The 56,974-nt window shown below is 61.0% G+C and carries 57 protein-coding genes and 1 other RNA gene (2 of these 58 running past the window's edge); 24 read left to right on the top strand and 34 right to left on the bottom strand.

What is annotated here, in order from left to right:
• The 4 genes from LUN51_RS05235 to LUN51_RS05220 all read right to left on the bottom strand — a co-directional run.
• On the bottom strand, positions 1-2 hold a 2-nt sliver of the coding sequence (locus LUN51_RS05235; protein ID WP_246942567.1) for a YqgE/AlgH family protein. Its footprint begins 556 nt before the window's first position; a 2-nt sliver of its 558-nt coding sequence is all that appears in the window; the start codon is cut by the window's left edge — 2 of its three bases fall inside, at positions 1-2; the stop codon falls past the left edge of the window.
• A gap of 118 nt (positions 3-120) precedes the next feature.
• Complete coding sequence (gene gshB / locus LUN51_RS05230; RefSeq protein ID WP_277810417.1) at positions 121-1,074, bottom strand: glutathione synthase; 954 nt, start codon at positions 1,072-1,074, stop codon at positions 121-123.
• A gap of 78 nt (positions 1,075-1,152) precedes the next feature.
• On the bottom strand, positions 1,153-1,887 hold the full coding sequence (locus LUN51_RS05225) for a CvfB family protein (RefSeq protein ID WP_277810416.1): 735 nt from the start codon (positions 1,885-1,887) through the stop codon (positions 1,153-1,155).
• Between the two features lie 138 nt (positions 1,888-2,025).
• On the bottom strand, positions 2,026-2,886 hold the full coding sequence (locus LUN51_RS05220; protein ID WP_277810415.1) for a LysR family transcriptional regulator: 861 nt from the start codon (positions 2,884-2,886) through the stop codon (positions 2,026-2,028).
• A gap of 142 nt (positions 2,887-3,028) precedes the next feature.
• Between LUN51_RS05220 and LUN51_RS05215 the strand changes: the two genes are divergently transcribed.
• The gene (locus LUN51_RS05215; RefSeq protein ID WP_277810414.1) at positions 3,029-3,877 is read left to right on the top strand and encodes an alpha/beta fold hydrolase; all 849 of its coding nucleotides are present in this window, start codon (positions 3,029-3,031) and stop codon (positions 3,875-3,877) included.
• A gap of 79 nt (positions 3,878-3,956) precedes the next feature.
• Here LUN51_RS05215 and LUN51_RS05210 read toward each other — a convergent pair whose 3' ends face one another.
• Positions 3,957-4,079 (bottom strand): hypothetical protein, encoded by a 123-nt coding sequence (locus LUN51_RS05210; protein ID WP_277810413.1) that lies wholly within the window; start codon positions 4,077-4,079, stop codon positions 3,957-3,959.
• 135 nt (positions 4,080-4,214) lie between these two features.
• On the opposite strand from LUN51_RS05210, the gene ycaC reads away from it, so the two are divergent.
• The 4 genes from ycaC (at position 4,215) to LUN51_RS05190 (ending at position 7,358) form a co-directional block, all read left to right on the top strand.
• Entirely contained in the window at positions 4,215-4,838 is a 624-nt protein-coding gene (gene ycaC, locus LUN51_RS05205; RefSeq protein ID WP_277810412.1) for an isochorismate family cysteine hydrolase YcaC, read from the top strand.
• 75 nt (positions 4,839-4,913) lie between these two features.
• Positions 4,914-5,864 carry a pirin family protein gene (locus tag LUN51_RS05200; RefSeq protein ID WP_277810411.1) on the top strand — a complete coding sequence of 317 codons (951 nt, stop codon included), beginning with the start codon at positions 4,914-4,916 and terminating at the stop codon, positions 5,862-5,864.
• 215 nt (positions 5,865-6,079) lie between these two features.
• Positions 6,080-6,889, top strand: a complete 810-nt coding sequence (locus LUN51_RS05195; protein WP_277810410.1) for a helix-turn-helix domain-containing protein — start codon at positions 6,080-6,082, stop codon at positions 6,887-6,889.
• A 91-nt stretch (positions 6,890-6,980) separates the two neighbouring features.
• Complete coding sequence (locus LUN51_RS05190; protein ID WP_431355560.1) at positions 6,981-7,358, top strand: cupin domain-containing protein; 378 nt, start codon at positions 6,981-6,983, stop codon at positions 7,356-7,358.
• Positions 7,359-7,661: 303 nt separating this feature from the next.
• Here LUN51_RS05190 and LUN51_RS05185 read toward each other — a convergent pair whose 3' ends face one another.
• Both LUN51_RS05185 and LUN51_RS05180 read right to left on the bottom strand, forming a co-directional pair.
• On the bottom strand, positions 7,662-8,288 hold the full coding sequence (locus LUN51_RS05185) for a LysE family translocator (protein WP_277810409.1): 627 nt from the start codon (positions 8,286-8,288) through the stop codon (positions 7,662-7,664).
• Positions 8,285-8,542, bottom strand: coding sequence for a hypothetical protein (locus tag LUN51_RS05180; RefSeq protein ID WP_277810408.1), 258 nt, complete (start codon positions 8,540-8,542; stop codon positions 8,285-8,287). Before LUN51_RS05180 ends, LUN51_RS05185 begins: the two co-directional genes overlap by 4 nt.
• Positions 8,543-8,691: 149 nt before the next feature.
• Between LUN51_RS05180 and LUN51_RS05175 the strand changes: the two genes are divergently transcribed.
• Positions 8,692-9,615 (top strand): LysR substrate-binding domain-containing protein, encoded by a 924-nt coding sequence (locus tag LUN51_RS05175; protein WP_277810407.1) that lies wholly within the window; start codon positions 8,692-8,694, stop codon positions 9,613-9,615.
• A 254-nt stretch (positions 9,616-9,869) separates the two neighbouring features.
• On the opposite strand, the gene LUN51_RS05170 is transcribed toward LUN51_RS05175, so the two are convergent.
• The 3 genes from LUN51_RS05170 to LUN51_RS05160 all read right to left on the bottom strand — a co-directional run bounded on the left by LUN51_RS05170 (position 9,870) and on the right by LUN51_RS05160 (position 11,587).
• Positions 9,870-10,598, bottom strand: a complete 729-nt coding sequence (locus tag LUN51_RS05170; RefSeq protein WP_277810406.1) for a 16S rRNA (uracil(1498)-N(3))-methyltransferase — start codon at positions 10,596-10,598, stop codon at positions 9,870-9,872.
• 3 nt (positions 10,599-10,601) lie between these two features.
• Entirely contained in the window at positions 10,602-11,096 is a 495-nt protein-coding gene (gene secB / locus LUN51_RS05165) for a protein-export chaperone SecB (protein WP_097021576.1), read from the bottom strand.
• A gap of 71 nt (positions 11,097-11,167) precedes the next feature.
• Entirely contained in the window at positions 11,168-11,587 is a 420-nt protein-coding gene (locus LUN51_RS05160) for a rhodanese-like domain-containing protein (RefSeq protein ID WP_277810405.1), read from the bottom strand.
• A gap of 257 nt (positions 11,588-11,844) precedes the next feature.
• Between LUN51_RS05160 and gpmI the strand changes: the two genes are divergently transcribed.
• From gpmI to LUN51_RS05120, 8 genes are all read left to right on the top strand, one after another.
• Positions 11,845-13,422: a 2,3-bisphosphoglycerate-independent phosphoglycerate mutase gene (gpmI, locus tag LUN51_RS05155; protein ID WP_277810404.1), complete on the top strand. Its 1,578-nt coding sequence runs from the start codon at positions 11,845-11,847 to the stop codon at positions 13,420-13,422.
• 29 nt (positions 13,423-13,451) lie between these two features.
• On the top strand, positions 13,452-14,612 hold the full coding sequence (locus tag LUN51_RS05150) for a murein hydrolase activator EnvC family protein (RefSeq protein ID WP_277810403.1): 1,161 nt from the start codon (positions 13,452-13,454) through the stop codon (positions 14,610-14,612).
• A gap of 197 nt (positions 14,613-14,809) precedes the next feature.
• On the top strand, positions 14,810-16,078 hold the full coding sequence (locus LUN51_RS05145; RefSeq protein ID WP_277810542.1) for a S41 family peptidase: 1,269 nt from the start codon (positions 14,810-14,812) through the stop codon (positions 16,076-16,078).
• A gap of 124 nt (positions 16,079-16,202) precedes the next feature.
• Positions 16,203-16,922: an alpha/beta fold hydrolase gene (locus LUN51_RS05140; RefSeq protein ID WP_261507863.1), complete on the top strand. Its 720-nt coding sequence runs from the start codon at positions 16,203-16,205 to the stop codon at positions 16,920-16,922.
• A 163-nt stretch (positions 16,923-17,085) separates the two neighbouring features.
• Positions 17,086-17,595 (top strand): TetR/AcrR family transcriptional regulator, encoded by a 510-nt coding sequence (locus LUN51_RS05135; protein ID WP_277810402.1) that lies wholly within the window; start codon positions 17,086-17,088, stop codon positions 17,593-17,595.
• 190 nt (positions 17,596-17,785) lie between these two features.
• Positions 17,786-18,970 carry an MFS transporter gene (locus LUN51_RS05130; RefSeq protein WP_277810401.1) on the top strand — a complete coding sequence of 395 codons (1,185 nt, stop codon included), beginning with the start codon at positions 17,786-17,788 and terminating at the stop codon, positions 18,968-18,970.
• Positions 18,971-19,047: 77 nt separating this feature from the next.
• Positions 19,048-19,221, top strand: a complete 174-nt coding sequence (locus tag LUN51_RS05125) for a hypothetical protein (protein WP_179702983.1) — start codon at positions 19,048-19,050, stop codon at positions 19,219-19,221.
• Between the two features lie 122 nt (positions 19,222-19,343).
• Positions 19,344-20,216: a DMT family transporter gene (locus LUN51_RS05120; protein ID WP_277810400.1), complete on the top strand. Its 873-nt coding sequence runs from the start codon at positions 19,344-19,346 to the stop codon at positions 20,214-20,216.
• A 54-nt stretch (positions 20,217-20,270) separates the two neighbouring features.
• On the opposite strand, the gene LUN51_RS05115 is transcribed toward LUN51_RS05120, so the two are convergent.
• The 17 genes from LUN51_RS05115 to LUN51_RS05035 form a co-directional block, all read right to left on the bottom strand.
• A complete protein-coding gene (locus LUN51_RS05115; protein ID WP_246894695.1) occupies positions 20,271-20,906 on the bottom strand; it encodes a LysE family translocator in 636 nt (211 codons plus the stop codon).
• A 77-nt stretch (positions 20,907-20,983) separates the two neighbouring features.
• Positions 20,984-21,562, bottom strand: a complete 579-nt coding sequence (locus tag LUN51_RS05110) for a DinB family protein (RefSeq protein ID WP_277810399.1) — start codon at positions 21,560-21,562, stop codon at positions 20,984-20,986.
• 73 nt (positions 21,563-21,635) lie between these two features.
• Positions 21,636-21,965: a MoaF-related domain-containing protein gene (locus LUN51_RS05105; RefSeq protein WP_277810398.1), complete on the bottom strand. Its 330-nt coding sequence runs from the start codon at positions 21,963-21,965 to the stop codon at positions 21,636-21,638.
• Between the two features lie 54 nt (positions 21,966-22,019).
• Positions 22,020-22,499, bottom strand: a complete 480-nt coding sequence (locus LUN51_RS05100) for an OsmC family protein (RefSeq protein WP_277810397.1) — start codon at positions 22,497-22,499, stop codon at positions 22,020-22,022.
• Positions 22,500-23,015: 516 nt separating this feature from the next.
• Complete coding sequence (locus tag LUN51_RS05095; RefSeq protein ID WP_277810396.1) at positions 23,016-23,435, bottom strand: hypothetical protein; 420 nt, start codon at positions 23,433-23,435, stop codon at positions 23,016-23,018.
• A gap of 4 nt (positions 23,436-23,439) precedes the next feature.
• Entirely contained in the window at positions 23,440-24,168 is a 729-nt protein-coding gene (locus tag LUN51_RS05090) for a Shedu anti-phage system protein SduA domain-containing protein (RefSeq protein ID WP_277810395.1), read from the bottom strand.
• A gap of 87 nt (positions 24,169-24,255) precedes the next feature.
• On the bottom strand, positions 24,256-24,840 hold the full coding sequence (locus tag LUN51_RS05085) for a hypothetical protein (RefSeq protein ID WP_277810394.1): 585 nt from the start codon (positions 24,838-24,840) through the stop codon (positions 24,256-24,258).
• A gap of 101 nt (positions 24,841-24,941) precedes the next feature.
• Positions 24,942-26,048: a hypothetical protein gene (locus tag LUN51_RS05080; protein ID WP_277810393.1), complete on the bottom strand. Its 1,107-nt coding sequence runs from the start codon at positions 26,046-26,048 to the stop codon at positions 24,942-24,944.
• Between the two features lie 474 nt (positions 26,049-26,522).
• Positions 26,523-28,730, bottom strand: coding sequence for an OsmC domain/YcaO domain-containing protein (locus tag LUN51_RS05075; RefSeq protein ID WP_277810541.1), 2,208 nt, complete (start codon positions 28,728-28,730; stop codon positions 26,523-26,525).
• A gap of 205 nt (positions 28,731-28,935) precedes the next feature.
• A complete protein-coding gene (locus LUN51_RS05070; protein WP_277810392.1) occupies positions 28,936-30,675 on the bottom strand; it encodes a methyl-accepting chemotaxis protein in 1,740 nt (579 codons plus the stop codon).
• 283 nt (positions 30,676-30,958) lie between these two features.
• Positions 30,959-31,495, bottom strand: a complete 537-nt coding sequence (locus LUN51_RS05065; RefSeq protein ID WP_277810391.1) for a macro domain-containing protein — start codon at positions 31,493-31,495, stop codon at positions 30,959-30,961.
• A gap of 32 nt (positions 31,496-31,527) precedes the next feature.
• The gene (locus tag LUN51_RS05060) at positions 31,528-32,016 is read right to left on the bottom strand and encodes a GFA family protein (RefSeq protein ID WP_277810390.1); all 489 of its coding nucleotides are present in this window, start codon (positions 32,014-32,016) and stop codon (positions 31,528-31,530) included.
• Between the two features lie 272 nt (positions 32,017-32,288).
• A complete protein-coding gene (locus tag LUN51_RS05055; protein WP_277810389.1) occupies positions 32,289-33,818 on the bottom strand; it encodes an alpha/beta hydrolase domain-containing protein in 1,530 nt (509 codons plus the stop codon).
• Positions 33,819-34,023: 205 nt separating this feature from the next.
• Entirely contained in the window at positions 34,024-35,256 is a 1,233-nt protein-coding gene (locus LUN51_RS05050) for a UbiH/UbiF/VisC/COQ6 family ubiquinone biosynthesis hydroxylase (RefSeq protein ID WP_277810388.1), read from the bottom strand.
• A gap of 20 nt (positions 35,257-35,276) precedes the next feature.
• Positions 35,277-36,479 (bottom strand): 2-octaprenyl-6-methoxyphenyl hydroxylase, encoded by a 1,203-nt coding sequence (gene ubiH / locus LUN51_RS05045; RefSeq protein WP_246923172.1) that lies wholly within the window; start codon positions 36,477-36,479, stop codon positions 35,277-35,279.
• Positions 36,480-36,713: 234 nt separating this feature from the next.
• Entirely contained in the window at positions 36,714-38,051 is a 1,338-nt protein-coding gene (pepP, locus tag LUN51_RS05040) for a Xaa-Pro aminopeptidase (protein ID WP_277810387.1), read from the bottom strand.
• A gap of 64 nt (positions 38,052-38,115) precedes the next feature.
• Positions 38,116-38,721: a UPF0149 family protein gene (locus LUN51_RS05035; protein ID WP_246894709.1), complete on the bottom strand. Its 606-nt coding sequence runs from the start codon at positions 38,719-38,721 to the stop codon at positions 38,116-38,118.
• A gap of 211 nt (positions 38,722-38,932) precedes the next feature.
• On the opposite strand from LUN51_RS05035, the gene LUN51_RS05030 reads away from it, so the two are divergent.
• The 3 genes from LUN51_RS05030 to LUN51_RS05020 all read left to right on the top strand — a co-directional run bounded on the left by LUN51_RS05030 (position 38,933) and on the right by LUN51_RS05020 (position 40,212).
• A complete protein-coding gene (locus LUN51_RS05030; protein WP_246894710.1) occupies positions 38,933-39,250 on the top strand; it encodes a cell division protein ZapA in 318 nt (105 codons plus the stop codon).
• Between the two features lie 153 nt (positions 39,251-39,403).
• Positions 39,404-39,586, top strand: a non-coding RNA gene (gene ssrS, locus LUN51_RS05025) — 6S RNA.
• Between the two features lie 8 nt (positions 39,587-39,594).
• On the top strand, positions 39,595-40,212 hold the full coding sequence (locus tag LUN51_RS05020) for a 5-formyltetrahydrofolate cyclo-ligase (protein ID WP_246923180.1): 618 nt from the start codon (positions 39,595-39,597) through the stop codon (positions 40,210-40,212).
• Between the two features lie 428 nt (positions 40,213-40,640).
• On the opposite strand, the gene ilvA is transcribed toward LUN51_RS05020, so the two are convergent.
• On the bottom strand, positions 40,641-42,236 hold the full coding sequence (gene ilvA / locus LUN51_RS05015) for a threonine ammonia-lyase, biosynthetic (protein ID WP_075368554.1): 1,596 nt from the start codon (positions 42,234-42,236) through the stop codon (positions 40,641-40,643).
• A 189-nt stretch (positions 42,237-42,425) separates the two neighbouring features.
• On the opposite strand from ilvA, the gene rpiA reads away from it, so the two are divergent.
• Positions 42,426-43,097, top strand: a complete 672-nt coding sequence (rpiA, locus tag LUN51_RS05010) for a ribose-5-phosphate isomerase RpiA (RefSeq protein WP_277810386.1) — start codon at positions 42,426-42,428, stop codon at positions 43,095-43,097.
• Between the two features lie 34 nt (positions 43,098-43,131).
• On the opposite strand, the gene waaA is transcribed toward rpiA, so the two are convergent.
• The 3 genes from waaA to LUN51_RS04995 all read right to left on the bottom strand — a co-directional run bounded on the left by waaA (position 43,132) and on the right by LUN51_RS04995 (position 47,109).
• Positions 43,132-44,424, bottom strand: a complete 1,293-nt coding sequence (gene waaA / locus LUN51_RS05005) for a lipid IV(A) 3-deoxy-D-manno-octulosonic acid transferase (protein ID WP_277810385.1) — start codon at positions 44,422-44,424, stop codon at positions 43,132-43,134.
• A 152-nt stretch (positions 44,425-44,576) separates the two neighbouring features.
• Complete coding sequence (hldE, locus tag LUN51_RS05000) at positions 44,577-46,007, bottom strand: bifunctional D-glycero-beta-D-manno-heptose-7-phosphate kinase/D-glycero-beta-D-manno-heptose 1-phosphate adenylyltransferase HldE (RefSeq protein WP_277810384.1); 1,431 nt, start codon at positions 46,005-46,007, stop codon at positions 44,577-44,579.
• On the bottom strand, positions 45,997-47,109 hold the full coding sequence (locus LUN51_RS04995) for a glycosyltransferase family 9 protein (RefSeq protein WP_277810383.1): 1,113 nt from the start codon (positions 47,107-47,109) through the stop codon (positions 45,997-45,999). Before LUN51_RS04995 ends, hldE begins: the two co-directional genes overlap by 11 nt.
• On the opposite strand from LUN51_RS04995, the gene LUN51_RS04990 reads away from it, so the two are divergent.
• A complete protein-coding gene (locus tag LUN51_RS04990; protein WP_277810382.1) occupies positions 47,108-47,815 on the top strand; it encodes a 3-deoxy-D-manno-octulosonic acid kinase in 708 nt (235 codons plus the stop codon). The genes LUN51_RS04995 and LUN51_RS04990 overlap by 2 nt on opposite strands.
• Here the strand turns inward: LUN51_RS04990 and LUN51_RS04985 are convergent.
• Positions 47,797-48,954 carry a glycosyltransferase family 4 protein gene (locus LUN51_RS04985; RefSeq protein ID WP_277810381.1) on the bottom strand — a complete coding sequence of 386 codons (1,158 nt, stop codon included), beginning with the start codon at positions 48,952-48,954 and terminating at the stop codon, positions 47,797-47,799. The genes LUN51_RS04990 and LUN51_RS04985 overlap by 19 nt on opposite strands.
• Positions 48,955-48,984: 30 nt before the next feature.
• On the opposite strand from LUN51_RS04985, the gene LUN51_RS04980 reads away from it, so the two are divergent.
• From LUN51_RS04980 to LUN51_RS04970, 3 genes are all read left to right on the top strand, one after another.
• Positions 48,985-50,064 carry a glycosyltransferase family 9 protein gene (locus tag LUN51_RS04980; RefSeq protein WP_277810380.1) on the top strand — a complete coding sequence of 360 codons (1,080 nt, stop codon included), beginning with the start codon at positions 48,985-48,987 and terminating at the stop codon, positions 50,062-50,064.
• Positions 50,052-50,813 (top strand): glycosyltransferase family 2 protein, encoded by a 762-nt coding sequence (locus LUN51_RS04975; protein ID WP_277810379.1) that lies wholly within the window; start codon positions 50,052-50,054, stop codon positions 50,811-50,813. Before LUN51_RS04980 ends, LUN51_RS04975 begins: the two co-directional genes overlap by 13 nt.
• 73 nt (positions 50,814-50,886) lie before the next feature.
• The gene (locus LUN51_RS04970; RefSeq protein WP_277810378.1) at positions 50,887-52,461 is read left to right on the top strand and encodes a sulfatase-like hydrolase/transferase; all 1,575 of its coding nucleotides are present in this window, start codon (positions 50,887-50,889) and stop codon (positions 52,459-52,461) included.
• On the opposite strand, the gene waaF is transcribed toward LUN51_RS04970, so the two are convergent.
• Positions 52,454-53,491 (bottom strand): lipopolysaccharide heptosyltransferase II, encoded by a 1,038-nt coding sequence (gene waaF, locus LUN51_RS04965; RefSeq protein WP_277810377.1) that lies wholly within the window; start codon positions 53,489-53,491, stop codon positions 52,454-52,456. The two genes, LUN51_RS04970 and waaF, sit on opposite strands and share 8 nt — an antisense overlap.
• Entirely contained in the window at positions 53,484-54,440 is a 957-nt protein-coding gene (gene rfaD, locus LUN51_RS04960) for an ADP-glyceromanno-heptose 6-epimerase (protein ID WP_277810376.1), read from the bottom strand. The genes waaF and rfaD overlap by 8 nt, the downstream gene beginning before the upstream one ends.
• 127 nt (positions 54,441-54,567) lie before the next feature.
• Between rfaD and glyQ the strand changes: the two genes are divergently transcribed.
• Both glyQ and glyS read left to right on the top strand, forming a co-directional pair.
• On the top strand, positions 54,568-55,524 hold the full coding sequence (glyQ, locus tag LUN51_RS04955; RefSeq protein WP_040240191.1) for a glycine--tRNA ligase subunit alpha: 957 nt from the start codon (positions 54,568-54,570) through the stop codon (positions 55,522-55,524).
• A gap of 2 nt (positions 55,525-55,526) precedes the next feature.
• Positions 55,527-56,974 carry the 5' portion of a glycine--tRNA ligase subunit beta gene (gene glyS, locus LUN51_RS04950; protein WP_277810375.1) on the top strand. It continues 619 nt past the right edge of the window, so only the first 1,448 of its 2,067 coding nucleotides appear in the window; its start codon is at positions 55,527-55,529; its stop codon lies beyond the right edge, outside the window.

Genomic DNA, 56,974 nt, shown 5'->3' with positions numbered 1-56,974 from the left:
ATGAGCCTCCCGGGCGTCGAGGCGCGTCCCGCCTCTCGCTTACGCCGAAATTGGTGCTTGTCGCAGCGATTGTATCACTGCCCCTGCTGAACCTCGCCATCGTGGGGTGGCAAGCGGCACTCAAAAGCGCCGGGCAATGGCGTCCATCAATAGTCCGCCGATGTCGGTGCCACGCTGGGCGTCGATCTCGCGCACGCAGGTGGGGCTGGTGACATTGATCTCGGTGATGTAATCGCCGATCACGTCGAGCCCGACGAAGATCAGGCCCTTGTCGAGAACCGCCGGTTTGACCTGCTCGATGAGCCAGTAATCGCGGTCGGTGAGCTCGCGGGCTTCGCCGCGCCCGCCAGCCGCCAGGTTGCCGCGCGTCTCGCCGGCGCTGGGAATCCGCGCCAGGCCATACGGCACGGGCTCACCGTCGATCAGCAGGATGCGCGTATCGCCGGCCTTGATCTCGGGCAGATAGCGCTGCGCCATGATCTGGCGCGTGCCCCGCCCGGTGAGCTGCTCGATGACCGAGCCCAGATTGCGGCCCTCCGGCGTGATATGAAAGATGCCGCTGCCGCCCATGCCGTCCAGCGGCTTGAAGATCACATCGCCGTGCTGAGCATGAAAGTCGCGCAAGACGGCATCGTGGCACGAGACCACGGAGGGCGGAATGCAGTGCGGGAACTGTTGGGCGAAGAGCTTCTCGTTGCTGGTCAAAAGCGCCTGGGTGGGATTGACCACCAGCACGCCCTCGCGCTCGGCGAAGCCCAGCAAATGCACGGCGTTGAGGAAATGGTCATCTACCGGTGGGTCCTGACGCATCAGGATCACATCGAGCTCCGCCAGCGGCGCCGCCTGCACCGCCTCGAGCCGATACCACGACTCGGGGTCGCGATACGCCTCCAGCGCGCGCATACGGCCCATGGCGCGACCACTTTCCAGGTACAGATCTTCCGGCTCAAGGTAATAAAGCGACCAGCCGCGTTCCTGAGCGGCCCACAGCATGGCCAGAGTGGTGTCTTTCTTGTAGGCGATATCGGCGATGGGATCCATCACCACGCCGAGCTTCAAGGCGCGCTCGCTCATGATCGGTCTTCCAGGCAAGGAATGGATGCGCGCAGTATGCCGCAGCGACCAGCGGAAGACCAAGGCGCCAGCGGCGCGTCAGCCGGACTGATGCGCGTCTATCGCCTCGCGCGTCAGGCGGATGCCTTCTTCCTCGATGGTGATGAGCCGCTTCTTGTAGAGCCTGCCCACCGCCTGTTTGAAGGCGCTCTTGCTCACGCCCATGCGCGCCTTGATCTCGGCAGCGGGTGTCTTGTCACCCAGCGCCACATACCCACCATGGCAGCGCAGCAACTCCAGCACTTTGTCACCGACCACATCGAGCCCCGCCTCGCCGGGCGGCAGCATGGCCAGATCAAGCCGCCCGTCTTCGCGCACGCGCTTGATATAACCGGTCAGCCGTTGGCCCCGCCGAGGCGGATGGATGATGTCATCGGCGTACAGCAAGCCCCAATAGCGGTGATCGACCACCGCCTTGAAGCCCAGGTCGGTACGCTCGGCGATCACTAGGGCGACGCGGTCGCCGGGCGTCATATCCGGCGCCTCATCGGCCAGGAAGCGATCCAGACGCATCGACGCCACCGGCCGCCCCTGAGCGTCCTCGTAGAGCATCACCAACACCCGCTTACCAACCTCGGGACGGAAACGCTGCTCGGCGAACGGCAGCAACACGTCCTTCGGCTGGCCCCAGTCGAGAAAAGCCCCGGTGGTATTGACCGCCACCACCTTGAGATACGCCACCTCGCCAATACGCGCCAGGGGCGGCCGCGTCGAACTCGACGCACGCCGGCCGGGAGCGGAAGAACGTGGGGCGGAATCTGGGGAACGGGACATGATGGCGACCACTGACGAGAGATATGTCCCCATTATGACGCCGCCCGGCAACGCGAGCAAAGGCCGTTGCGGGGTTAGCGGCATAAATCGGCGGTAGATGATTAAGTACAAGACGAGCCACAGCGCGCCATTGACTTACTAGTGGCGATCCGGAGAGTAAACGTTCTCACCAAACTCACCCGCCAGTTCTTCCACTAAACCATGAACAGCAGGCGAATGGCTTTTGCGACCCACTCTTAGGACATAAATGATCGTCGGAGGCGACGTCAGTTCATGATCCATGATCATCATCTCCGAGGTGACATGACGCTTATTGATTAGAGCAATCCCCAGGCCGGCGTTCACGGCAGACACCACGCCGGAGATGCTGGCACATGTCATGACAGTCGAGAAACCTGGCGGTAGCGACTGTCCGACCTCCATAGCCCAGCGCCGATAGAAGCAGGCATCATCAAAGGCGACCAACGGCAGCGGCCGCGTCATATCGAGTGCGAGATCGGGCGATTTCACCCAGTGCAGAGGCTCCTTGGCGAGCACTACATCCGATCCGCGCTGGCGATGCTCAAAGAGTTGCAGCAGCCCAAGATCGAGCTCACTGCGATCGACCTGCTCCTCAACCGTCAGGCTCTGATCGACGCGCGTATGCACCGTGACCTCCGGATGACGCCGCGTAAAACGGCCAAGGATGAGCGAGAGGCCATCGCTCGTCGTGTCCTCGGTCACGCCAAGCCGGATCTTCCCGCTTAGCGGCGACGCCCCCAGACTCATAACGGCCTCGTCGTGCAAGTCAAGAATACGCCGCGCATAACGCATCAACCGTTCGCCTTCCGGTGTAAACGGGGACTGTCCGGCGCGCCTCGCCAACAGCTCGCAACCTAGCCCATCCTCCAGCCGTTTGAGCTTGTGCGACACCGCTGACTGGGACAGCGCCAAATGCTCTGCTGCCCGCGTGATGCCCCCATGATCGGCAACGGCACATAGCGCTTGTAGCGCGCCCATCTCAAGTCTTGAGCTCATCGCCCCTCACATGACATATATCGATTCAAACAGAAAAACAATCAATTTGAGTCATTATAAAGCGTATCGCAATCTATGGGACGCCACCACCATTCCTTAAAAGCACTTCAGCTAGGAGCGGACCATGAAGCATCTCGCAAACGACCACCTGCTAATCGATGGAAAACGCATCGCTCACGGCGTCCACGGGAGCGGCGAGCCCGTCGTCTTGTTGCACGGCACCCCCTCCTCTTCTTTCATTTGGCGCAACATCGCGCCACGTTTGATCGAAGCGGGGTATCAGGTGCACGTATTCGATCTACTGGGTTACGGTCTTTCCGAGCGCCCCCAGGACCCGGCAGTCGATACCTCGATTTCCGCGCAGGTGCCAATCCTTGAAGCGTTGATGGATCATTGGGGATTGAGCACAACCCATGTGGTCGCACACGATTTCGGCGGCGGCATTGCCCAACGACTCGGCGTTTTCCACCCCCAGCGACTGCGCTCACTAACACTGCTCGATGTGGTGAGCTACGACAGCTTTCCCTCGCCACGCACCCGGCAGCAAATGGCGAGCGGTCTGGAGAGCCTGATCAAGGCACCCGATGCCGAACATCGCGCTCATTTCCGTGAATGGTTATTGACCGCTGTCCATGATCAAAGCGCACTGCACGGCTCTGTGCTCGACACCTACCTCGACTTCATCAGCGGGCCCATTGGGCAGCCCAGTCTCTTTCAGCACCAGGTTCGCCACTACGACCCTAAACACACGTTGGAAATTGCAGACCGACTACCCGAGCTCGGTAACCTGCCGGTCAAGCTCATCTGGGGAGCGGATGACGCCTGGCAAAGTGTGGATTATGCCCACCGCCTGAATGCGGATATCCCGGGCTCTGAACTCACCGTGCTGGATAACTGCGGCCACTTCTCTCCCGAGGATCAACCTGAAGCGATCGCACGGTTGTTGATTGATTTCCTCAGTCAGCACCGATAGGCGACTACCGCTGGAGGCCTGGTCACCCTCGACCAGGCCTCACCGACGGCGCGAGCGGCGTTTGGGATCTACTCTTGACTCAAAGTGGCGCGACCACGCTCACGGTCCCCGAGGGGTACACCACGTTGCCCATCGTCTTGGGTAGCACGGTGAGATGAACGGCACGCAGGTCACGCGGGATGCCAAACTCGAGCGCAAACACCGAAGACTCCCTACGCCGGTTCCAGGCCGGGTAGCTCGGCGCGGCACCGTCACTACTTCGGGCGTCGGCTCGCCCGCAGTCGGTGGGAGCCCCAACGGGCCTCCCGCTCTTTTCCACCACAGAGGGAGATGTGCCATGAGTTATTCCTACTCAAGACTCGACAAGAACGATGCCGCCCTGCTGATGATCGATCATCAAGCGGGCTTGCTGTCCCTGGTCCGCGACTTCACACCGGACGAGTTCAAGAACAACGTGTTGGCTCTGGCCGACATCGCCGAGTTCTTCGATCTGCCGACGATCCTCACCACCAGCTTTGAGGACGGCCCCAACGGCCCGCTGGTGCCGGAATTGAAGGAAAAATTCCCCGACGCGCCTTATATCGCCCGCCCCGGCCAGATCAACGCCTGGGACAACGAGGACTTCGTTCAGGCGATCAAGGACACCGGGAAAAAGCAGCTGCTCATCGCCGGCGTGGTGACGGACGTGTGCGTCGCCTTTCCGGCACTGGCCGCGCGTGAAGCGGGCTACGAAGTCTTCGTGGTCACCGATGCCTCGGGCACCTTCAACCCGACCGTGCGCGATGCTGCGTGGGATCGCATGTCGCAGGCCGGCGTACAGTTGATGAACTGGTTCTCGGTCGCCGGCGAGCTACATCGCGACTGGCGTAACGACATCGAAGGCTTTGGTGGCATTCTCGCCAAGCACCTGCCCCACTACTCGAACCTGATCCAGAGCCGTGACGCGGTGCTGAAAAACTAAACCACTACCGCGCCCACACTGCCGCCACCGATGCGCTCGGTGGCGGCAGCCTACGTCTCGCCAAGGAGGCCGCGCATGAGCAATACAGAGCACCGTCCCCGTCTCTACGATTCCCGTGAGTGCCCCGTCGTGGACGGTCACCGCCTGATCCAGCACTTAAGCGCCCGCACGGCGGATGTCGGCGGCATCCCGGTCAATCGCGTCATGCCCCAAAGAGGCCGTCGGCTGATCGGTGCCTGGTGCTTTCTCGACCATGCCGGCCCGGCTACCTTCACTGCCGGCGCGGGCGGCATGCGTGTCGGTCCGCACCCACACACCGGCCTACAGACCTTTACCTGGATGCTGGCCGGCGAGCTCATGCATCGCGACAGCCTGGGCAACGCCCAGCGCATCCGGCCAGGCGAACTCAACCTGATGACCGCGGGCCGTGGCATCGCCCATACCGAGGAATCCATCCCCGAATCCGGCCAACTGCACGCTGCCCAGTTGTGGATCGCCCTACCCCACGCCACGCGCCACACACCGCCACGCTTCGATCACTACCCCGACTTGCCGCGCTGGACCGAACAGGGCGCGGACGTGACGTTGCTGATGGGCGATTTTCAAGGCCGCGAGGCGCCCACGCATGCTTTCTCGCCGCTGGTCGGGCTCGACCTCGTCAGCCCCGATGCCACCCAGCTGACGCTCCCCACCCGTACCGATTTCGAGTATGGCGTCCTCGTGCTGGAAGGCAGACTCACCATCGAGCGTGACCGTTTCGACACCAACGAGATGGCCTATCTCGGCAGCGGGCTCGACGAGATCACGCTCGCAATGGAGGCCGGCACACGCGCCCTGTTGCTCGGCGGCGAACCGCTGAACGAGGACATCCTCATCTGGTGGAACTTCGTCGGTCACAGCAAGGCCGAGATCGCCGAGGCTCAGAAGGAATGGGAAGCCGGCAGCGACCGCTTCGGCGACGTGCCCGAATTCGATGGAGAACGGATCATGCCGCCACCGATTCCGTGGAAGGTGACAGCCAATTGAGTCGCGGCACTCACCCCAAATCGCCGAAGTGATACTGGAGTAGCGTGAGGGCGACGAAGCCAGCCGCGTGGGCGGCGTCGGTTTCGTTGGGGTTAGGTATAAAGCGGGTGAGGGTGATGGCCGCAAAGCTTATGGAAACGGGGCTACAAGACTTCCGCACCAAGCACAGTTGGCGGTACTCTTGAAGGATCGGCGTTATCTTAAGGAGAGTAGTCTTGAGCGGTCCTGCTGAAGACTGGTGCGTCGTCGCACCACCCTCCCGAATCGAGCGGATCGAGGCCCGTTTCCAGAGCCATGCCTACAGTATGCACAGGCACGATACCTTCGCGACCGGCATTACCTTGGGAGGGGTTCAGAGCTTCCACTACCGCCGTGATCATCGGCACAGCCTACCCGGTACGGTGATGGTGCTTCACCCGGATGAGGCCCACGACGGGCATGCTGGCGATGAGCGGGGCTTTCATTATCGAATGCTTTATATTGCTCCGTCTCTGATTCAATCCGCTCTCGGCGGGAAAGCGTTGCCGTATGTTACCGGTGGCCTCTCGACGGATCGTCGCTTGTCTGTCGCGGTGCGATCCTTCTTGTTCTCTCTGGAAGCGCCACTTGATGCCCTAGAGGAAAACGACGGTATCGCCGAGCTGGCCGCCGCGCTAGAAGCCAACAGCGAAGCTCGTATCTCCCGGCCCAGGTTGACATTAGACTACCAGGCCGCGAGCCGAGTCAGGGCTTACCTCGACGCGCATCTGTTCGAAGGCGTCACATTAGATGACCTAGAGTCAGTGTCGGGACAGGAGCGCTGGACGCTTTCCCGGGACTTTCGCGCGCTTTTCGGTACCAGCCCCTACCGCTACCTCACCATGCGTCGGCTGGATCTAGCACGACAGCAGATCGCAACCGGCAACAGCCTAACTGAAGCTGCCCTATACGCCGGCTTCGCGGATCAGAGCCATATGACCCGTGCCTTCGGGCGTACATTCGGGATGCCCCCTTCGCGGTGGCGCTCATTACTGCGTTATAGCTGATTATCTCATCGCACCCTGCAGGATCGTTCAAGACCAGCGGCAAATAGAATTCTAAGGTTGTGGTGTGCCTTCAGCGAATCGGAGTATCCACATGATGACTAAACGTCCTTCTCAAGCAGTCAACCCGTCCCAGAAAAGCGAACTCATTGATGACCTCTGGTCTCCCCGAGTCATCACCGAAATGAATGACTACCAATTCAAAGTGGTAAAAATCGAAGGAGATTTCGTCTGGCACAGCCATGCTGATACCGATGAAGCGTTCTATGTGCTGAAGGGTGAGTTGCGCATAGACTTCCGTGATGGCTCTGTGGCACTCGGTCCAGGTGATATATACGTCGTGCCGCAAGGCGTCGAGCATAAACCCTACGCCGCCAGAGAAGTTCATCTTATGTTGATCGAGCCCAAAGGCGTTAAGAATACCGGCGACGAGGGTGGGACACTAACCGCTGAAAACGAGGTCTGGATCTAACGCCACCATGCGCCAGCAGTAAGTACTGAGACGGAGCGGCACAATCGGTGCTGGCCGTCGACAATGACATCTCCACGGCGACGGTCCGACCGGTTCATTGGGCCAGGCCTACTCGCCCGGATGGTCACCCGTACCGAGCATTAACGGACTTCCGCAGGATAACGTTTGCTCTGTTTCATAGCTCCAGTTGCAAGAGTTAGAGCCTCCGACGTGTCCGGGACAGTTCACCGCTGTTATATATGCTAATTGTGGGGAAGCCTTAGGGGCTCCCACTATTTCCTTTTGAGCGGGTGTAACTCGGGTTTACTGTAAGACCATGTGTGTAGCGACTCCGATCAAGATCAGACCCAAGACGCGTTCTATCGAGGGCTTGAGGCGCCAGATGGCCGACAAGAACCTCGGTGTCGAGAGCCAGAAGGCCACACCGCCAAACCAGGCAAGATGCGCTAGTGAGATGATCAGACCGCACAGGATTTGAACGGCAATCGGTGTGGAAGGCTGAATGATCTGAGTGAAAATGCTCAAGAAGAATAGCGTCGTTTTTGGATTCAGAGCATTGCATAGAAAGCCGGATCCGAATGCCGAGCGATCTGTGATGACACGTTGATCAGCATCAGCGGCTACCTGTGGTGAAGTAGATGCCAGAAGGCTTTTCACGCCAAGATAGACAAGATAGGCCGCTCCGACCCACCGGATCATGGAGTAGACTTGGGGGAAGTTAGTGATGAGCAGGGCAACACCGGTCACGCAATACGCCACGTGTAGCCATACCGCAGCTGCTATGCCAACACTCGATAAGAGGCCGGCACGTCGTGAATAAATCATCGCGTTGCGACTAACCAATGCGAAATCCTGGCCAGGGCTAATGGCCATGCCGACGGCGATCAATGTCACTGTGCCGAGTAGCGGCAGGTAGTCAAGGTCGATCATAAATTCATGTATGCGGCGCTCGTCGGCCGAGCGCCGCAGCTCTCCAGCGGCATGTCGCCCCAACTCGCTGCGAACTCACGCCAGTCCGACAGTGCATGCTGATGCAGGTCGGTGAGAATGTTGGTCGTGGTCAGTCCATCGATGAAAAGATAATTGTGACGCGCTAAACCAGAACATAGATCATCGATATCCAGGCGTTGGGAAACGCGATCGGCGGAGTAACGTCTTGCTGTGGTTTCTTGTAAAGTCGACACTATTAATCTCCTTACCCATAGGCATGCGCAAGCACGTATTCAGCGCACACCTACACAATTGGACAGTAAGGCTCTTGTTGGGAAACGATTCCTTTTCACACGAAGACGTGAACTTTTCTCATGCCATGGCTGAGTGCAAGGAGCACAGGATGATCAGATCTCTAGATGCGCTGCGTGTGTTCGTGGCGGTTGCCCGAGCAGAAAACATGACAGTTGCTGCGGAGCGCCTGTTTGTAACGCCCGGCGCAGTGAGCAAACGAATCAGGGATCTGGAGCAAGAGCTCGGTGCCCAACTTTTTGAGCGCCAACACCATTCAGTGCGACTGACGGCCAAAGGCACTGAGCTGTATCGCGTGAGTCAAAGCCTTTTCGATACGCTCTCAAGCGCATTGGCCACGTTCGAGCAGCCCATCGCTTCCAACACGCCGCTAGTAGTGTCATGCGAACCCACGATCACCATGCAGTGGCTAATACCCCGGCTGCCAGATTTCTACGCCCAGCATCCCGACATCACGCTCCATCTGTTCGCTGCCGGCGGGCCTATGGATTTCCAGGCGACCTCGATCGATCTGGCACTACGTCGGGACGATTTCGAATGGGGCCCAGACGTTTTCACCTACCGCGTCGCGGATGAAATCACCGGCGTTGTTGCTTCACCTGGGCTGCCGGCTTCAGCCAACGCAAGGCAGACGATACTCCACACGACATCACGGCCATCGGCATGGACCCCATGGCGGTCTCGCTTTCGCCAGACCGCGAGCATCGATCGAGAACTCGAATTCGAGCACTTCTATCTCAGTCTCCAAGCTGCACGTGCCGGGCTGGGCTTTGCCATGGGCTCGATCTATATGGTCGCCGACCAGATTGAGACAGGTGAGCTCGTTGCCCCCATGGGCTTCATCGCCGACGGTTCTTCCTATTGGCTACTGTCACCCTCGTCTATCGACTCCGATGCTCGTAAACGCGCATTCCTTGGCTGGTTAATTGATGCACTCGGCAAAACAGCACAGGCTCAACTGGCAAACGAGTCGGAGGGCTTGCGGGCCAGCCCCCAGATCCAGGCCCGGCGTTAAGAATAATAGGGGGCAGACCAGAATGGCTCTAAGTTAAGACTGTTTTGCACGATATCGATTGCAATGCGGTATTTCTTTCATCTCGTGTCTTGGCGCGGTGAGGAGTGCAAACGGCTTAGGTCGTCGTTTGACGCATCACGGCTAGCGGCGACCGCGCGGTTTCGTCAGAGCATACAACCGTTCCGTTCTTGATCGTGCCGCGGGTGCTTCGGGAGGTCTTCACGGCCGGCTATACGCCCTGAGGATTGTTCTACTCACCCCAAATCGCCGAAGTGATGCTGGAGCAGCGTGAGGGCGACGACGGGGGCGGTTTCGGTGCGCAGGATGCGCGGGCCGAGGGTCAGGGCGGCGAAGTCGGCGGCACGGGCGGCGTCGATTTCGTTGGGGGATAAACCGCCTTCGGGGCCGACGAGCAGTGCGACGCGAGTGACGTCGCTGGCGTGTTGCCAGGCAGTGTCGGTGGAAGGATGCAGAACGAGGCGCAGCGTTTCGTCACGCGCCGCCAGCCAGGCGTCGAGCGTTTGCGGGGGATGCACGGTGGGCACGCGGCTGCGCCCGCATTGCTCGCAGGCGCTGACCGCGACGGCTTGCCAGTGGGCGAGTTTCTTGGCTTCGCGCTCGCCCTTGAGGCGCACGTCGCCGTGCTCGGTGTAGAGCGGGGTGATCGCCGCGACGCCGAGCTCGGTGGCCTTCTGGATCGCGTAGTCCATGCGGTCGCCCTTGGAAATCGCCTGGCCCAGGTGCACCGCCAGCGGCGACTCGGCGCCACCCTCGGTCACGGCGGTGACCCGCACACGTACCTCGCGGCGCCCCACACTGACGATCTCGGCGTCGGCTTCATGACCCTCGCCGTCGAACAGACGCAACGCTGCGCCTTCACGCAGGCGTAGCGCGCCCGCTACGTGGCGCGAAGCACCTTCGGGCAAGGTGAGCTCCGTCGCGGCGACCAGCGTGGCCGCCACATGAATGCGCGGTCCAGCCATCGCTTACTGCACGTTCTCGGCGGCTTCGCTCTCGCGCTTCTTCTTCTGGGCGTACATCGCCTCGAAGTTGACCGGTGACAGCATCAACGGCGGGAAGCTGCCGCGATTGACCAGGTTGTCGATGCACTCACGCGCATAGGGGAACAGCATGTTGGGGCAGAACGCACCCAGAGTGTGATCGAGCTGGTCATCACTCAAGCCGGCGATGCGGAACAGACCGGCCTGCTCCACCTCGGCGAGAAACGCCGTGGCGCCGTCTTCGTTGTTGGTGACCTGCGCCGTCACCTTGACCACGACCTCGTAGAGGTTTTCACCGACCTGCTCGCTGGTGGTGTTGAGGTCGAGCCCCACCTTGGGCTTGAACGCGTTCTGGAACACGCTCGGCGCGTTGGGCGACTCGAAGGAGACATCCTTGACGTAAATACGCTGCATGGAAAATTGCAGCTGGTTCTGCGTGTCATTGCCACCTTGAGCGGCCTGATTGTTGTCTTCCGCCATGTTGCACTTCCTTTGACTTATCTATGCATGAGACGCGGGGCCCGGCGTGCGCCGCCCCGCCAGTGTATCGCTTACTTGCGGACCACCGGCAACTCATCGGACTGCCACTGGGTCATACCGCCCTTGAGCTTGGCCGCGCGAGTGAAGCCAGCCTGGGTCAACTGCCCCACGGCAGCGCCGGAATGCTGGCCATGCTGGCATATCACCACCACCGGCTTTTCCTTGTAGTCCTCGAGCTCTTTGAGGCGATCCTCCAAACGGCCCTTGGGAATATTGCGGGCACCGGCGATATGTCCCGCCTTGAAGTCCTTGACCTCGCGAATATCCAGAAACAGCCCGTCCTCGCGATTGATCAGCGACGTGGCCTCGGACGGCGAGACGCCGCTGTTCGAGCCTTTCAGCTCGTAGGCGATCCATGCCACCAGTACCACCAGAAAAGCGCCTGACAGTAGCAGGTGGTTTTGCACGAATTCGAATAACTGATCGATCATGGGTGCGGATAACTCTCGTTGTGTGTCTGTCGGCGTCGTGTGCGCTCGGCGAACGCCGCATGCCCCGGCGGGCGCCTTAGTATACATGAGCCATGCGCGAGCGTCCGGCCCCACCAACGCGGCTGACGCTCTCTCGTGACTGCGTTATGATGCCGCAAGGAGACGTGAGTCGCGAACCCCCAGCGGCACTGCCGCTTCATGGGGTCATCGGTCGAATACGCCGATGCGACGCCCATCAGATTCCCGCGAGGCATGTTATGGCAGATACCCACACCCAGCGTCCCCGGCCGGTTGCGCTGTTGATCCTCGATGGCTACGGTCAGAACGACGACACCGAGTACAACGCCGTTTACTCGGCCAAGACGCCGGTCATGGACGCGCTGAAACAACGCTACCCTTCCGCCTTGCTGCACACCGATGGCAAGTACGTCGGGCTGCCCGACGGCCAGATGGGCAATTCCGAAGTCGGCCACATGAACCTCGGCGCCGGGCGTATCGTCTATCAGGACTTCACGCGTATCACCAAGGCCATCGAAGACGGTGAACTGGCCGCCAACACCGCGCTGACGGCACCCATCGATGCCGCCGTGGCCGCCGGTCGTGCCGTGCATCTACTCGGTTTGCTTTCGCCCGGCGGGGTGCACAGCCACGAGGATCACATCCTCGCCGTGGCCGCGCTAGCCGCCGATCGTGGCGCCAAGCACGTCTATCTGCACGCCTTCCTCGACGGTCGCGATACCGCGCCCAAAAGCGCTCGGGCCTCGCTGGAACGCGCCAATGCGCGGCTCGCCGAGCTGTTCGGTGCCGACAACGCTTATGTCGCTTCGATCGTCGGCCGTTACTACGCCATGGACCGCGACAATCGCTGGGACCGTGTCGAGCAGGCCTATCGCGTCATCGTCGAGGGTGAGGGCTCACAGATCGCCACCAGTGCCGAGGCCGGGCTGGACGCCGCCTACGAACGTGACGAAACCGACGAATTCGTCGCCGCCACTAGCATCCGCCCGCACGGCGAGCCGGTGCGAATGGCCGACGGCGACGCCGCGCTGTTCCTGAACTTCCGTGCCGACCGCGCCCGCGAACTGACTCGCGCCTTCGCCGAGGACGACTTCAGCGGCTTCACTCGCCAGGCGCGGCCCAAGCTGGCCCACGAAGGGCTGGTGATGCTCACCGAATACGCCGCGAACATCCCAGCACCGGTGGCTTTTCCGCCTACCGACCTGGTCAACACTCTGGGCGAGACCGTCGCCAAACGCGGCCTGAAACAGTTACGCATCGCCGAGACCGAGAAGTACGCCCACGTCACCTTCTTCTTCTCCGGTGGCCGCGAGGACGAGTTCGACGGCGAAACCCGCGAGCTGATTCCCTCGCCGCAGGACGTCAAGACGTACGACGAGAAGCCGGAGATGAGTGCTTACGAACTCACCGACAAGCTGGTCGCGGCCATCGACGCGGGCACGTTTGATCTCGTCGTGTGCAACTACGCCAATGGCGATATGGTCGGCCACAGCGGCGACTTCGATGCCGCGGTCAAGGCCATCGAGGCGGTCGATGTCTGCCTGGGCCGGGTGATCGACGCCATCGAGCGTGCCGGCGGCGAGTGCCTGGTCACCGCCGACCACGGCAATGCCGAGCAAATGGTGCACCCTGAAACCGGCAACCCGCAGACGGCGCATACGACCTTTCAGGTACCGCTGGTCTACGTCACGCCGCGCGCCGGCGCCACCCTGGCGGACGACGGCAGCCTGTGTGACCTGGCGCCGACCCTGCTAACGATGATGCACGAGCCGATCCCCGAGGAAATGACCGGCCGCGTGCTGGTCGATACGCCCTGAACGGTGTGCGTGTATTGCGGAGCCGGCGCATGAGCGCGCCAACGTCCAGCAAACGAATCGCCATGGCCTGCGCCATGGCGTTCTCGTGTGCGTGGCTGTCGCTGGGCGCCTGGGCGCAGAACTCGCCGGAAGAGGTCAAACGTCAACTCGAAGCCTTGGGCAGTGACATCGAGAACGCCGAGTCACGCCTTGAGGGCACGCGTGCCGAACGTGACACCGCGCAGCAGGAACTGCGCGAGGTGGAAACCGAGCTGGCCGACACCCAACAGCGGCTGACCAGCCTGCAACGCGAACAAGATCAGCTCGACCAGGAAGTCGCCGAGCTCAAACAGCAGCGCCAGACCCTCGAGGAAGAACGCCGCCAGCAACGCGCCGCTCTCGCCACACAGCTCAACGCGCTCTACCGGCTTGGCCCGACACCACAGCTCAAGCTGTTGCTCAACCAGACCGACCCCGCGCGACTGGATCGCCTTCAGCAGTATCTCAATCATCTCAACCAGGCGCGTCAGCAACGCCTCGAAGCCCTGGCAAAGCTCGAGGACCAGCTCGACGAAACGCAACGCGCGCTACAGTCACACCAAGAGCGCCTGGACAGCCTCGCCAGTGAGCTGACCGAACGCCGCGAAACGCTCAGCGATCAACGCAGCAAACGCGAAGCCATCCTCTCGAAGTACAAGGAGCGCTACACCTCCGAGCAAGCCAAACTGGCCGCGCTCACCGATGACCGCGAGAATGCTCAGCAACTGCTCGAGCAGATGCAGACCAAGCTCGAACGCCTCGACCAACCGCCGCCTTCCACGGACATCGACCAAACCCGGGGCGAGCTACCCTGGCCCGTGCAGGGCGACATGCTCGCCACCTACGGCAACGGCGACGGCGTCGACCGCAACGGCATGCTCATCGGCGCCGAGGCGGGCACGCCGGTCTCCGCCGTACACGCCGGCCGCGTGGTCTTTGCCAACTGGATGCGCGGCTTCGGCAACCTGTTGATCGTCGATCATGGCGACAATGTCATGACGCTCTACGCCCACCTGCAACGCTTCAATGTCGGGGTCGGCGCCCAGGTCACGCGCGGCGACACCCTTGCTGCCGTCGGCGACAGCGGCGGCCGCGACAGCCCTGCGCTGTATTTCGAGGTGCGCAAGAACGGCGATCCCATCGACCCCAGCGACTGGATCGCTCGGCGCTGAACGTCCGCCGTGCTGGATTGCGCCGACCCATAAAGGCTATGCTGGGCCTCGGCGCGCGTGGGTTATCTTCGCGCTGCCATAGCCCTGCCCTTGAGGCCGACCGACACCAGTCCGTTCCGCCGCGTTGTGGAGACAGCATGACCGCAAGCCAATCCCATTCCCCGCGTCTCATCGTTCGTCACTTGCTAGCAATGGGCATGGCCCTGGTGGTCGGTGCGCTCACTCTGCCGCTACCGGCGCACGCCCAGCAAAGCACTCAGTCACCGGCCGGCAATAACGCCCTTCCCGTGGAAGACGTGCAGACCTTCGCCGAGGTTTTCGAACGCATCAAGCGCACCTATGTCGACGAAGTCGACGACACCACGCTCATGCGCAACGCCATTCGCGGCATGCTCGGCGAGCTCGACCCGCACTCCGCCTATCTCGACAAGGACGACTTCGAGGCACTGCGCGAGACCACCGAGGGCGAATTCAGCGGCGTGGGCATCGAAGTCGGCATGCAAGAGGGCCAGTTGACGATCATCTCGCCTCTCGACGATACCCCTGCCGCGCGCGCCGGGCTCCAGGCCCAGGACCGCATCCTGCGCATCGACGACACGCCCACCGAGAGCATGTCGCTGCAGGAAGCCGTGGACATGATGCGCGGCGACGAAGGCGAGGATATCCGCCTGACCATCATGCGCGAGGGCGAGGATTCGCCGCGCAACGTCACCCTGACGCGCGAGACCATCCAGACCGAAAGCGTCAAACACGAGCTACTAGCGCCAGGCTATGGCTACCTGCGCATCAGCCAGTTCCAGAGCCGCACCGGTGAGCAGGCCCGCGACGCCATCGCTGCGCTGCGTGAGGAAGGCGAGCTCAAGGGGCTGGTGCTCGACCTGCGCAACAACCCCGGCGGTGTGCTCGACAGCGCCGTCGACGTCGCCGACCTGTTCCTCGACAGCGGCCTGATCGTCTACACCGAAGGGCGCCTGCCAGACAGCGACATGCGCTTCTCGGCCTCCACGCAGACCAGCGCCCCGGACGTGCCCATGGTGGTGCTGATCAACGGCGGCAGCGCCTCGGCGGCGGAGATCGTCGCTGGCGCGCTGCAGGACCAGCAACGCGCCGTGCTGATGGGCACCGAAAGCTTCGGCAAGGGCTCTGTCCAACAGGTCCTGCCGCTGAACAACGGCGATGGCCTGAAGCTGACCACCGCGCTCTACTACACACCGGATGGCCGCTCGATCCAGGCTCAAGGCATCGAGCCGGATGTCGACGTGGTGCGTGGCCGTCTCGAAGTCGCCGAAGGCAGCGGCCTCAACATCCGCGAGGCGGATCTCGAGAACCACCTGCGCAACATCAACGGCGACACCGAACGCACCGAGCGCGAAGCCTCACTCGCCGAAAGCGACTACCAGCTCGGCGAAGCCCTCAACTTGCTCAGGGCCCTCAACGTTCTGCCCCGTGCCCAGGGCAGCAACTAACACTCCATCCGCGCCCTGAAACGCAAACGCGCCCGTGCTATTTGAACTGCACGGGGGCGTTTTCTTCGGGCGGCCTTACGCCAGCACCCCAAAGGGTAAACAGGACAGTCAGGAACATTCTCGCATGAACACTTATCTACTCGTACATGGCGCGTGGCATGGCGCTTGGTGCTGGCATAAAGTCATTCCGAGCCTGGAAAAAGCGGGGCATCGCGTCATTGCACCCGACCTACCCAGCCTTGGTGCCGACAAGACCCCCACCTCAGAGATCGGGCCCTATACATGGGTCGACCATATTTGCGAACAGCTAGACCGCTTGGACGAGCCGGTGATTCTGGTAGGTCATAGTCGGGGAGGCATCGTCATTAGTCAGGTGGCTGAAAAGCGGCCTGACAAAGTGAAGTCGCTCGTCTACCTATCGGCCTTCATGGTCCCCAACGGCGAGTCTTTAAAAAGCACCGCCAACTTGCCGGTCAACTCAGACTCCATCGCTTCACCCAATATGGAAATCGATACGGAAGCGGGCCAGGTGACCATCAAGGATAAAGTGATCAAGGACGCGTTTTACCACCTCTGCTCGGAGGAGGATGTCGCGCTAGCTCGGTCATTGCTGCAACCAGAGGCGTTGGCACCGCTGGTAAAAAAGGTGGCCATTACCGAGAAAAACTTTGGAAGCGTTCCTCGGGTTTATATCGAGCTTCTCCAGGACAAGGCCGTCACATTGCCCTTGCAGCGATATTTCCAGCAGCAACTGCCATGTGACCGAGTCATCACCATCGACAGCGACCATTCACCGTTTTTCTGCCGCCCCCAGGAAGTTATCGACGCGCTTCTGAGCCTATGAGCGGAACGGCTCGCCTTCTGCCGCACGCACACTCCCGCGCCTGAAACGCAAACGCCCCCGCGCCGTGATTTGAAGTAAACGGCGCGGAGGCGTTTTGTTTGGGGTCTTCCTTGCACATGTAAAAGGACCGTTTTACACTGCCTGCATGGACATACGTACACGCTTGCTCGAGACCGCCGAGCCACTCTTCGAACGACACGGCTTCGCCGCCACCGGCATGGACCGGCTGACGAGCGCTGCGGGCATCTCGAGCCGCACGCTCTACAAGCACGTCGGCAACAAGAACGGCCTGATCGCCGCCGTCCTGAACGAGCGCGACCGCCGCTTCCATCGGCTGGTGGAGGCCAACAGTATCGACGCCTTGTTCGCCGCGCTGGAAACCTGGTTCGGCCAGGCTGGCGCTCGGGGCTGCCTGTTCCTGCGCGCCTGGGGGGAAACCGGCGGCGGCGTGCCCGAGATCGCCGAGGCGATGGAGCGGCACAAGCAGCGCCTGCGGGAGCGGATCGACGCCATCGTCCTCGCGGAGATCGGCCGGCACGACGACGACCTCGTCGAGGCGATTCAATTGCTGTTCGAAGGCGCGACCCACGCGGCGACATATCGCGGCGAGGCCGCCGCCGATGCCGCTCGCCGCGCGGCGCACCGGCTGGCCGGTCTCGCGCGGATCGCGTAACGGCGGCACTCGAATCGAACGCTAGCGGCTCGCCACCGCCGCCAGCGATGCCGCCGAGCGCTGACCGGACGAGCGTCATCGGGTACACACGACCGGCGCCTGCGCCGGGGGCTCGTTACGCCCATAGTGAAAACGATCGTTTTACATTCAGCAACACGATGCCGGCCACGGGCCGAGGGGAGCACACCGCATGACGCGCACCGAATGCCGCCTGATCGTCGCCGGCACCATGCTGATCGGCACCACCTACGGCCTGGCACGCTTCGCCTATGGGCTGTTCCTGCCCAGCATGCGCGAGGAAGTCGGCTTGAGCGCGACCCTGGCCGGCATCATCGGCAGCGGCGCCTATGTCGGCTACTGCCTCGCCATCGTGCTCAGCGCGCTGCTGGTGGAACGCTTCGGGCCACGCCGGATCGCCGTCGCCGCCGCCCTGATCGCGTCGGTGGGCATGGCGGGCATCGCCGTCAGCACACAGGCGATATGGCTGGCCGGCGCCGTGCTGCTCGCCGGGACGAGCACCGGCCTGGCCTCACCGCCCATGGCGCAGGCGGTGTCCCGCGCGATCACCGCGCCTCGGCAAGGGCGGGCCAACACCGTCATCAATGCCGGTACCAGCCTGGGCGTCGCCGTCTCCGGACCGGTCGCGTTCATCGCCACCGGCCAGTGGCGGCTCGCCTACGCCGCCTTTGCCGTCGCCGCGTTGCTCAACGCCCTGCTGTTGTTGATCAGCGTGCCACGCACCAGCGCCAGCGATACCGCCAAGGCGACCGATAGCAAGGACGACGACCGCTCCGGCGGGCTCTGGCGACCCCGTGCATTGACGCTGATCGCCGCAGCCACCGGCATGGGCGTGGCCAGCGCCGCCTTCTGGACCTTCTCGAGCGAGGTGGTCATCACGCTGGGGCACTTCGAGCAGGCCACGGCCAACATCGCCTGGATCCTGATCGGCGTCGCGGGCTTGGTGGGTGGCGCGGCGGGCGACCTGATCGCACGTTTCGGCCTCAACACCGTGCATCGCGCCAGTCTCGCGGCGATGGCCGGTGCGCTCGGGCTGCTGGTACTCAGCCCCTCGAACCTGGCGGCGGTGTTCGTCTCGGGCGCACTGTTCGGCGCGGCCTACATCATGCTGACCGGCGTCTATCTCGTCTGGGGCATCCGGCTGTATGCGGACCGCCCCGCCATCGGGCTGGGGCTCCCCTTTTTGATGATCGCCGTGGGGCAGATCGTCGGCTCGCCCCTCGCGGGTTACCTGATCGGCAGCCGAGGGTATCTCGTCTGCTTCATCGCCTTTGCGCTGATCGCGGTGGCCACGGCTCTCATCGGCGACAGGACCACCGAGCGCGCGGCGCTCCAACCGGCTTCCACTTCCCCCTGACATCGACGTTCCCGACAGATGCAGCGGCACTCACGGGACCTGTCAGGTTCTTGAAGGCAACGCGAGAAGGAGAAGGTATGCATAACGAGGCGCAGTATCGCAAAAGCGAGCGAGACGAGCGTTCACCCGACGACCGGGCCGAGCATGAGCAGGCGCTGAAGGTGATGTACATGCCGGCGATGCCGCCTACCGGGCTCTTCGTCTGGAGCAAGAAGACACTCCAGCGACTTCTAGAAAAGGTACGATCCTGATGCACTTGGAGGCACACAGCACGAGACGGCATCCCCTGTGGGCATGACCCGCAGGGGATGCCGGTTTTTTACGGCGGACAATGCGTCGATTTTCCACTTTCCCCTGACGACAGGAGCTCTCAATGGCAGGTGCAACGGCACTCGTGGTTCTCGCCTCATTTTGCTGGGGTTTATCGGGCGGTATCGGCGGCATGCTCATGGCGGACGACTGGGACGCGTTCGTCGTCTCGTTCTACCGGGGCGCCATCGGCCTGGTGTTCGTGCTCGGCTGGCTGGCGATCCGCCCCCGCCACAGCGGGTTGAGCAACCCTCGCCTCTGGGGCTGGTCGGCGGTGGCCGGCCTGGGGGTCGCGGGCAACTTCGCGTTCTACTTCCTCAGCATCTCGCAGGGCAGCGTCGCGGTGGCGGCGACCCTGATGTACTCGGCGCCTATCTTCGTCTACCTGCTCTCGTTCGTGCTCAAGCTCGAAAAACCCACGCCGCTGAAGTGGGCCGCCATCGTGGTGGTGATGCTCGGCATCGTGCTGCTGACGCGCATCTATGACGTCGGCGCGGGCGGGATCACCCTGCTCGGTGTGGGCGCCGGGCTGCTGGCCGGGGTCTCCTACGCGGTGTTCATCTTCGGGTTCAAGTACGCGGCACCGCACGGCAGCCCGCAGGCCATTCTGGTGATCGCCTTCGCGGTTCTCGCCGTGCTCCTGGCCGGCCTCGGCGACACCAGCCAAACTCTGGACGTGCTGCACACACCGGACTGGCCGCTGTTCGTCACGCTGGGGATACTCGGCGCCGGGCTCTCGTTCATCTTCTACGTCAACGGCCTGCACCACACCGCCCCGGCCGTGGCCTCCATCGTCGCCATGGTCGAACCCGTCACCGCTTCGCTCTTTGGTGTCGTGGTCCTCGGCGAAAGCCTGGTGAGCATCCAGATCGTCGGGATGGTGCTGATCCTCGCCACGGTGACCGCGCTGAGCGTCTACTCGAGTCCCAAGGAATGAGTCGGGGGCGGGGAATTCATGTAGCCGATGGAACACCCCGCCGCCATCCTGATGTCACCTGGTACTGGCGGCTAGACGCGCCCCCAAGGCAACGAACATGGCACCAAGGCCGCGATCCATCCACATCCCCACTCGCGGGCTTGCCTTCAAGAAAGCGCCCAGCTTTGCTCCCATCATCACCAAGAGAGGTTCGATAAAAGCCGCGACCACGATAATCAAGCTGCCATGCAAGAACAGCTGGGCACCCACCGGCCCGGCACCTTCCACGACGAATTGCGGCAAGAAGGCGAGAAAGAAGACGGCCACTTTAGGGTTCAGCGCGGACACCAGCACACCCTGCCAATAGGCCGACTGCGCCTTTGCGTCCCGTCCCCCGCCATTGGAAATAAAAGAATCCCCCTTGGACAACAGCATCTTGACGCCGAGCCATATCAAATAGACAGCCCCTACCCACTTGATCACCGAAAACGCCACCGCCGAGGTGGCCAGAATGGCCGACAGGCCCGCCGCCGCCATGACCACATGCAATGCCGTTCCTGACCACCCCCCGAGCATCGCAGCGAACCCATGTCGACGTCCGCTGCGTAGCGTCTGGCCTAGCATGAACGCGATATCGGGTCCTGGAGAAAGATTCAGAAGCACCGCCGCTGACAAAAACGCCAGCCAATGCACCAACGAATAATCGAACATATCGAGATTCCTTTTATTTCTACGTCAACGGCTTGTGTCCAAGAGCCCTAAAGGTGAGCGTAGCGAATCAAAATCGCTTATGTCTCATCACTTGGTAGCCCGATCAGGTCCGTAACGCCGACATCAATGCCCAACTGGGTAAGAAGCGTTGTAGTCTGGCCACGATGATGTGTCTGATGGTTAAAGAAATGTGAAAGGGCAAACCAAAGCGGATATCGACGAGGCACGGGATTTACGATGCCGGTATAGATCAAGTCTTCGTCTAAATCTTGTGGAGAAAGCGAGGCGACCCATTCGATGATGCGATTGTCCTCAGCCTCTCGCTCGCTTCGAAGCACATCGAAGTCTGAGTAGAGCTCATGATCTAGTGACGTGATATGGAATGGCTTACCCGTAAACCGCCCCATCCAGACCCGGTCAGTAAGTAGCAAATGGTTAAGAGTGCCATGAATCGATTTGAAAAAGGCACCCATATCGCGCTTTCGCTTCTCATCTGACAATCCAGAGCAGCACTCGTAGATTTTCTGATTCATCCAGCGATTATATCGCGCCATCGTTTGAATATGCATTTGGCTTACGCCCTCATCTGTCTCGCCGCCCAACGCCACAGAGACCTCATCCTGATGCTCAGCAAGGCTGCCAACGCCAGAACTCAAGTCGCCTTCGCGCTGATCGCGGTGGCCTCGGGTATAGCACCGCTGGGGACGAAGTGCTATCCAGCGTCACGCCTCATGAGGCGGACGTGAATTCGATGCGACCCGCCAAACGCATCAGCTCGCCTTTTGCCGGCATGACCACCGTGTGCGCCTGACGCGCTTCAAGATCCAGCACATGCACGATGGTGCTGCCGATATGCTCTTGCCAAGAAAGCATGATCAAGCCATCACGCAGCGCCACGGCTTCGTAATCGACCGTATCAGCGAAGCCGAGGTTATCACCGGCAACGACCTCCACGGTGAGCGTGTTTTGCGTCTCGATGGTGATTCGCGGCGTAAAGGCTGGGAAATGAATCTCCAACACATCACCCACGCGCAGTGATGGCCGCACCTCAGGCTCCATATTCACTCCTGCTTGCAGAAAGCACCCGTCCACGCGTAGCGCACTGTCAGGCCTTCATTGGTCGCAGCGAATGTCGGCCTCACACGCGACCTCAAAGTTCACCGAATTCGCAATGAAGCATAGCGAATGCGCTTTCTCATGAAGAGACGTCGCTAGCTCACTATCGTCGTTTTGGCCGATGCTGACGGTGGGCTTGAGTGTCACTTTATCGAAATGACCGCCGCCGCTTTTGGTCTCAACCATGCGACCTTCGGCGTTGTCCTCGTAACTCGATACCGTGATGCCGGCATCAGCGCACAGGTGTAGATACCAGAGCATGTGGCATGCAGAGAGCGAGCTCAGCAACAGCTCCTCCGGATTATAGCGGGACGAGTCGCCAAGAAATGCCGGATCCGCCGACCCGGCTATTGTTGATTTGTCACCGCAGGTTATTTCATGATCGCGCGAGAATGCGCGGTAGTTCTTTGTACCTTCGCCGGAATTACCGGTCCAGACGACGGTAGCAGAATAATTGTGCTCACCTTTTTGTGGCATCGGTGGCTCCCCGTTGAATAAATGGTGCGTCTAACGCCAAATAGAACGCACGGCCATGGGATAGAAGTGTAGCTGCAATGTAGTAAACATTTCCGTGACTGGCCTTGTCCTGTATCTAGTATTCTGCGTTCATCGTGATTAGAGCATTTGACGGTATGCTAAATGAAATTGTATAGCGTGACTGCTCCCACTCAGTTGGAGAACACGCTTCGGGATCTGATAGCTCTACCACGACAGGAAACTTCTGAGACCTTAAGGAAACAATATTTCTATTAGCCCCTCCTGGCTCTCCCCAAAAGGCCACAAAACCTCCGGAAGATGTTCGACATTTCAACCAACATGTTTCTTTCTCCACAGAACAGCTATCATTCACAATCTCAGTCAGCACTATTTCCATTCCGTCTCGCTCACATATAAATTCGAAACTTAGTTTTCACCAAAGCGGCCACAGGATGCGGATAGAAGGCGGAGCGAACAGCGCTCGGGCAGTCAACTACAGCGACAGTTTAGGCACGACTAAACCCGCCCCCAAGGCAATAAAATTCTCAACGCAGGTCTAGTTCGGCGAATACCATGGCGCGCTTGATTAAGAACTTCCTCAAGATCTTTCACTTCTAGCTTGCCTTGTTCCGCTTTTAACATGGCATCAGCCACATTTTTGTGCTCCTCATCAACACGTATTCCCGCCGATTTATGACCGAAATATATGAGATCGGCTGCGACCAGGGGTACGGCTGAAGAGTCGTTACGACTTACCATGACTCGGCCGTGCTCTTGCATGTACTCGATGCTATTCATTGCCCGGTGCGCTTCGCTACACAAGCTGGTGAAACGAACGAAACGAGATACCACCAAGCCTGAGTAAAAGCCTGTTACTAAACCTGCCACAATGCCGCTGAAAAGCCCTACGGCTATATTTCCGAACAGCGAATCCATTTATTTATCCAATGTCTAACGAACCGCTAACCGGGGGGAATTTCATTGTCGGTTGCAGCGACTTGCCTGCCACTTTATCTGCTGACCATGAACTTTCTGTCGAACGAATAAATGCATCATAGGTTCTGATTTGTAAGCGCCCACCGCTCAATCTATTCCAGGCCGCCTTAAGGCTCTGTTTTCTTTTATCTTCTAATAGCTCACTCTCGCGACCAACGATAAGACACCCTTCAGGCTCCCGAAAATCATTCAGACGCAAAGTATCACGCATATAGCCTTGAGCTGATGAGCAATAATCCACATAATTTAATAGCTGACATATACCATCGTTTACCGCATTACTAAAAACGACATTGCCATTTCTTTCAGTAAATATATTTTGGTCGGCTCCTTTTAGCTCAACAACAAACCATTTATATCCATCAGACCCTTTCCCCCCAACTATATAGTCGGGTTTAAGCCCTCGTTGCTCACTTGTTAAAGGTGGACGCACTTGTTGCTGAGGAATCACCCATGTGCCGTGGTGTCCAAACTGAGAAAAATTCATAAATTTAGCTAATAAGCCGCGATATTCTTTCATACATTCATCAATTTCTTTCTCACCACTACGTGCGTAGACTAATTCAGTGAATCTATCCAGTCCATCATTAACCGTTCCTGGCTGAATCCAAAAGCTTTCTGGTGGAAAATGATCTGGATACTTAAAGCTGCCATTTGATTCAACTTCTAACATTTAGACATTCCTTGGTTTTTACACGAACTGAGTGGCTAACGCTAAAGCGCACCGGCGCACTGAAGTGCGTCCGCGCGGTGCGACTTGTTAACAGATTTCCCAACGCTTGCTGTTACCGTTCCATTCATACTTTTGGGCGTGTACCCTGTCGAGCTTACGATAGAATGTATACTCATAGGTGATGTCAAGCTCTATCCTACTTCCCAGACTCTCGTGCGCTGGCATCTCCAAACCAACATTAGCTAGCTCATCATAGGGTTTAAAGCTCCGTTGCCTACGATCTTGACCAATCATTGTCATCCCCGAACGGAACAGATGGCCCAGCGAATATTTCGCACCATCTACCGTAACTTCTACTATTATTGTTAGATCGTCAAACTTGTTGTGGGTGATATTGTTATAACGGATAAAGCTTACCGGAAGATTGGTTACATTTTCATATTTATTTTCCAAAAGAATCAGCAACTGCGGTCTTTGCGCCTCTATGAATGCACGATTCGTTTGCAAATAGCTGAAGATCACAAAGGTTGCAGAGACTAAAGCGCCAACACTAGCGGCAATCGCAACAATGGAGGAGACGAGCTCCGCATCATCAAGGTCTAAGCTCCTGCTAACAGTCAAATACCAGCTGGCACACAATCCTGCTGTAATAAGGGCAACAGATACTACCATTGAGCCTATAATCGTTCTGATAGCGACTCCTCCTCTGTTAACGCTTTACTCACCGGAAAATTGGGAGCGTAGCGAGTAACTTTTCCGAGTGCAGCAACTTGTTATGTTTGCAGCACAAAAACTTTAACATTGCCAACCCACTCGGTTTCATCTCCCAACACCAGCTCCAACTTCATTGATAGTCGAGAATCAACCAAAACAACCGACGGGATGTTCACCGACACTATTTCCTTTATGAAACTAAGCGGAGGCGTAACGTTTTTATTGTCAGATGAAATCCTCGGAACAAGTGACAACCTTATCATCTCAAGCTTCATCATAGATTCTAACAGATAAATATCATCTTTATACTTATGAAAGATTTCACTAACGAATGAACCTGCTGTTTTATCGAAAAAACACTCGCCGTACAAGGTACCAGCAGAAGTCGCTATCGACTGAATAGCTGCTTCAACACCAGAAATCCGTGTGATTCCACCACCTGATAAATCTAGATCGCCATCATCACCTAACTTAATAGTACTTCCAACACCGGAAGGCTTCTTGGCAATAACTTTATCTTCAATTTTGACTCTAAATAACTCAGAACCGTCAGAGGAATAACAAATTTCAATAGGTGATTTAATTATTCTCGCATCACCTTGAGACTCTACCGATATAAACCTTTGATTCATCTCTATAGAACCAAAGCCATCTGAATAATGTTTTAATTCTTTGCTCGAGCCTTCTAAGTATCTTTCAACCATGAACTCCCACTCATTACCTTTAACTGACGACCATACACCATACAGCAACAAATCAAGGCCAATCGCAATAAGTGTTCTTCTATCTTCAAAATTATAATTACCTTGTAGCTTTAGACTTTTGTAAGCTTGCTCTTCGGCTTGGATTTTCCACAATTTTAAAGTTTCAACCGAATATTCTTTATGATCTGTATCTACAAACCTTGCATGGGCTCTACACATCCAGATCCCATTATCAATGGATCGCCTGAACTCAGGTGTAGCATTTTTGTCAGATCTAGGGCCATTTTTTGCGGCGGCAACGATATGAGCTGCCTCACCTAAATTTAAAGACTTCCTTTCTTCTCCCTGTCCCATTCTTGGGCCAATTGTTATTTTTCCACAACCAGGAAAACTGCATCGCCAAGCGGCTCGCTCAGCCATAACCCTTTTGGTTGTTTCGGTGAAATCGTCTCGTTTACTCATAGATACTCAGTGAAACATAAAAGCTATTAGACCGCGCGCTCGTTTTATCACTTGAACACGCCCACGCGTTCAATAAATCTTATCTAGCTCGTCCCCCCTCACCTAAGCCATTTATTTTAAATAAATTAAAAAGCAACTCAGCAATCTATGTAGACTTCGCGCGTTTTATCGGAGCCAGCGTGTGGAGGGGAAAAGCAGCAGGTCACGGGCCTGGGCACGCTACCGCCCCTACCCTGCAAGCCGTGATGCGCCCTTGCCATCCCATGCGGTAGTCCCAGCGTTATGCCGTTGTCGCTCTTTTATATGACTCTCAAAGGAACTTTAGTGAATCAGAGTATTCAAGAGTGGTGATAGATGCAAAACGGCGGTTGGTCGTAGAGGTGGGGGCTGGTATTAACGCATGAAGGGGAAAAATGCCCTCTCCGCCGGGGCGCGCCGTGAGTGGCGGTGACGGAGAGGGTGGGGAGGGGCGGTTTACGAGGTGGCGATGCCGGCCCCGGCGGCGCGCGCGGCGTGCAGCTTCCGGTAGCTTTCGATCAGGCGCTGGTGGCGGTCGATGCCTTCCATCCCCATGCTGGTGGGCGTCAGCCCGGGGAAGCGTACCTCGTCGTTCACCGCGCCGATCACCTGGCGCATGGTCTCTTCGCCGAACATCCGCGTGAGGTTGCGGTGGTAGTCGTTGAAGTCGAGGTCGTCGTCCAGGGCGATCTCCAGCACCGCTTGCATAGCCTGATGGAACAGGCCGCGCTGCACGGTATTGTCGTTGAACTGCAGGAACATCTGGACGTGCTCCAGCGCGGCTTCGTACTCGCCCAGGGCGAGCTCGATCAGCAGCTTGAGCTCGAGGATGGTCAGCTCGCTCCACACGGTGTTGTCGTCGAACTCAATGCCGATCAGCGTGCCGACCTTGATGTGATCGTCGAGCTGGCTTTCTTCCAGGCGCTCGAGCAGGTCGGCGAGGCGCTCATCCTCGAGTGTGTGCAGATTGAGAATGTCCGCGCGGTAGTCCAGCGCCATGTTGGTGTTGTCCCACACCAGATCCTCGACCGGGTATACCTCGGAATAGCCCGGCACCAGGATGCGGCACACCGGCGCGCCCAGGTCCTCGTGCTCCATCACGTAGGCTTCCAGGCCCTGGTCGGCGAGCAGTCCGTAGAGGCGCTCGGCTTCTTCCGCGGTGGTGCCGGCGAAGTCCCATTCGTGGAAGTCGAGATTCGCGCGGTCGCTAAAGAAGCGCCAGGAGATCACCCCGGAGGAGTCGATGAAGTGCTCGACGAAGTTATTGGGCTCGGAAACGGCCAGCGAGCTGAAGGTCGGCTGCGGCAGGTCGTTTAGGCCCTCGAAGCTGCGCCCCTGGAGCAGCTCGGTGAGGCTGCGTTCCAGCGCGACCTGGAAGCTCGGGTGCGCACCGAAGGAGGCGAACACACCGCCGGTGCGCGGGTTCATCAGGGTCACGCACATCACCGGGTAGCGGCCGCCGAGCGAGGCGTCCTTGACCAGCACCGGGAAGCCCTGGGCCTCCAGTGCGGCGATGCCTTCCTGAATGCCGGGGTACTTGGCCAGCACCTCCTCCGGCACGTCCGGCAGGACGATCTCTTGCTCGATGATCTCCTTCTTCACCGCGCGCTCGAAGATCTCGGACAGGCACTGCACCTCGGCCTCGGCGAGCGTGTTGCCGGCACTCATGCCGTTGCTGAGGTAGAGGTTCTCGATCAGGTTGGAGGGGAAGTACACCGTCTCGCCATCGGAGCGGCGCTTGAACGGCAACGCGACGATGCCGCAATCCGTGCGCCCGGAGTTGGTGTCGATCAGGTGCGAACCGCGCAGCTCGCCGTCCGGGTCGAAGATCGCCCGGCAGTGTGCGTCGAGCAGCCCGGCGGGCAGGGCGTCGTCGTCTTCCAGCGGGAACCAGCGCTCGCTGGGATAGTGGACGAAGGCACTATCGGCGATCTCCTCGCCGAAGAACTGATCGTTGTAGAAGAAGTTGCAGGAGAGGCGCTCGATGAACTCGCCCAGCGCCGAGCACAGCGCCGCTTCCTTGGTCGCGCCCTTGCCGTTGGTGAAACACATCGGCGAGGCCGCGTCGCGCAGATGCAGCGACCAGACGTTGGGCACGATATTGCGCCACGAGGCGATCTCGATCTTCATGCCCAAATCCTCGAGGATCCGGGTCATATTGGCGATGGTACGCTCCAGCGGCAGGTCTTTGCCCTCGATCCAGGTTTCGTCGCCTGCGTCGTCGTCCTTGGCATTCGTGCCCATCAACAGCGCCTGGGCGTCCTCGTCGATGTTCTCGACCGTCTCGATCTGGAATTCGGGCGCGTTCTGGATCACGCGCTTGACACTGCAGCGCTCCGCCGCGCGCAGGATGCCGGTGCGGTCTTTCTCGGAAAGGTCCTCCGGCAGCTCCACCTGGATCTTGAAGATCTGGTTGTAGCGGTTCTCCGGGTCGACGATGTTGTTCTGCGACAGCCGGATATTCTCGGTGGGGATGTCCCGCGCGTTGCAGTACAAGCGCACGAAATAGGCCGCACACAACGCCGAGGAGGCCAGGAAGTAGTCGAACGGACTCGGTGCCGAGCCGTCGCCCTTGTAGCGAATGGGCTGGTCGGTCTCGACGGTGAAGTCGTCGAACTTGGCCGCCAGCCGCAGGTTTTCGAGAAAGTTGACCTTGATTTCCATGTACACGAACCGGGTTGGTGTCGGGTGCGCCCAGGGGGCGAATTGCCCGCCATTATCCGGGTTTCAAGCGGGTGTGTCTTGGGTGGGACAGCGATGATCGGTGCAACGCAGAGGGAGAAGTGAGCCTCGATGCCAGACGACCGCCGGTGGCGGTCGTCTGGTATGCCATTCGCGGCGAACGGCCATTGAGGTATTCAGCCGGGGGTCAGAACGCCTCCCACTCTTCTTCCTTGGTGGTCTGCCGTGCAGTGTGACGAGTGCTCGTCAGACGCGGTGCGGGCGCGGATGTCGACGCCTGCTGCTGCGCGCTGCCAGTGGCGGCTCGGGGCCGCTCCGCCGCATACCGTGCGTTCTGTGAAGAGGCCGCGCCGAGCTCGAAAGCCGACATCAGCTCCATCAGCTTGTGCGCACGCGCCTTGAGATTGTTGGAGGCGCTGGCGCTTTGCTCGACCAGGGTCGCGTTCTGCTGAGTGACCTGATCCATCTGGGTGACGGCTTCGCCGGCCTGCTGCACTCCATCACGCTGTTCGGCGGTCGCGTTGCTGATTTCTTCCATCAGCTCGGTCACGCGCTTGACGGACGTCACCACGTCTTCGGTGGTCTTGCCGGCTTGAGTGGCCAGTTCCGTCCCCTGCTCAACACGCTTGCGATTGGCGGTGATCAAGGCATGGATTTCCTTGGCCGATGACGCAGAGCGACTGGCCAGCTCGCGCACTTCCTGGGCGACTACGGCAAAGCCACGGCCATGCTCACCGGCACGTGCCGCCTCGACGGAGGCATTGAGCGCCAGGATGTTGGTCTGGAAGGCGATACCATCGATCATCGAAATGATATCGGCCACTTCATTGGAGCTGGCATCGATGTCGTGCATGGTCTGCACCACCTGCGTGACGACCTCACCACCCTCCTCGGCGATTTGCGAGGCGTTGGCGGCCTGCTTGCGTGCTTCCACGGCGTTGTCGGCGTTTTGCTGAACGGTGCTTCCCAGTTCTTCCATGGCGGAGGCGGTCTCGGCCAGAGAGCTCGCTTGCTGCTCAGTGCGGGAAGCCAACTCGTTGTTACCCTCGGCGATCTGTTCGCTATTGGTGGCCACCGATTCGGCCGAACCGCGCACTTCCAACACTGTTGTTTTCAGCTTTTCCGCCATCGATACCTGAGCAGCCATGATGCTGTTGCGATACTGCCGTTTCAGCGACACCTGACGGGTCAGATCGCCATTGCCCACCGCCTCGGCGAAGGCCTTGACCTCGTAGGGCTCCGCGCCGAACTCGCGCAACAGCAGCCTGGTCAACAACGTAGCCACCAGCCCCCCGATTACCAGGGCCCCCAGGCACAGCAACACCATGGTGATCTGGAAATTCTCGGCGATATTGCGCGCAAAGCCGGTTTCGGCGGCGTTGAGCTCCTCTTGCAGGGTGATGAAGGTGTTGATGTCGTCGAGCCAGGTGCTGAAGGCCGGCGCCGCTTCGTCGAGCAGCAACTGCTCGGCCCCCGCGATATCGCCTGCCTGTCGCCGCTCGAGCACTTCCTCGATCAGCGGCATGGTCGTGGCCTGAATCTCCTGGATAGCGGCCAGGGCGTTACGCTCTTCGGCGGTGACATTGCTCTCCGAGAAGATCTCCCGCATGCCGGTCGCAGCCTCGCGGTAGTCGCCTTCGAGGCGCTGAATGTCCGCAAGGATCGGTGCCAGGTCGGCCTCGTCGTCGACCAGTACCGCATCGCGCACGGCGATGGCGCGATCGTGTACGCTGCCTCGGAAATCGACCGCATGCTGCTGTTTGACACTGTTGACGTCGTTGATGACTTTCATGCTGTGGTCGATCAGGTTGACCTCGCGCACCCCTTCGGCGGTCAGAATGACCATCAGCAACAGAACACTGGCAAAGCCGGCCGTCATCCGGGCCCGAATCGTCGTTCCCCGTAGCCATGAGAAAAGAGTTTTCAAAATATTATTCCTTTCTTGCGATTCCAAGGAGGCATATGCACCGAGAACGCCTAGCGCCCGGCAGCTCTTGCCATGTACAAACATTGTACATAATGTAAATTATTGTATAGAAAAACACCACCGATTCCTGGGGAAGCGGCAGCTACCAAAGACGAATTGCCCGCCATGACCCAGGTTTCAAGCGGGTGTGTCTTGGGGTGTGGTCGGAGAGAGAAAGGCAGGGGCACCGAAAGCGGGACCGTCCGGCGCCCGAAAATGGCAGGGTCTCAATTAATGGTTCTTTTCAATCGAGCAAGCGCTCAAGAACCTCTTCATGGACTCGGGCGCCCGCCTCCTGGAACAGCACGAAGCGGATATGCTTAACCGAGGATAACTGGGGCAGCATCTCCAGCACCGTCTTGAACGCTACCTGCGTCGCGGCTTCCAGCGGATACCCGAAGGCACCGGTCGAGATCGCCGGGAAGGCGATGGAGCCAAGCTCGTTTTGCTCGGCCAGTTCGAGCGCGTTGCGGTAACAGGCCGCCAGCAGTGGCTCGGCGGGCTCGTCCACTCCGTACACCGGGCCCAGGCAATGCACCACCGAGCGATTGGGTAAGTTATGAGCGCCGGTGATCACCGCTTGCCCCGGCTGAATAGGCGCCAGCGGCTGGCATTCCCGCTCCAGTTCCGGCCCGGCGCCCCGATGAATCGCACCCGCCACGCCGCCGCCAATCCGCAACTCCGCATTGGCCGCGTTCACGATGGCGTCCATATCCGGCTGGCGCGCAATATCCCCCTGCACGCACTCGAGTGTGACGCCCTGAAGATTTCGTTTCGTCATGAACTCACCTCCATGGGTACCTGATCCGTTGTCTAAGTGGAGGGCTCGCTATCCTCTTCCAACCCCAACCGTTGGTGCCATTCGGCAAGGCTTTCTTGCGGATACACGGCAAAGCATTGGTCGTTTTCCCGGGCGTCGACCTCGACCCAGTTAGCTTTGCTATCGAGCATCAAGTGAACGCGCTCGGGCGGAATGGGCAGGGGCGTGTCGATGGCGGAGGCAAACGGATGCACCAGACTCGGCCATTGGGGATCGAAGACCCACAGCGCACTGGCGCAGTGCCGGCAGAAGCGGCGCTCGCCGGTGCTGGTCTCGCCATCGATGACAGCGCGGTAGACGTTGATGTGCTCACGCCCCTGCACGTCGAGCGTCTCGGCGCGACCACTCAAGTTGATAGCGTAGCCACCACCGCCAGCGGTCTTGCGGCAGATGGAGCAGTAACAGCGCTGATAGGGATAGGGGTGCGGGGAATCGACACTGAAACGCACCGCGCCGCAATGGCAGGAACCGTCGAGTCGCATGCAGAGAACTCCCAAAGCGAATGTCACATATCAGTCTAGAAGCACAAAGCCTGGATGCACATGGCGGCTCGGCCTTCGCAGGTGCTGTAATGACCGAGCGGAGGAACCCGCCTTCGATATCCGGCGCCTACGTTAGTCGTGAACGGTGAGGAGAGAGCATCTACGCTAAACGTCTTCGAGCACGTTCCCAGAACTTCGCCAGTTCCGGGGCACGATGCCCTCAACGATCACGGCCACCTTGGCGGCCGTGATCGAAAGGCAAAACGCCCGCGCTACTCGAAAGGCACTTCCTTGGCGGTCGCCATCAGCGCGTCGACATCCTCGCTGAGCAAGAAGCCTTCCTGAACCAGCTTCCACGCTGCCTGGCGATAGGCCTCAAGATAGGCCTCACGTGTCCCGTAGAGTCGTTTCAGCTTCTCAGTGCCGAAGGGCTCGATTTCTGGGCACCCTTCCGACAGCGTAGCACGGCCCTCACCAAAAGAGGCCACGGGCACTTCCACCATGGGCAGGCGTAGACCACCTTGCGCGGTGTTGTTCTGATCGAAGGCGACCTGCCCCTCTGAGGTCAATTCGATGGGATCAGCCGAGGGTGGAGCCTTTCCATCTTCCACCCAATCGACCAAGTGCTCGTAGAGCGCTTTCTCGGCCATATAGAGCGGCACTTCCGGATTGGCTGGACTACAACTCCATGCGCTCCACTCTGCATCGGGCGAGAGAAGCCCAGCCTTGCGGAGGTCGTCATGATCAGCGTCGCCGTACAGATACTGGAAGCGCCAGCCATGATTGGCACCGGCAAGCTCCCAAGTCACGCTCCGGTCGTCGGCCGTATTGGCGTCAGGCTTCCGTTGACCACCCCGCGCCGGAAAGAAGTCCCATTGCGAGTTGATCATGGCCAAGGGTGTACTGCGACCCGGAATCAGGTTTTGCGGATCGTCGGCAGGCAGCGGCGTCGCGCACTGCCGAATCGGCACTCCTGTCGGCGTAGTGGCCGCTTCCGTCAGGAAACCGTCATATATCGGCACGCTCCCGCCATTTTGTTCTATCGTGGCATCGGGCTGGAAGAACTTGTAGTAAGTGATCGCATAGTTGCCGCTCTGGGACTCGCCGGTAAAGAATACCCGTTCGGCGGGAACACCCAACGGGTTCTTCGGATCGCCGCTTTTGAGCAGACCGCCAATTTGAGTAAACATATCCCATGCCACGCCACTTTCCGTCTCCGAGGAAAGCCCCTTGTAGGCGAGCTCGTCCTGCGGCAATTCGCAGTTTCGATCGCTTTCGAGATTCGCGCTCGGCATGGCCATTCGACCATAGCGATCGGCATCGAAGGCCACTAGACCGGGAATGACGTTCGGCTTGCCAGTGATCCCCACATAGACATCACCATTGGCCGTCACACGCTCCCAAAGAGCCGCCCACATGGCAGTCCAATCGTAATCAGCCGACATGTTGATGACCTCCATCACCACGCGGCCGCTGAAGTTCTCCATGTTCTCGGGCCGGCGGACGACCATGCGAGTGGTGTAAGTGCTCTTACCGACCGGGACGGCTTCATAGTCACCATTGGGCTCCCAGTCATAAACCTGAGCCTGCCCCGATACCAGAAACTCTTCTTCGGTGTAATTGAATGATGGCAGGTCGATGGGCTCGACCTGATGAGCAGCGCCATTGAAGGGGTACGATTCCTCAGTGATGGGTAGTGGTTCTACCTCTCGCGGAAACTGCTCCAACGGCTGGGCAAAGACTGCCCCACTGCTAAGGAGGGCCATCAAACTTGGCAAGACGATTCTGCGGTCGAATTTCATGTGTAATTCTGCACCTTTTTTCTTGGATCGACTCAGTGTACATGACATCCCGGCCATTTCATGGCGCTCAACGCGAAGGCGCCGGGATCGATCCCGAGGAGGTCACACGTACCATTCGCCATTGTTGGAACTGCCGCCATCGGCCAGCGCCGCCGCCGTCCCGGTCCACTGGCTGCTCACCTTTGCAGGACCGATCAGATCGTGCCTAGCGGCACACGGCGGGCAGCTCGCCGCGTTCGCCGGCAGCTTGGCGAATCATGATGCGCTTGAGGGGCATGAGCTTGTCTGTACTGGAGAGCCCGACGTTACGTATCAATCGTAATGCGGGGTGTTGGGTGCCGAACAGCAGGCGGAAGCCGTCCATTAGCGCCAACATGGCGGCGTTGTCGCCACGCCGACGACGGGCGTAACGCGCCAGCGTGCGGGCGTCGCCGAGCGCTACGCCACGCTGCCGTGCGTGGATGATTTCTTCCGCCAGCACCGCCGCATCCAGAAAGCCGAGGTTGACGCCCTGGCCGGCCAGCGGGTGAATGCTGTGTGCGGCGTCGCCGATCAGAGCCAGGCCCGGTGCGGTGTATTCGCGAGCATGGCGCTGGGTCAGCGGGAAGTGGTGCACCTCGTCGAGCACGTCGATCTCGCCTAGCCGGCCTTCCATGGCGGCGTTCAGGGCCTCGGCGAATGCCGTCGGGTCCAGCGCCAGCAGCCGCTCGGCATGCTCGGGGCGTGTCGACCAGACGATCGAGCAGTGGCGGTCATCTTCCTCGACGCGTAGCGGCAGGAAGGCCAGTGGCCCGTCGGGCAGGAAAACCTGACGCGCCACACCGCCATGGCCATGCTCGCAGCGCAGCGTGGTGACCAGCGCCACATGACCAGTCTCGCGCTCGCTGACGTCGATACCTGCCAGGCGGCGCAGCGGTGAGCGGGCACCGTCGGCGGCAACCACCAGCGGCGCCGTCCAGCGGTCGCCGTCGTCGAGGGTCAAGGTCTGCGCTTCGCCCTCACGCTCGATCCCCGAGACCCGCGCGCCGTACCGCTGGGTCACGCTCGGCAGGGCGGCGAGGCGTGCTTCGAGCCCCGCCAGGACGACGTCGTTCTCGACGATATGGCCCAGCTCACGCAACCCGATATCCGCCGCCTCGAAGGCGATTTCACCACTGCCTTCGCCATCCCAGACGCGCATGCCCTGATAGGGCGACACGCGCCGCTCGGCCATCCACGGCCACGCCCCCAGATGCGTCAGCAAGCGCTGCGACACCGGCGTCAGGGCACTGACCCGGGGCGCAGGCAGGCCACGGCCGACATCGTCGCTGGCCAGTGGCGTCGGGCGGGCGTCGAGTACCGTCACCGAGATGCCGGCCTCGCCGAGCAGCGCCGCCAGCACGGCACCGACCATGCCGCCGCCGACGACGATCACTTCATCGTGTGTTGTCTCATCCATGCTGGTTTCCTCGTCGGCCTTCATCGCTCCAGCCCCATCGCGCGGCGCGCCAGGGTACGTCGCAGCGGACTCACGATATTGAGCCCCACCAGACCTGCGGCACGCAGGTGGGAAAACGCGGCATGCTCGATGCCGAACAGGCGAATCAGACCATCGCTGAAGCGGATGACGTTACGCCGGTCGGCAGCGCGGCGGGCCTCGAAGTCGCCCAGCAGGCTCGCGCCACCGATAGCCTGGCCACGCGCCAGACCGGCTTCCAGCGACGTGACCAAATCCATGACGCCGCGCAAGGCAAGATTGAAGCCTTGCCCGGCGACCGGATGCAACGAGTGGGCCGCGTTGCCCATGATCGCCAGATGCGGGCGCACCGGTTCGTTGGCGGTGATCAGCGACAACGGATAGGCGTCACGATGCCCGATGCGCCGAAAGCGTCCCAGGCGGTCGCCGAAGGCGTTTTGCAAACGTCTCAGGCATTCGGCGTCGCTCCAGCCTAGGGTTTCCTCGCGTGGCGCCTTGGCGTGGGTCCAGACCAGCGCCATGCGGCGTCCGGCCAAGGGCAGCAGTGCCATCGGGCCCTGGCTCGAGAAACGCTCATAGGCCACGCCAGCGTGGTCACGTCCGATTTCGACATTAGCGATCAAGGCGTGCTGTTCATAGGACTGCGCTTGGCTATCAATGCCCAGACGCTCCTTGAGTCCCGAGCGTCCGCCATCGGCGAGCACCGTCAAGCCGGCCTCGAGGCAGGCACCATCGCTGAGCGTCAGCCGGTGGCCGTCGGCGATGGGCGCGATGTCGTCGACGCGCGCCGGGCAGTGCCAGGTCAACGGTAACGATTCCAGGCCCGCATGCAGAACACGCCCCATCCAGGCGTTGGGGATCACGTAGCCCAGGGCGTCGAGGTGGAACTCGTCGGCCGTCAGCCGCGTCGCCCCGAAACGCCCGCGTTCGCTGACGTGGATCTGGCGAATCGGCGTGGCGCGCTCGGCCATTGACGCCCATACCCCGAGCCGCTCGAAATGCCGGCGCGAGCCTTGCGCGATGGCGCTGGCGCGGGCATCGAAGCTGGGCTGATACGTCGTAGGCTGCGTCGCGTTCAGCGGCGCTGCCTCGATCACCGCCACGCGCAGCCCGTGACGCTCGATCAGCGGCGCCAAGGCACATGCCAGGCTGGCGCCGACCAAGCCACCTCCCACGATGGCGATATCGACCCGGTTAGACGGCATCGAAAACTCTCCCTGTCGGCTTCGAAGGTCTTGCCATAAGCGATGGCGAGACACGCTGTTTTGTACCACGTTAAGTGCATGGACGGCAGTCATGACGGGGCTCTTTCACAAGGCTCTCATAGGGCTTTCATAGGGTACTCGCGGAGCCGTCCACAGAGCCTTCCCGTCACGGCAGGCCGTTTTACGTATGCGTAACGTAATTACGTAATCAAAAACCATGCGATCAAAAAATGCTCAACCCTTGCGCATAAGTGCCTCGATTTCCGTCACTTCCTTGGGCACGTCTGCCGTCAACACCTCGTGCCCTATGGCGGTCACCGCGACATCGTCTTCGATGCGAATGCCGATGCCGCGATACGCCTCGGGAACGTCCTCGGCGTCGGGAATATAGAGCCCGGGTTCGACGGTCAGCACCATGCCCGGCGTCAGCACACGCGGCTCGCCATCCAGCCGATAGGTACCGACGTCGTGCACGTCGAGCCCCAGCCAGTGCGAGGTGGCGTGCAAGAAGAAACGCCGGTATCCGTGATCATCGATACGTGCCTCAAGCGGGCTTTCGAGCAGCCCCAGGCGAATGAGGCCAGCGGTCAGGTCGTGCACGACACCATCGTGGATCGCACTCAAGGTCGTACCTGGTGCGACGGCAGCCACCGCGCGGCATTGCGCCTTGAGGACGACCTCGTAGAGCTCACGCTGCGCTGGCGTGAAACGGCCGTTGACCGGGAAGGTGCGCGTAATGTCGCCGGCATAAAGTTCGAATTCGCCACCGGCGTCGATCAATACCAGGTCGCCGTCGCGCAGCGCAGCACTGTTCTCGATATAGTGCAGCACACAGGCGTTTTCGCCGCCCCCGACAATCGTGGCATACGCAGGTTCGCGAGCGCCGTGCCAGACGAACTCGTGCTCGAGCTCTGCTTGTAGCTGGTACTCAAAAAGCCCTGGACCCACGTTTTGCATGGCCCGGCGGTGCGCCTGCGCCGAGATACGCGCGGCGTGGCGCATCAGGCCAAGTTCCGCCTCGCTCTTGATCAGGCGTTGTGCGTGGATCAGCGGCACAATATCGGCGAAGGCACGCGGTGTACGTTCGCCGCGCCGGGCCTGGGGCGCCAGTTCGGCACGCAGTGACTCGACCAGGGCCAGCATCTCGCCATTATCGAGGGGCAGGAACAGTGTTTCACGGCCCTCGAGCAGCTCGGGCAGCAGGGTATCTCGGGTGTCGTTCTCGTAGGCTTCATCGACGCCGTAACCCGTCACGGCGGCCTCGGCGCCAATGCGTATCCCGGTCCAGACCTCCTGGGAAGGGTCCTTCTCTTGGCAGAACAGCACGGCTTCGCCGGCGTCGCGACCGGGCAGCAGCACCAGCAGCGCGTCGGGTTCGGGGAAACCGCTCAGGTAGTGGAAGTCACTATCCTGGCGAAAAGCGTATTCACTGTCGCGGTTGCGCGTGACCAGCGAGGCCGCCGAGATCAATACGGCACTATGTGTGGGCAAGGCCGCCATCAACGCCTGGCGGCGGACACGGTATTCATCGGAAGAAATCGCCGCCGGACGCGGCAGGGCAGTGCGAGGCATGGGCGCTCCTCGGATGGCGGGAGACATGGGAGAGAGGCCGGGACAAGCCCGGCCAAGAGATTGATCAGTGTGTCTGTGACGGCGGTGTGGTGGCGTCGTCGCCCTCGGGATTCTCGACGCGCTCGACCTGGGGTTGGCCGGGGTGCTGCTCGGTATAGAGCATCATGGCGGCCATGCGCGCATGCTCGGTCAAGGCGAAAAGGTCGTTCTCGTTCTCGGCGTTGTCCTCGAGCTCGATCTCCAGGTTGACGAGCGAGCCAAGGTCTTCGAGCACTTCGCGCAAAGCCGCCGACCAGTCGTCACTCTGGCCGCCGGCCTCGACGATGGCCTCCAGGAAGCCTTGAGTCCATTCCTGTAGGCCGTGCGCGCGCTCGGCGAGAGAGAACAGGTCATCGGGCAGCAGCGGCTCGAAGTTGAGCTCTGGCGCGGCCAGGGCGTCCAACGCCTGCCGCCGCCAGGCGAGCAGGACTTCGCCGTCTTCACGGCTATTGGGTTGGTCGACACCCAGGGTCGCGCAGACTTCCTCGAGCCAGGTATCGGCGCTGATGTCGGCCAACGCCAAGCGTGCGCACAAGCGACCGTCGAGAAACGCCGGTGACTGCATGCTGCCGTGGGCGAGAAAGGTGTCGGCGACACGTGAAAAATCGAGTTGTTCGTCGATTAGGGACATGATGCGGTCCTGTGCTGCAGGCCACCGGGCCGCGTTGACCGCGACCGGGCGGCTCTTTATAGTGATCAATGGCTTACATGGCGGCGAACGTAGGCTCGCGACGGGCAGGATGCCATGGTCGTCGAGGCTGTTCCCTCCACCGCGCATGACGCGGAAACTTGGTTCCATCTTACCGCATCGGGCCCGACCTTGGCCCGCTCTGGAGCGATCCATGAACGACGCCTCGCGGCAGACGACCGAGATCACGTTGCTGGGACGCCCCTACGTGATCGCTTGCCCGCCCGACCAGGAAGACGAGCTAAAGCGCGCGGCGCGCTATCTGGATCGCGCCATGAACGGCATCCATTCCCAGGGCAAGGTGCAGGGCGCCGAGAAGATCGCCATCATGGCGGCGCTGAATATCACTCATGAACTCCTCGAAGCGCTCGACACCCAGCGCGAGAGCGAGTCCAGTCTGTCGCGCCTTAGCGAGCGTCTGGAACAAGCCCTGGCCGATGCGCCCGTCGCCGATGACAAACCTTCAAGCTGACGTTCGGCCTTGCCCGACAAGCACTTAGGTTCGTTACGCCAGAGCTCTATACAAGAAACGGTGCGATACGAGACAAGAGGCTATACGCGGGAAGGCTCTATACGAAAAGTGCCTGATGCTTTGGCCGCGCCCCGGTCTCTGCTAGGATAGGGGCGTTCCCTGAAGTGTTCGCCAGTCGTTATAGTCCCTCGAGCCTATGCGCATTACTAGGGGGCCAAATGCTAGACGGGTCTGTGTGCATGTCCGTGCGACGGAAAGCCTGATGACTCGTCTGCGGCCACCCACCTTGAACCTTTAGGTTCAGGGCCAGAACGACAGCGGCACTTTGGGGAACCTCACCGAACATGACGCACGAAGCCCCTCTCGAACTATCCGACCGACGCAGCCTACGCCGCGAATTGCGCCGGCGTCGACGCCGACTTTCCGCGTCCCAGCGCCGTCAGGCCGCCTATGCACTATGCCGCCGCCTGCGCCAGTTGCCAGAGGTCAAACGCGCGCGCCGCGTTGCGCTCTATCTGCCCAACGACGGCGAGATCGACCCGACACCGCTGATCGCATGGTTCCGACGCCGCGGCGTCCGGGTCTATCTCCCGGTGCTGCGCCCGTTGTCCGACAATCGCCTGTGGTTCGTGCATTACCACGCCAAGACGCCCATGCGCACCAATCGCTTTTCCATCTCGGAACCGAGCACGCGCCATGGCGCGCATCGCGCACGGCGTCTGCCGGCCTGGGCGCTGGATCTGGTGCTTATGCCGCTGGTTGGTTTCGATATTCAAGGCAATCGATTGGGCATGGGCGGCGGCTTCTACGACCGCACCTTCGCCTTTCGACGCCTGCGCCGTCCGCACCCGTGCCTGATCGGCCTTGCCCACGACTGCCAGTACGTCGAGCGATTGCCCATCGCGGGCTGGGATGTGCCTCTCGATGCCATCGTCAGCGACGCCCGCACCGTGCGCCCGTAACGCAAGCGGCCGACGATGGGGAACCATCGTCGGCCGCTTGGCGGGCCATGCAATCACTCGGGCGTTCAAGACGACCGACGAATACGCCCAGATACCGGGGCGTACATCAAGTGCCCATCAATGTCTGTGCGTAACCCGTCGCCACGACACCCAAGCCAAACAACATTACTAAAGCCATGACTAGATCAGGCTTGCGCTTCATTTCCTGCTCCGTAAAGGACTGTTTTTTATAGCACCCCAAATAACGCTTACGACTATAGGGCCAGCCGTATGGGTTGACAACTGGCCTCGGGCACAAGAATGAAACGTTTGGTTAACGAACGATGTTCTTATTTGCTATTCGTCATATTAACGATATGAGAACCTATGGAAATATAGGTTCTCATAATCTATAACTATAAAGGCGTCATAACATGACGCCGGACGGTTCACGCCATGAACAGACGATAGGCGGGATTGTCGGATTCTTTCCAGTACCGATAACCGATGCGCTCGAAGTGTTCCTCGACATGCGCCCGGGCGCCATCGGGAATCTGCATGCCCACCAGAACCCGGCCATACGCCGCGCCGTGATTGCGATAGTGGAACAACGAGATGTTCCAGTCGGCGGGCAGATGCGTCAGGAAGTTCATCAACGCACCGGGGCGCTCGGGAAACTCGAAGCGATAGACTTCCTCGCTGAAGTGTTCCTTGGGGCGTCCACCGCCGAGATGGCGAATGTGCAGCTTGGCCAGCTCGTTATCGGTTAGATCCTCCACTGGATAGTCGGCCTCGCGCAGCTTGTCGATTACCGCCTGGCGGTCGTCGCCGCCCGGCTTGACCTGCACGCCGACGAAGATATGCGCTTGCTCGGGATCGGCATAGCGGTAGTTGAACTCGGTAACCATGCGCTTGCCGATGGTCTTGCAGAACTTCTTGAAGCTGCCGGGGCGCTCGGGAATCGTGACCGCGAGGATCGCCTCGCGCTGCTCGCCCAGCTCGGTGCGCTCGGCGATGTGCTGCAAGCGGTCGAAATTGGTATTGGCGCCCGAGTTGATGCACAACAGCGTCTGACCGTCGACGCGCTCTTGCTGGATATACTTCTTGAGCCCGGCCAGCGACAGCGCGCCAGAGGTCTCGGCGACGGCGCGCGTGTCCTCGAAGATATCCTTGACTGCCGCACACATTTCGTCAGTGTTGACGGTGATCACACCGTCGATCCAATGGCGCAGAATCTCGAAAGGCGCCTCGCCGATCTGTGCCACGGCGACGCCTTCAGCGAACACGCCGACTTGATCGAGGGTGACGCGCTCGCCGGCTTCCATGGCCGCCTTGAGGCAGGCCGCATCTTCCGCCTCGACCCCAAACACCTTGATCTCGGGGCGCAAGTACTTGATATAGGCTACCACACCGGCGAGCAGGCCGCCGCCGCCCACGGGCACGAAGATCGCATCCAGCGGCCCGCTGTGCTGGCGCAGAATTTCCATACCCACCGTGCCCTGGCCGGCGATCACATCGTTGTCGTCGAAGGGCGGAATGTAGGTATAGCCGTGCTCGTCGATCAGTTCGCGTGCATGGGCCAGCGCCTCGCCGAAAGCATCGCCCTTGAGCACGACCTTGGCGCCTCGGGCACGTACCGCCTGAACCTTGATATCCGGCGTAATGCGCGGCATCACGATGACCGCCTTGACGCCCATCTGTTTGGCGGCCATGGCCAGGCCTTGGGCATGGTTGCCGGCGGAGGCGGCGATCACGCCCTTGGCCTTTTGCTCTTCGCTTAGCTGGGCCATCTTGTTATAGGCGCCGCGAATCTTGAAAGAGTAGACCGGCTGCAGGTCCTCACGCTTGATCAGAATCGTGTTGTTGAGACGGCGGGAGAGGAAAGGAGCAGGGGATATCGGTGTTTCCCGGGCCGCTTCGTATACGCGTGCCTGGAGGATTTTCTTGACGGTCTCTTCTAGCATTCTGGTGTGTCCTGCGAATTCGCGCGTCTCATTGTGAAACCGGTGCGCCAGGGGGCTGGCCAACCGATAGCAAACTTCCATTGTTAGCAGAGGGCGTGGCACAGCGTCCAGTCCCATGCGTGCCGCCATGTCTCTTGCACGGCGCGCATAAGCTCTATAATGGGCACGGATTTCGCCGATACTGCTTTACAAGAACGTTTATACGAACGCTTATATGAACGTTTACACAAACGTCTTACGACTCGATACCAACGCCCATACGGACGCACCATGACCCAAGACGAACTCAAGCGCGCGGTGGCCGTCGCCGCCATCGAGGATATCAAGCCTTTGCTCGGCCGTGACACCATCATCGGCGTGGGCACCGGCTCCACCGCCAATTTCTTCGTCGACCTGCTCGCCGAGCTCAAACACGACTTCCAAGGCGCGGTGGCAAGCTCGGACGCCACGGCCGAGCGCCTGCGAGGTCACGGCATCGATGTCTTCGAGCTCAACCACGTGGGCACGGTGCCAGTTTATGTCGACGGCGCCGACGAGATCGATGCGCACTTCAACATGATCAAGGGCGGCGGCGCGGCGCTGACGCGCGAGAAGATCGTCGCGGCTTGCGCCGAGCGTTTCGTGTGCATCGCCGACGCCTCCAAGCACGTCGACGTGCTCGGCGGCTTTCCGTTGCCCATCGAGGTGATCCCTATGGCCCGTTCCTATGTGGCGCGGGAGATGGTCAAGCTGGGCATCACACCGGTCTACCGCGACGGTGTGGTCACCGACAACGGCAACCAGATCCTCGATGGTTACGAATGCCTGTTCGAGGACCCCAAGGCCATGGAGCAGCGCCTCAACAATATCGTCGGCGTGGTGACCAACGGGCTCTTCGCCCAGCGCGGTGCTGATGTGCTGTTGTTGGGGACGGAGAATGGCGTTGAGCGCTATACGCCCTGACGAGGTCTCGTTCGAGACCGTCGATAGCCTAGCGTTACAAGCTGGGCTGTGACGGCAACCGCGCCGCGATGCCTTCTAGCGTCTTTTCCAAGGCGCCGCGATTGGCGGCCACCACCGCTTTGCCGGCGGCGCCTAGCTGGCGGCGCTGGTCGGGATCATCGGCGAGGGTCGCCAAGGCCTCGCCCAAGGCCTCGGCGTCGCCGATTTCGCATAGCGCCTGGGCCTCGCGCAGGGTCTCGGCGATGTCCTGAAAGTTCTCCAGATGCGGTCCGGTGAGTACCGGGACGCCGAGCGCGGCGGGCTCGAGCAGGTTGTGCCCCCCGATGGGCACCAGGCTGCCGCCCACGAAGGCGGCGTCCGCTGCGGCGTAAAAGCGCATTAGCTCACCCATGGTATCGCCCAGCAGAACGCTCGTCTCGGCGCTGGGCGTTTCACCTTGCGAACGCCGCGCGAGGCACTCGCCGCTTACTTCGCAGAGCTCGGCCACCGCCGAAAAGCGCTGTGGATGACGCGGCACCAGCACCAGCAGCGCCTGAGGATGCGTGCGTCGCAGGTGGGCATGCGCGGCCAGAACCTGCTCGTCTTCACCCTCATGGGTCGAGCCTGCCACCCACACGAATCGCGCACCCCACTCGGTATGTAAGCGCTCACCTTCATCACGAATATCGTCGTTGAGCGGAAGGTCGAATTTTATCGACCCGACCACGTCGCCACGCTCTCGGGGCAACCCCAGCGCCACGAAGCGCTCTAGGTCCGCCGACGACTTGGCCGCGAGCCAACTGACCGCGACCAGTGCGCCACGCAGCAATGGCGCCACATTGCGATAGCCCCGGAAAGCCTTATCCGAGAGCCGGGCGTTGGCGACGACCACAGGCACGTGTTGCCGATCACATGCTGCCAGCAGGTTGGGCCACAGCTCGGTCTCGACGATGATCGCCAGACGCGGGCGCAAACGAGCGATAAAACGCCGCGCCGTGCCCGGGAAGTCCAGCGGCAGGAAATAATGCGTGAGCGCATAACGCTCGGCGGGAAACAGTGCCCGTACGCGCTCGGCGCCGGTCGCGGTCATGGTGGTGACCACCAGACGGTGGTCGGCATGACGCAGCGCCAGCTCCTCGATCAAGGGGCGTGCGGCCAGCACCTCGCCGACAGAAGCGGCATGCAGCCAGATCGTCGGCGTATCATCCGCCGCGTCGGCGATCAGCCCCAACCGTTCCGCACGCTTGTTAGTGAGCGCATGCTCACGCCATACCCGCCACCAGATCAACGGTGAGAGCAGATACAAAAGCGCGCTGTAGAAGCCACGTGCGATACCCGGTGCCATCATTGCGCCGCCTTAGGCTTTGTACTAAAACTGCCTGTGCTCGGCCATACGGCGTTAAAAATCAGCTCAAAGTACTCATTTACACCACGTAAACTCCGTCTTTTCGCTGATTTTTGCCTTGTCTGGCCATCGCTCGCCGACTTTTCGTACATAGCCTAGCCTTCACGGTCGAGAATGGTGCCGATCATCGCCGTGGTGGAGACGCCATCCTCGAAGTTGAGCACCCTCACCTCGCCGCCATCGGCGATGACCGCTTCACCGCCGGCGATGTCCTCGGGGCGATAGTCGCCGCCCTTGACCAGCACATCGGGCAACACCTCGGCAATCAAGCGTGCCGGGGTCTCCTCAGCGAAAGGTACTACCCAATCCACCGCGCTCAAGCCCGCCAATACCTGCATGCGCCGTTCGAGAGCATTGATCGGCCGCTTGGGGCCCTTGAGACGCGCCACGGAGGCATCGTCGTTGACGGCCACTATCAGCCGGTCCCCCAGCCGCTTGGCCTGCTCGAGATAGGCCACGTGGCCAGCATGCAGGATGTCAAAACAGCCATTGGTCATCACCACCCGTTCACCGCGCAGCTTGGCCGCGCGCACCGCGTCGACCAACGCACTTTCCTCGATGGGGCCGAATTCGGCGAGCTTGTCGCCATGCAGCGCTGTGTAGAGCTCGGCGATGGACAATGTCGCGGTGCCCGGTTTGGCGACTACCAGCCCCGCCGCCAGGTTGGCGAGCATGATCGCTTCGGGGTAGCCTTGACCGGCCGCCAACGCCAGCCCCAGCACGCCGATGACGGTATCCCCAGCGCCGGTGACATCGAAGACCTCTCGGGCATGCGTCGGCAGATGCAGCGGCGCGTGGCCCTCGCGGATCAAGGTCATGCCCTTCTCGCTGCGTGTGATCAGCAATGCCTCGAGTTCCAACTCGGCGCGTAGCTGCTCGCCCTTCTCGGCGAGCGTGGCATCGTCGGGGCATGGTCCCACCACCGCCTCGAACTCGCCCAGGTTGGGGGTGATGATGCTCGCCCCGCGATACTTGTCGAAGGCATGGCCCTTGGGGTCGACAAGCACGCGCTTACCTGCCTGACGCGCGATGGCAATCAGCGTTTCGACACGGTTGAGACTGCCCTTGCCGTAGTCGGAGAGAATCACGACGTCGGCGTCGGGCAACGCCGCCTCGACGCGCTCGGTCAAGCCCTGGGTGTCTATTTCCCACAGCGATTCCTCGAAGTCCAGACGCAGCAACTGCTGGTTGCGGCTCATCACACGTAGCTTGGTGATCGTGGGGATATCTGGGCTATGGTGAAAGTGAGTACTCACATCGGATGCTTCAAGGCTCGCCTTGAGCAAGGCGGCATTGTCATCCTCGCCGACCACGCCCGCCAGCGCGGCATGCGCACCCAGCGCGGCGATATTGAGTGCCACGTTGGCGGCACCGCCGGGGCGATCTTCCGATTCACCGACCTTGACCACCGGTACCGGCGCTTCTGGCGAGATGCGTGAGGTGCCGCCATGCCAATAGCGGTCGAGCATGACATCGCCCACCACCAGTAGGCGGGCCTGTTCGAGAACTGTCAGATCAAGCTTCATGGTCGGGCTCCGAGCGGGGCGAAGCGGACGGCGCGGCATCCAGCAAGGCATCGAATTGGGCGATGACGTCGTCGGCACGGATCAGGCTCATGGCGTCGGGGTGCCGCACGCGCGTGCCCCACGGGATAGCCTCCGGTGACTTGTGCAGATAACGACGCACGGCATCGGGATAACGGTCGACCACGAAGCGCCGCCAGCAATAGGGCGCCGCGCGATCGGGATTGGTGGTGGCGAAAAGCCCCAGCGTAGGCGTGCGCAGGGCGTTAGCCATGTGCACCGGCCCGGAGTCGGGCGCAATCACCATGCGCGCGCGGTCGAGCATGGCCAGAAGCCCCTTGAGCGAGGTGCCGCCGATGGCATCGATGACCGCCTCTTCCGCGCACAGGACGCGAATGCGCGCGCCCATTTCCTGCTCCTGGGCGCTGCTGCCCCCGGTCATCACCGTGCGCAGGCCGTGCTCTTCCCAGGCATGTGCGATCACCGCCGCATAGCCCTCGGCGGACCAGTTGCGGAAATTGCGCAGGCGCGGATTGGCGCAGGGGCTGATCACCACGTAAGGCGTCTCGCCGGTGACACGCGCGGCTTCCTGGTAGGCGCTGTCGGGGATCGCCAGATCCCAACGCAGAGGCTCGGCATCGACGCGTTCTTCGCCGCCCAGCAGGCGCGCAAAGTCGAGAAACGACTCCAGCACATGCGCACGGTCATGCGGCGCCAGTTGACGATGCGTGAACCAGTTCTGCCAATCCTTGGCCCGCGCCTTGTCGTACCCGATCCGCAGGTCCGCCTTGAGCCCTAGGGAAAGCGCGCTGGCGCGCAGCGCCTGTTGCATGTGCAGCAGCACATCGAAGCGCGTATCGCCGAGCTGACGCCAGATCTCGCGCATGCCGGCCCAGCCCGAGGCTTTGTCATAGACGATGAACTCGACCCCTGACAGGCCGGACAGTAGACTGTGCTCCCCCTTGCCGATGATCCAGGTGATGCGAGCATCGGGCCATAGACGCTGCAGCACGCGGATGGTCGGGACGAGGTTGCAGACATCGCCCAGCGCGGACAGTCGTAGTACACAAATATGCGCGGGACGGACGGGCAGAGGATGCTTCATGCGGTTGGCAACATTCCAAACGGGACAGGCATTCATTCTATATGATGCCGACATTCTATGTGACGCCGGCCAAGGGCCACAAATCGACTCGCGCTGGCTGACCCCGGACTTCTGGCGCGAGCGCGACGCCGTACTCGGCGAAGCGCCGGGGCGCGGGGCGAGCCTGTTCGTGGCCTGTGGCGAGGAGCGTTGGGCGCTGCGCCCCTATCGGCGCGGCGGCTTGATCGCCCGTCTCAGTGACGCGCGCTATGTGTGGACCGGGCTCGAGCGTACCCGCGCCTTTCGCGAGATGCGCCTGACCGCCGAACTCAAACAGCGTGGCCTGCCGGTACCCTCGCCGGTGGCCGCTGGCGTGTGGCGACACGGCCCGAGCTACACGGCCACGCTGATCACACGGCTGATTCCAGGTGTCACTGCCTTAGCCGAGCGCCTACCGACAGCGACGCCCGACCTGCTGAAGCGAGTCGGGCATACCGTGCGCCGTTTTCACGACGCCGGGCTCGACCATGTCGATCTTAATGCCCGCAATCTGCTCGTCGATGCCGATGACCGGGTCTGGCTGATCGACCTCGACCGCTGCCGCCTGCGCGCGCCGGGGCGCTGGCAAGAGGCTAACCTGAAGCGTCTGGGACGCTCGCTGGAAAAATTCGGCGCACCCCAGCAGGCGCTGGAAACAATCCGCCTTGGCTATGCGGCATCCGCGTAAATCTCGCACAGTCCGGATACGTGGCGGGCCAACGTGAAGCGTGCATTGACGAAGCGGCAGGCATTGGCGCCAAGGCGCTCTCGCAGTTCAGGTGCATCGCGTAGCTCGCCGAGCGTCGCCGCCCAGGCCGCCGGGTCCTGGGGATCGGCGAGTCGCCCATTCTCGGTGCCAACCAGTTCCGGAATCGCACCGCTGTCAGCACCTACTATGGCCTTGCTCGCCGCCATCGCCTCGATCACCGTCAACCCGAAAGCCTCATTGCGCGACGGCACGCAGACGATATCCACCACCTCAAGGAGCCGCGCCAAGTCGCGCCGAAACCCGGTGAACGTGACACGTGCGTCCAATCCCCTCTCGCTGACTTGCTGACGCAGGGACGCAATGAACGTCGGGTTGCCGCCCTCATCCGCTTCCCGCCCCCCGATCAGCACCAGGTGGGATTGCGTATCGCCGGCGCCACACAGGCGGGTAAAGGCATCCAGCAGCACTTGCTGACCCTTGCCGGGGGTCAGGCGTCCGGGCAGAGCCATCGCCACCGCCTCGCGCGGAATGCCCAAGGCGTCACGTAGTGCCCGGCGCTCAGTAGCATCAAGCTGAGGAACAAACTCCGCTGTGTCGATGCCCAGATACAGTCGGGTGATCCGCGATGCGGGCAGTGGAAAGGCCTGGCGATTACGCAAAAGCGTTGCCTCGCTGATCGACAGCACACGATCGACATGCCGGTAAACCCAGCGGTGGTAAGGGTCATGCTTGGGCCGCGTGGCCCCCATGTGATCGGTGAAGATCAAGCGTAATTCTGGGCATAGACACTTGAGCAATGCCCCGAGACGTAGATCACTCGACTTGTGGCAATGCACGACGCGGATGTCACGGCGGCGCAGCCAGCGCACCAGCATCGGAAGTTGCCACAGCGCGCGCGTGGGTGAGCGCACACTACGCACTTCGAGCGCGCCACTCTCAGCCAGCGTGTGGGCCACTCGCGTTCCCTCGAGCGCCAGGGCGTAGGCATGCCACCCCTGACGGGCCAGCTCGGGTATAATGCGCGCAGGATACATTTCCAGCCCGCCCCAGCCGCGGGATAAACAGATATGCAAGACCTTGTGCTGCAAGGCAAGCTCCTCGGACAATGTTCGACTCACGCGTCGACGCCACCGGGCATAGGAGACTCGATGACCCAGTCGCGCCCAAAGCGCATCCTCGTGGTACGCAACGACAAGCTCGGCGACTTCATGCTCGCCTGGCCGGCTTTGGCCTGCCTGAAGAGTGCCCATCCCGGCAACCATGTTGCCGTGCTGGTGCCCACCTATACAGCGCCCTTGGCGCATGCCTGCCCGTGGGTCGATGAAGTGATTCTCGACCCGGGCGGCGTCGCGCCGCGCCACCAGCAGAAAGACTTGCTCAGGCAGCTTCGCGCCGGGAAGTTCGACGCCTTACTGACGCTATTCTCCACGCCACGCATCGGCTGGCTAGGGTGGCGTGCCGGTATTTCCTTACGCATGGCGCCCGCCACCAAGTGGGCTCAAATATTTTACAACTTCCGCATTAAACAGCGTAGGTCACGATCGCAAAAACCCGAGTATGTCTATAACCAGGATCTCGCTCACACGCTGCTGCGAAAGCTTGGCCAAGACGTGCCCACGACGGCGCCTCCCTACTGGCCGCTGCCCGATGCGGCACGCGACACCCAACGCCAGCGCCTGAGCGATGAACTGTCGCTTTCCCCGGCGCGCCCCTGGTGGTTTCTGCATCCCGGCAATGGTGGCTCAGCAGTCAATCTCAGTGTGGCGCAATACGTTGATCTCGCCCAGGCGATTAGTGCCAACCTGCCCATAAAGCCGAAGTGGGTGATTACTTACGGCCCTGGCGAAGAACCGGTCGCCCAGCACCTGGTGGAAACGCTCAACGCACGCGAGGTCGATGCAGTACTCATGCCGCCACGCGCCAGCCTGACCGATTTTGCCGAGACCCTGGCCGCCGCCGATGTCTTCATCGCCGGCTCAACGGGGCCCTTGCACATCGCCGGAGCGCTCAATCGACCCACGATCGGCTTCTATCCCGCCAAGCGCTCGGCCACGCCGCTGCGCTGGCAAACCTGCAATGCCGAGACATGCCGCTTGGCCTTTAGCCCGCCTGCCGATGATGCCTCCGCCAGCGATATGTCGCGTATCGACATCGCGGCGGTGGCATGTCAAATCGCCGACGCCTGGCCAACGCCAACGGCCACCGAGGAAACGCCATGCAACCGCTGACCGGAATCGTCATCACCCTCAACGAGCAAGCCAACATCGCCGACTGCGTGCGTTCGCTGTCACGCGTCTGCGACGAGGTGATCGTCGTCGACTCGCTGAGTAGCGACGACACTGTGGCGATTGCCGAGGCCGAGGGCGCTCGGGTGATCGCACAGGCCTATCTCGGCGATGGGCCACAAAAGGCGCACGGCGTGCCGTTTGCCAAAAATGACTGGATCCTGGCCTTGGACGCCGATGAACGCCTTGACGACGACGCCGTGGCACTGATCGATTCCCTCGCCCTCGACGACCCGCAGACCGCCTACAGTTTTCGCCGCAAGAACTACGTGGCTCGGCACTGGATTCGCGCAGCGGGCTTCTACCCGGACTCGGTGGTGCGCCTTTACAATCGCACCACCGCCGGCTATCTGCCCAAGAAGGCACACTCTTCGGTCGAGGCCCCCAAGATCGAGGCCACCACGGCACACCTGCGACATTTCACTTACGAGGACATGTCACACTGGATCCGGCGCATCGATGCGCTATCCAGCCGAGATGCCTGGGCGATGAAAGAGCGCGGTGTAAGCCCCTCACGGCTGCGCCCGACACTGCACGCCATCAACGCGATGCTACGCAAGCTGGTCTTCAAGGGCGGCATGCTCCAGGGAATGGATGGCATGACGGTCGCGCTGACCACGGCGTTTCATGCCTACATGAAGTACGCCAAGCTCAACGAGCTCTACGAACTTGAACAAACGCCGCAACGATGAGTCAGATCGGCTTCTCCACTGTCATACTCTAGTCATAAAGACAATCTAGTCATAAAGACAAGGACACGTTCTTATGATGAAGCTGCCCGCCGCCGCCCTCCGCTGGAGTGTACTGACTTACCTCGGCTTATGCCTGGGGTATCTCTTCACCACCCTTACGGTCATCAGCCACTGGTTCCTGTTTCCCGTCGCGGCGGTGTGGGTCGCCATCGCTTGGTATTTTCGCTGGGGCCATCCCGCGCAGCGCACGAGCACGCGACGCGTCTTGCCCTGGTCATCGGTGCCGCTGGCCCTGTGGTGGGTTTACCTATACCTGGATGACAGTTTCGGCAAAGTGGACCTGGGTGCGATCATCTTCCACCTGCAAGCCGGAATGACCGAGCATGGCGGTGTCAGCCGTATTTTCGCCGCCTTCATCTTCACCTTCTGCTGTATCCTGATGCTAGTGGCTTTCACCTGGTTGGTACGCGCCGACCACCGGTGGCGGCTATGGGAGCGCGTCGGTGCGCTCTTCTTGCTGGCCTTCAATCCGCTACTATTCGGACTCTCGCAACGCGGCGCTTCGGTGGTCACCGAGGGGGATTGGTTGCGCAATCACTACCACGTCCCGAGCCTTGAAAGCGAGCCGCAAACGCGCCCCAACCTCCTCTATCTCTATCTGGAGAGCACCGAGCGAACCTACGCCGACCGCGACACGTTCGGCAACGCCTATGAGGATCTCGCCGCGCTCGGCAAGCGCGGTACCGTCTTCGAGGGGCTCAAGCAGCTCGACAATACCGGCTGGACGACCGCGGGCATGGTCGCCACCCAGTGCGGCGTGCCGCTGATTCCCGCCGGGTTGAAACACGACAATCAGTTCGAGCCGCTCGACGAGGTGCTTCCACATACCCGGTGTCTAGGCGATATTCTCGATGCTCAAGGGTACGACCTCACCTACATGGGAGGAGCCAGTACGCGCTTTGCGGGTAAAAAGGTGTTCTATGAAGGGCACGGCTTCGATCGCGCGTTGGGCCGCGACGAGCTGGAGGATCAGGTCACGCCGCCGGATTACCTCAACGATTGGGGCCTTTACGATGACACCCTGCTCAACATGGCCACCGAACGCATCCGTAAGCTCGCTGATAATGACGACCGCCAGCCTTACGCGATGTTCGCTCTTACCCTGGCAGCCCACCCGCCATTCGGCAATCCGGCTCAGGCGTGCCTGGAGCACCAGGGCGAGTTCGACGGCGTCAATATCCTCTACTCGGTGAAATGCACAGGCTGGCTGGTACGCCGCTTCCTACAGCGCCTCGACGAGGAAGGCTTGCTCGACAATACCCTAGTAGTGATCTCTAGCGACCACCTGAGCATGAAGAACTCTGAGTGGCCGCAGCTGGTCGACGCCGAGCGCGAAAACACCTTCATGATGCTTGGTGAGGGTGTCCCTGCCGGGAAGCGTATCCAGCGCCAGGGGTCGATGGTCGATGTCTACCCGACGGTACTCGAAGCCATGGGCTTCACGCTGGACGCACGTGCCGCCGGGCTGGGGCGCTCACTATTCGCCAAGGCCCCCACGCTGGTCGAAGAATACGGCCTAGAGACCATCAACGACCACATGGCGGAGGAAGACGCACTGCAAACCTATATGTGGAAAGGCGTCAACTGAGCGCCGCGTGCCGAATCGACGCCAATAGCCGTGCCGGCTCCAGATGACGCAGACAATTAGTGTGCCCCAACGGGCAGTCACGCGCGAAGCACGGCGAACATGACAGGTAGAGGTCGTGGATCTCGGCGTTTTCGGTCAGAGGCGGCGTGTAGGCCGGCGAGGACGAGCCGTAAATGGCCTGCACACGCGTGTCCACCGCCGCCGCTACATGCATCAGTCCCGAGTCGTTGGTGACTACTTGCTGGCAGTCAGCGAGCAGGTCCACCACCTCGGTGAGCTTGGTGCGCCCGCACAGGTTATGCACGCCGTCCAGCCCTTGGCTGATCGTCTCACCGGCGTCGGCGTCCTTGGGACCACCCAGCACCCGCACCTCGAAGCCCTCGGCCACCAGGCGTTCCGCCAGGGTGCGAAAATGCGCCAGCGGCCACTGCTTGGACGGGCCAAACTCGGCACCCGGCATCATGCCAATGGCAGGACGATCCGAGAGTCCCAGCGTCCCGCGCAGGCGGTGTTGTTCGTCGACATTCACCTCGAGGCGCGGCGTGGGAATCGCAAAATCGCCGGCTTGCGCCTCGTCCTCGGGCAGGCCTAGCGAGACAAAACGCTTCACGGTTTGATTCAGCACGCTTTTATCGAGCTGACGGCGCGCATTGAGCACCCCATAGCGCTGCTCGCCGTGGAAGCCCACGCGCTCGGGGATACGAGCCAGGAACGGTACCAGCGCCGATTTCCAGGAGCGCGGCAACACGATCGCCCGGTCGAAACGGCCCTTCAGCGTGCGCGCCACGCCACGCCGCGTGGCCCAGCCGAATTCGCCGTGCTTGACGTCCAACGCGATGGTCTCGTCGACCTCGGGCATGCGCGCCAGAATCGGCAGCGACCAGCCCGGGGCCAGTACGCCGAGGTAGGCCTCCGGATAGCGCGCCTTGAGCGTCATGAACAGGCTCTGCGCCATGACCATATCGCCGACCCAGGAAGGGCCGACAACGAGCAGGCGTGGGGCGGCGTCGGTAGCGTTGTCGTCAGCCATTCAACCAATCCAGGTAGGCGCTGACGCCTTCGCGAACGGTCTTGAATTCGGCCGGGTAGCCCGCCTCTCGCAGGCGCGAGATATCCGCACGGGTATAGCTCTGATAGCGCCCCTTGAGCTCCTCGGGAAAGGCGATGTAGTCGATCTTGCCAGTCTGATAATAATCGATCACCGTCTCGGCGATAGCCTTGAACGGTTCGGCACGGCCAGTGCCCAGATTGAAGATGCCCGACACCTCGGGGTTATCGAGACACCACAAGTTGACGTCCACCACGTCGCCGACATAAATGAAATCACGGCTTTGCATGCCGGCTTCATAACCTTCCCAGGCACCGAATAGCTTGGGATTCTCGCCGCGCTTCACCTGACTGTGATGGTGGTAGGCGACGCTGGCCATCTTGCCCTTGTGCTGCTCGCGCGGACCATAGACGTTGAAGTAGCGGAAACCCACCACCTGGGCATCGAACGACTCCCAGTGAACACGAACGTACTGGTCGAATAGCAGCTTGGAGTAACCATAGACGTTGAGCGGCTTTTCATGCTCCGGCGCTTCCACGAATACCTCGCTGCCGCCGTAGGTTGCCGCTGACGACGCATACAGAAAGGGAATACGCTTGTGCTGGCAAAAGTGCAGCAGCACCTTGGAATACTCGAAGTTATTCTCGAGCATGAACTTGCCGTCCCACTCGGTAGTATCCGAACAGGCCCCTTCGTGGAAGATCGCCTCGATCGGCGGCAGCTCACTCGGTTCGCCGCGCAGCTCGGCCTTCACGCGTGCCAGGAAATCATCCTTGTCGAGATAATCCCCCAGCGTGCAGTCGACGAGATTGACGAACTTGGTGCCGTCGGAGAGGTCATCGACCACGAGCACATCCTCGTGGCCGCGTGCATTGAGAGCCTTCACTAGATTGGCGCCGATGAAACCGGCACCGCCCGTCACTACGATCATGTCGTCGATTCCTTCAAGTCGTGCACCCACGCGGGAAGCGTGCTTTTCGTCACGGTGCCTATAACCGATTAACCGCTAATTGTATACTTGGCAGTTCGTGAATTCATGGGCCAACGGTACTTCACCAATGACACAGTCGACGCCAGACGTGAAAACCTTCCAGGGCCTGATCCTTGCCCTGCAACAGTACTGGGCCGAACAGGGCTGCGTAATCATGCAACCCCTGGATATGGAAGTCGGAGCCGGCACCTTTCATCCCGCGACCTTCCTGCGCTCCATCGGCCCCGAGACCTGGAATGCCGCCTACGTGCAGCCATCGCGCCGCCCCACCGACGGGCGCTATGGCGAGAACCCCAATCGCTTGCAGCACTACTATCAGTTCCAGGTGGTGATGAAGCCCTCCCCCTTGGAGCTACAGGCGCTGTATCTGGGCTCGCTCGAGCGTCTCGGTATCGACCCGCAGGTCCACGATATTCGCTTCGTCGAAGACAACTGGGAGTCTCCTACCCTAGGTGCCTGGGGGCTCGGCTGGGAAGTCTGGCTCAACGGTATGGAGGTGACCCAGTTCACCTACTTCCAGCAAGCCGGCGGCATCGAATGCTATCCGGTCACCGGTGAGCTGACCTACGGCCTGGAACGCATCGCCATGTACTTGCAGGACGTCGATAGCGTTTACGACCTAGTATGGACCTACGCTCCCGATGGTTCATCCGTCACCTATGGTGATGTCTACCTGCAAAACGAACGCGAACAGTCGGCTTACAATTTCGAACACGCCGATGTCGACTATCAGTTCTCCGCTTTCGACCACAGCGAAGGCGAATGTCAAAAGCTACTCGACGCGGGGTTGCCCCTGCCCGCCTACGAGCACGTGCTCAAGGCATCGCATACTTTCAACCTGCTCGACGCCCGGCACGCTATCTCGGTCACCGAGCGTCAGCGTTACATCCTGCGTGTGCGCACCATGGCCCGTGACGTCGCCCACGCCTACTTCGAATCGCGCAAGGCAGCCGGGTTCCCCATGGCATCCGAGAGCATCCGCCAAGAACTGCTGAGCCGAGAAAGCAACGAGGGAGACGCGTAAGAATGGCATCCAACACCCTACTGGTCGAACTCGGCGTCGAGGAGCTTCCGCCAGGCGCCATCGAGCCCCTCGCCAATGCCCTGCGCGACGGTCTCGCAAATGGCCTTGCCGACGCTGAGGTCCCCTTCGAAGCAGCTCACGCCCACGCCACGCCACGCCGCTTGGCGGTCAGCATCGTGGCACTTGGCGACAAGCAGCCGGATCGCGAGATCGAGCGGCGCGGCCCGGCCCTGGCTGCCGCCTTCAAGGACGGCGCGCCCACCAAGGCCGCAGAAGGCTTTGCGCGTTCCTGCGGCGTCGAGGTCGCAGACCTGATCCATCTGGAAACCGACAAGGGTACCTGGCTCGGCTATCGCTATCAGGAGCCGGGCGAAGCCACCACGGCGCTGTTGCCGGCCATACTCAGGCGTGCCGTCAACGCTCTGCCGGTGCCCAAGAACATGCGCTGGGGTGCCTCTCGGCTCGAATTTTCGCGCCCCGCGCATTGGTTGGTCATGCTCTACGGCCAGGATGTGGTTCCCGCCGAGGTACTCGGCCTCGAGGCCGGCCGTACCACCCGTGGGCATCGCTTCCATGCTCCGCAGGCCATCGAGCTGGCACACGCCGATGACTATCTGGACGTGCTCGAAAACGCCTTCGTACTGGCCGATAACGATCGCCGGCGTGAGCGTATCCGCGAGCAGGTACTGGCCGAAGCCGAGGTCAACGACGCCACGGCCGTCATCGACGACGACCTCCTCGACGAAGTCAACGGCCTGGTCGAATGGCCGGTGGCGCTGACCGGCAGCTTCGACGAGCGTTTCCTCGAAGTCCCCGCCGAGTGCTTGATCTCGTCGATGAAGGCCAATCAGAAATACTTCCACCTGCTCGACGCTGAGAGTCAACTCAAGCCGGCCTTTATCACCGTCTCCAACATCGAAAGCCGCGATCCGCAGCAGGTCATCGAGGGCAACGAGAAAGTCATCCGCCCGCGTCTGGCCGATGCCGCTTTCTTCTACGATACCGACCGTAAACAGACATTGGCCTCGCGGCGCGACGCACTGGATAACGTGGTCTTCCAGCAGTCGCTGGGCACGCTGGGTGACAAGGCGCGACGCATGGAGACGATCGGCGCGTTCATCGCCGAACGGATCGGTGGCGACGTCAACCATGCCCAACGTGCCGCACAGCTTGCCAAGTGCGACCTGGTCACCGAGATGGTGCTGGAGTTTCCCGAACTCCAGGGCATCATGGGCACCTACTACGCCCGCCAGGACGGCGAACCGGAAGAGGTCGCGCAAGCACTTCACGAGCAGTACCTGCCGCGTTTCGCCAGCGACGACGTACCCAAGACGCAAACCGGCTTGGCTCTAGCCTTGGCTGACCGCCTGGATACGCTGACCGGCATCTTTGGTATCGGCCAGCGCCCCACGGGCACCAAGGACCCCTTCGCCCTGCGTCGCGCCGCCAT

The sequence above is a fragment of the Chromohalobacter canadensis genome (genome assembly GCF_029544075.1).
Classification (GTDB): domain Bacteria; phylum Pseudomonadota; class Gammaproteobacteria; order Pseudomonadales; family Halomonadaceae; genus Chromohalobacter; species Chromohalobacter canadensis_A.
This window is presented reverse-complemented; position numbering and strand designations above follow the sequence as displayed.

Coding starts and splice junctions, on each gene's coding strand:
- LUN51_RS04995 (WP_277810383.1), bottom strand. CDS start 47,109: ATGAAGCATCCTCTGCCCGTCCGTCCCGCGCATATTTGTGTACTACGA.
- LUN51_RS05170 (WP_277810406.1), bottom strand. CDS start 10,598: ATGGCTGGACCGCGCATTCATGTGGCGGCCACGCTGGTCGCCGCGACG.
- LUN51_RS05100 (WP_277810397.1), bottom strand. CDS start 22,499: ATGCCACAAAAAGGTGAGCACAATTATTCTGCTACCGTCGTCTGGACC.
- LUN51_RS04975 (WP_277810379.1), top strand. CDS start 50,052: ATGCAACCGCTGACCGGAATCGTCATCACCCTCAACGAGCAAGCCAAC.
- LUN51_RS05220 (WP_277810415.1), bottom strand. CDS start 2,886: ATGGGCGCGCTACAAGCGCTATGTGCCGTTGCCGATCATGGGGGCATC.
- gshB (WP_277810417.1), bottom strand. CDS start 1,074: ATGAGCGAGCGCGCCTTGAAGCTCGGCGTGGTGATGGATCCCATCGCC.
- hldE (WP_277810384.1), bottom strand. CDS start 46,007: ATGAAGCTTGATCTGACAGTTCTCGAACAGGCCCGCCTACTGGTGGTG.
- LUN51_RS05035 (WP_246894709.1), bottom strand. CDS start 38,721: ATGTCCCTAATCGACGAACAACTCGATTTTTCACGTGTCGCCGACACC.
- LUN51_RS05175 (WP_277810407.1), top strand. CDS start 8,692: ATGATCAGATCTCTAGATGCGCTGCGTGTGTTCGTGGCGGTTGCCCGA.
- LUN51_RS05125 (WP_179702983.1), top strand. CDS start 19,048: ATGCATAACGAGGCGCAGTATCGCAAAAGCGAGCGAGACGAGCGTTCA.
- LUN51_RS05200 (WP_277810411.1), top strand. CDS start 4,914: ATGAGCAATACAGAGCACCGTCCCCGTCTCTACGATTCCCGTGAGTGC.
- LUN51_RS05120 (WP_277810400.1), top strand. CDS start 19,344: ATGGCAGGTGCAACGGCACTCGTGGTTCTCGCCTCATTTTGCTGGGGT.
- LUN51_RS05020 (WP_246923180.1), top strand. CDS start 39,595: ATGACGCACGAAGCCCCTCTCGAACTATCCGACCGACGCAGCCTACGC.
- LUN51_RS05075 (WP_277810541.1), bottom strand. CDS start 28,730: ATGGAAATCAAGGTCAACTTTCTCGAAAACCTGCGGCTGGCGGCCAAG.
- LUN51_RS05130 (WP_277810401.1), top strand. CDS start 17,786: ATGACGCGCACCGAATGCCGCCTGATCGTCGCCGGCACCATGCTGATC.
- LUN51_RS05080 (WP_277810393.1), bottom strand. CDS start 26,048: ATGAGTAAACGAGACGATTTCACCGAAACAACCAAAAGGGTTATGGCT.
- LUN51_RS05215 (WP_277810414.1), top strand. CDS start 3,029: ATGAAGCATCTCGCAAACGACCACCTGCTAATCGATGGAAAACGCATC.
- LUN51_RS05095 (WP_277810396.1), bottom strand. CDS start 23,435: ATGGATTCGCTGTTCGGAAATATAGCCGTAGGGCTTTTCAGCGGCATT.
- ilvA (WP_075368554.1), bottom strand. CDS start 42,236: ATGGAAGTTTGCTATCGGTTGGCCAGCCCCCTGGCGCACCGGTTTCAC.
- pepP (WP_277810387.1), bottom strand. CDS start 38,051: ATGCCTCGCACTGCCCTGCCGCGTCCGGCGGCGATTTCTTCCGATGAA.
- LUN51_RS05050 (WP_277810388.1), bottom strand. CDS start 35,256: ATGGATGAGACAACACACGATGAAGTGATCGTCGTCGGCGGCGGCATG.
- LUN51_RS05055 (WP_277810389.1), bottom strand. CDS start 33,818: ATGAAATTCGACCGCAGAATCGTCTTGCCAAGTTTGATGGCCCTCCTT.
- LUN51_RS04970 (WP_277810378.1), top strand. CDS start 50,887: ATGATGAAGCTGCCCGCCGCCGCCCTCCGCTGGAGTGTACTGACTTAC.
- waaF (WP_277810377.1), bottom strand. CDS start 53,491: ATGGCTGACGACAACGCTACCGACGCCGCCCCACGCCTGCTCGTTGTC.
- LUN51_RS05150 (WP_277810403.1), top strand. CDS start 13,452: ATGAGCGCGCCAACGTCCAGCAAACGAATCGCCATGGCCTGCGCCATG.
- glyQ (WP_040240191.1), top strand. CDS start 54,568: ATGACACAGTCGACGCCAGACGTGAAAACCTTCCAGGGCCTGATCCTT.
- LUN51_RS04990 (WP_277810382.1), top strand. CDS start 47,108: ATGCGGTTGGCAACATTCCAAACGGGACAGGCATTCATTCTATATGAT.
- LUN51_RS04980 (WP_277810380.1), top strand. CDS start 48,985: ATGACCCAGTCGCGCCCAAAGCGCATCCTCGTGGTACGCAACGACAAG.
- LUN51_RS05090 (WP_277810395.1), bottom strand. CDS start 24,168: ATGTTAGAAGTTGAATCAAATGGCAGCTTTAAGTATCCAGATCATTTT.
- LUN51_RS05060 (WP_277810390.1), bottom strand. CDS start 32,016: ATGCGACTCGACGGTTCCTGCCATTGCGGCGCGGTGCGTTTCAGTGTC.
- LUN51_RS05030 (WP_246894710.1), top strand. CDS start 38,933: ATGAACGACGCCTCGCGGCAGACGACCGAGATCACGTTGCTGGGACGC.
- secB (WP_097021576.1), bottom strand. CDS start 11,096: ATGGCGGAAGACAACAATCAGGCCGCTCAAGGTGGCAATGACACGCAG.
- LUN51_RS05225 (WP_277810416.1), bottom strand. CDS start 1,887: ATGTCCCGTTCCCCAGATTCCGCCCCACGTTCTTCCGCTCCCGGCCGG.
- waaA (WP_277810385.1), bottom strand. CDS start 44,424: ATGATGGCACCGGGTATCGCACGTGGCTTCTACAGCGCGCTTTTGTAT.
- LUN51_RS05105 (WP_277810398.1), bottom strand. CDS start 21,965: ATGGAGCCTGAGGTGCGGCCATCACTGCGCGTGGGTGATGTGTTGGAG.
- ycaC (WP_277810412.1), top strand. CDS start 4,215: ATGAGTTATTCCTACTCAAGACTCGACAAGAACGATGCCGCCCTGCTG.
- ubiH (WP_246923172.1), bottom strand. CDS start 36,479: ATGCCGTCTAACCGGGTCGATATCGCCATCGTGGGAGGTGGCTTGGTC.
- LUN51_RS05085 (WP_277810394.1), bottom strand. CDS start 24,840: ATGGTAGTATCTGTTGCCCTTATTACAGCAGGATTGTGTGCCAGCTGG.
- LUN51_RS05160 (WP_277810405.1), bottom strand. CDS start 11,587: ATGATCGATCAGTTATTCGAATTCGTGCAAAACCACCTGCTACTGTCA.
- LUN51_RS05140 (WP_261507863.1), top strand. CDS start 16,203: ATGAACACTTATCTACTCGTACATGGCGCGTGGCATGGCGCTTGGTGC.
- rpiA (WP_277810386.1), top strand. CDS start 42,426: ATGACCCAAGACGAACTCAAGCGCGCGGTGGCCGTCGCCGCCATCGAG.
- gpmI (WP_277810404.1), top strand. CDS start 11,845: ATGGCAGATACCCACACCCAGCGTCCCCGGCCGGTTGCGCTGTTGATC.
- LUN51_RS05065 (WP_277810391.1), bottom strand. CDS start 31,495: ATGACGAAACGAAATCTTCAGGGCGTCACACTCGAGTGCGTGCAGGGG.
- LUN51_RS05115 (WP_246894695.1), bottom strand. CDS start 20,906: ATGTTCGATTATTCGTTGGTGCATTGGCTGGCGTTTTTGTCAGCGGCG.
- LUN51_RS05190 (WP_431355560.1), top strand. CDS start 6,981: ATGATGACTAAACGTCCTTCTCAAGCAGTCAACCCGTCCCAGAAAAGC.
- rfaD (WP_277810376.1), bottom strand. CDS start 54,440: ATGATCGTAGTGACGGGCGGTGCCGGTTTCATCGGCGCCAATCTAGTG.
- LUN51_RS05185 (WP_277810409.1), bottom strand. CDS start 8,288: ATGATCGACCTTGACTACCTGCCGCTACTCGGCACAGTGACATTGATC.
- LUN51_RS05145 (WP_277810542.1), top strand. CDS start 14,810: ATGGCCCTGGTGGTCGGTGCGCTCACTCTGCCGCTACCGGCGCACGCC.